General features: G+C 68.9%; 53 protein-coding genes (1 of these 53 only partly in view). 30 read left to right on the forward strand and 23 right to left on the reverse strand.

From position 1 onward, the window contains the following. Window positions 1-747, forward strand: partial view of a flagellar biosynthetic protein FliR gene (gene fliR / locus C6P64_RS09945; protein WP_105748408.1) — the 3' portion only. The gene continues 42 nt to the left of window position 1, outside the view; only the last 747 of its 789 coding nucleotides appear in the window; its start codon lies off the left edge, out of view; the stop codon is at window positions 745-747. Window positions 748-774: 27 nt separating this feature from the next. Here the strand turns inward: fliR and C6P64_RS09950 are convergent, their stop codons facing one another. The 12 genes from C6P64_RS09950 to flgB all read right to left on the reverse strand — a co-directional run bounded on the left by C6P64_RS09950 (window position 775) and on the right by flgB (window position 12244). Beyond that, window positions 775-2196 (reverse strand): methyl-accepting chemotaxis protein, encoded by a 1422-nt coding sequence (locus C6P64_RS09950; RefSeq protein WP_245911692.1) that lies wholly within the window; start codon window positions 2194-2196, stop codon window positions 775-777. 60 nt (window positions 2197-2256) lie between these two features. Continuing rightward, window positions 2257-3171 carry a flagellar hook-associated protein FlgL gene (gene flgL / locus C6P64_RS09955; protein WP_105748409.1) on the reverse strand — a complete coding sequence of 305 codons (915 nt, stop codon included), beginning with the start codon at window positions 3169-3171 and terminating at the stop codon, window positions 2257-2259. Window positions 3172-3191: 20 nt separating this feature from the next. Beyond that, window positions 3192-4841 (reverse strand): flagellar hook-associated protein FlgK, encoded by a 1650-nt coding sequence (gene flgK, locus C6P64_RS09960; RefSeq protein WP_105748410.1) that lies wholly within the window; start codon window positions 4839-4841, stop codon window positions 3192-3194. A gap of 71 nt (window positions 4842-4912) precedes the next feature. Continuing rightward, window positions 4913-5857, reverse strand: a complete 945-nt coding sequence (gene flgJ, locus C6P64_RS09965; RefSeq protein WP_105748411.1) for a flagellar assembly peptidoglycan hydrolase FlgJ — start codon at window positions 5855-5857, stop codon at window positions 4913-4915. An 8-nt stretch (window positions 5858-5865) separates the two neighbouring features. Continuing rightward, entirely contained in the window at window positions 5866-6981 is a 1116-nt protein-coding gene (locus C6P64_RS09970) for a flagellar basal body P-ring protein FlgI (protein WP_105748412.1), read from the reverse strand. Then, a complete protein-coding gene (locus tag C6P64_RS09975; RefSeq protein ID WP_211296824.1) occupies window positions 6981-7643 on the reverse strand; it encodes a flagellar basal body L-ring protein FlgH in 663 nt (220 codons plus the stop codon). Before C6P64_RS09975 ends, C6P64_RS09970 begins: the two co-directional genes overlap by 1 nt. A gap of 13 nt (window positions 7644-7656) precedes the next feature. After that, window positions 7657-8439, reverse strand: a complete 783-nt coding sequence (gene flgG, locus C6P64_RS09980; RefSeq protein WP_105748414.1) for a flagellar basal-body rod protein FlgG — start codon at window positions 8437-8439, stop codon at window positions 7657-7659. Between the two features lie 38 nt (window positions 8440-8477). Then, entirely contained in the window at window positions 8478-9218 is a 741-nt protein-coding gene (flgF, locus tag C6P64_RS09985; RefSeq protein ID WP_105748415.1) for a flagellar basal-body rod protein FlgF, read from the reverse strand. A 26-nt stretch (window positions 9219-9244) separates the two neighbouring features. Beyond that, a complete protein-coding gene (locus C6P64_RS09990) occupies window positions 9245-10732 on the reverse strand; it encodes a flagellar hook protein FlgE (protein WP_105748416.1) in 1488 nt (495 codons plus the stop codon). 30 nt (window positions 10733-10762) lie between these two features. Beyond that, window positions 10763-11425, reverse strand: a complete 663-nt coding sequence (locus C6P64_RS09995; protein WP_105748417.1) for a flagellar hook assembly protein FlgD — start codon at window positions 11423-11425, stop codon at window positions 10763-10765. A gap of 13 nt (window positions 11426-11438) precedes the next feature. After that, window positions 11439-11840 carry a flagellar basal body rod protein FlgC gene (gene flgC, locus C6P64_RS10000; protein WP_105748418.1) on the reverse strand — a complete coding sequence of 134 codons (402 nt, stop codon included), beginning with the start codon at window positions 11838-11840 and terminating at the stop codon, window positions 11439-11441. Window positions 11841-11845: 5 nt separating this feature from the next. Then, on the reverse strand, window positions 11846-12244 hold the full coding sequence (flgB, locus tag C6P64_RS10005; RefSeq protein ID WP_105748419.1) for a flagellar basal body rod protein FlgB: 399 nt from the start codon (window positions 12242-12244) through the stop codon (window positions 11846-11848). A 185-nt stretch (window positions 12245-12429) separates the two neighbouring features. Between flgB and flgA the strand changes: the two genes are divergently transcribed. The 14 genes from flgA to C6P64_RS10075 all read left to right on the forward strand — a co-directional run bounded on the left by flgA (window position 12430) and on the right by C6P64_RS10075 (window position 25013). Next, window positions 12430-13122 (forward strand): flagellar basal body P-ring formation chaperone FlgA, encoded by a 693-nt coding sequence (gene flgA, locus C6P64_RS10010; RefSeq protein ID WP_105748420.1) that lies wholly within the window; start codon window positions 12430-12432, stop codon window positions 13120-13122. Window positions 13123-13215: 93 nt separating this feature from the next. Beyond that, window positions 13216-13518 (forward strand): flagellar biosynthesis anti-sigma factor FlgM, encoded by a 303-nt coding sequence (flgM, locus tag C6P64_RS10015; protein ID WP_211296825.1) that lies wholly within the window; start codon window positions 13216-13218, stop codon window positions 13516-13518. A 2-nt stretch (window positions 13519-13520) separates the two neighbouring features. Next, window positions 13521-13988 (forward strand): flagella synthesis protein FlgN, encoded by a 468-nt coding sequence (locus C6P64_RS10020; RefSeq protein WP_105748422.1) that lies wholly within the window; start codon window positions 13521-13523, stop codon window positions 13986-13988. A gap of 110 nt (window positions 13989-14098) precedes the next feature. Beyond that, window positions 14099-15658, forward strand: coding sequence for a methyl-accepting chemotaxis protein (locus tag C6P64_RS10025; RefSeq protein ID WP_105748423.1), 1560 nt, complete (start codon window positions 14099-14101; stop codon window positions 15656-15658). 234 nt (window positions 15659-15892) lie between these two features. Continuing rightward, the gene (gene flhB, locus C6P64_RS10030; protein ID WP_425436744.1) at window positions 15893-16978 is read left to right on the forward strand and encodes a flagellar biosynthesis protein FlhB; all 1086 of its coding nucleotides are present in this window, start codon (window positions 15893-15895) and stop codon (window positions 16976-16978) included. Beyond that, window positions 16975-19053, forward strand: coding sequence for a flagellar biosynthesis protein FlhA (gene flhA / locus C6P64_RS10035; protein WP_105748425.1), 2079 nt, complete (start codon window positions 16975-16977; stop codon window positions 19051-19053). The genes flhB and flhA overlap by 4 nt, the downstream gene beginning before the upstream one ends. A 2-nt stretch (window positions 19054-19055) precedes the next feature. Beyond that, on the forward strand, window positions 19056-20255 hold the full coding sequence (flhF, locus tag C6P64_RS10040; RefSeq protein WP_105748426.1) for a flagellar biosynthesis GTPase FlhF: 1200 nt from the start codon (window positions 19056-19058) through the stop codon (window positions 20253-20255). Further along, on the forward strand, window positions 20248-21078 hold the full coding sequence (locus C6P64_RS10045) for a MinD/ParA family ATP-binding protein (RefSeq protein WP_105748427.1): 831 nt from the start codon (window positions 20248-20250) through the stop codon (window positions 21076-21078). Before flhF ends, C6P64_RS10045 begins: the two co-directional genes overlap by 8 nt. Before the next feature lie 3 nt (window positions 21079-21081). Then, window positions 21082-21819 carry an RNA polymerase sigma factor FliA gene (locus C6P64_RS10050; protein WP_105748428.1) on the forward strand — a complete coding sequence of 246 codons (738 nt, stop codon included), beginning with the start codon at window positions 21082-21084 and terminating at the stop codon, window positions 21817-21819. Next, window positions 21801-22550: a flagellar motor protein gene (locus tag C6P64_RS10055; protein WP_105748429.1), complete on the forward strand. Its 750-nt coding sequence runs from the start codon at window positions 21801-21803 to the stop codon at window positions 22548-22550. The genes C6P64_RS10050 and C6P64_RS10055 overlap by 19 nt, the downstream gene beginning before the upstream one ends. A 1-nt stretch (window position 22551) precedes the next feature. Then, window positions 22552-23409, forward strand: a complete 858-nt coding sequence (locus tag C6P64_RS10060; protein ID WP_105748430.1) for an OmpA family protein — start codon at window positions 22552-22554, stop codon at window positions 23407-23409. Between the two features lie 43 nt (window positions 23410-23452). Beyond that, window positions 23453-23998: an RDD family protein gene (locus tag C6P64_RS10065; RefSeq protein ID WP_105748431.1), complete on the forward strand. Its 546-nt coding sequence runs from the start codon at window positions 23453-23455 to the stop codon at window positions 23996-23998. Continuing rightward, window positions 23995-24399, forward strand: a complete 405-nt coding sequence (locus tag C6P64_RS10070) for a diacylglycerol kinase (RefSeq protein ID WP_105748432.1) — start codon at window positions 23995-23997, stop codon at window positions 24397-24399. Before C6P64_RS10065 ends, C6P64_RS10070 begins: the two co-directional genes overlap by 4 nt. 8 nt (window positions 24400-24407) lie before the next feature. Next, complete coding sequence (locus C6P64_RS10075; protein WP_105748461.1) at window positions 24408-25013, forward strand: LOG family protein; 606 nt, start codon at window positions 24408-24410, stop codon at window positions 25011-25013. A gap of 37 nt (window positions 25014-25050) precedes the next feature. Here the strand turns inward: C6P64_RS10075 and C6P64_RS10080 are convergent, their stop codons facing one another. Continuing rightward, window positions 25051-25389: a P-II family nitrogen regulator gene (locus C6P64_RS10080; RefSeq protein WP_105729989.1), complete on the reverse strand. Its 339-nt coding sequence runs from the start codon at window positions 25387-25389 to the stop codon at window positions 25051-25053. Between the two features lie 164 nt (window positions 25390-25553). Between C6P64_RS10080 and C6P64_RS10085 the strand changes: the two genes are divergently transcribed. From C6P64_RS10085 to C6P64_RS10095, 3 genes are read left to right on the forward strand one after another with little or no spacing between them, the layout of a single operon-like run. After that, window positions 25554-25988 (forward strand): MarR family winged helix-turn-helix transcriptional regulator, encoded by a 435-nt coding sequence (locus tag C6P64_RS10085; protein WP_105748462.1) that lies wholly within the window; start codon window positions 25554-25556, stop codon window positions 25986-25988. 25 nt (window positions 25989-26013) lie between these two features. Further along, window positions 26014-27093, forward strand: a complete 1080-nt coding sequence (locus C6P64_RS10090; protein ID WP_105748433.1) for an HlyD family secretion protein — start codon at window positions 26014-26016, stop codon at window positions 27091-27093. Window positions 27094-27103: 10 nt separating this feature from the next. Continuing rightward, the gene (locus tag C6P64_RS10095; protein ID WP_105748434.1) at window positions 27104-28642 is read left to right on the forward strand and encodes a DHA2 family efflux MFS transporter permease subunit; all 1539 of its coding nucleotides are present in this window, start codon (window positions 27104-27106) and stop codon (window positions 28640-28642) included. 40 nt (window positions 28643-28682) lie between these two features. On the opposite strand, the gene C6P64_RS10100 is transcribed toward C6P64_RS10095, so the two are convergent. After that, a complete protein-coding gene (locus C6P64_RS10100) occupies window positions 28683-30386 on the reverse strand; it encodes an NAD+ synthase (RefSeq protein ID WP_105748435.1) in 1704 nt (567 codons plus the stop codon). Window positions 30387-30411: 25 nt separating this feature from the next. Between C6P64_RS10100 and C6P64_RS10105 the strand changes: the two genes are divergently transcribed. Further along, complete coding sequence (locus C6P64_RS10105) at window positions 30412-31593, forward strand: GNAT family N-acetyltransferase (RefSeq protein WP_105748436.1); 1182 nt, start codon at window positions 30412-30414, stop codon at window positions 31591-31593. A gap of 79 nt (window positions 31594-31672) precedes the next feature. Here the strand turns inward: C6P64_RS10105 and ppa are convergent, their stop codons facing one another. Further along, a complete protein-coding gene (gene ppa, locus C6P64_RS10110) occupies window positions 31673-32209 on the reverse strand; it encodes an inorganic diphosphatase (protein ID WP_105748437.1) in 537 nt (178 codons plus the stop codon). A gap of 132 nt (window positions 32210-32341) precedes the next feature. Between ppa and moaA the strand changes: the two genes are divergently transcribed. Genes moaA through moeA form a run of 3 tightly spaced genes read left to right on the forward strand, consistent with a single transcriptional unit; the run spans window position 32342 to window position 35441 of the window. Next, on the forward strand, window positions 32342-33481 hold the full coding sequence (moaA, locus tag C6P64_RS10115) for a GTP 3',8-cyclase MoaA (protein ID WP_105748438.1): 1140 nt from the start codon (window positions 32342-32344) through the stop codon (window positions 33479-33481). A gap of 4 nt (window positions 33482-33485) precedes the next feature. Next, window positions 33486-34133, forward strand: a complete 648-nt coding sequence (gene mobA / locus C6P64_RS10120; RefSeq protein WP_105748439.1) for a molybdenum cofactor guanylyltransferase MobA — start codon at window positions 33486-33488, stop codon at window positions 34131-34133. Between the two features lie 30 nt (window positions 34134-34163). Next, on the forward strand, window positions 34164-35441 hold the full coding sequence (gene moeA / locus C6P64_RS10125) for a molybdopterin molybdotransferase MoeA (RefSeq protein WP_105748440.1): 1278 nt from the start codon (window positions 34164-34166) through the stop codon (window positions 35439-35441). Window positions 35442-35523: 82 nt separating this feature from the next. Here the strand turns inward: moeA and rnhA are convergent, their stop codons facing one another. The 3 genes from rnhA to C6P64_RS10140 are packed head-to-tail and all read right to left on the reverse strand — an operon-like array spanning window position 35524 to window position 37719. Further along, on the reverse strand, window positions 35524-35961 hold the full coding sequence (rnhA, locus tag C6P64_RS10130; protein ID WP_105748441.1) for a ribonuclease HI: 438 nt from the start codon (window positions 35959-35961) through the stop codon (window positions 35524-35526). After that, the gene (locus C6P64_RS10135; RefSeq protein ID WP_105748442.1) at window positions 35958-36776 is read right to left on the reverse strand and encodes a class I SAM-dependent methyltransferase; all 819 of its coding nucleotides are present in this window, start codon (window positions 36774-36776) and stop codon (window positions 35958-35960) included. Before C6P64_RS10135 ends, rnhA begins: the two co-directional genes overlap by 4 nt. Before the next feature lie 16 nt (window positions 36777-36792). After that, window positions 36793-37719, reverse strand: a complete 927-nt coding sequence (locus C6P64_RS10140; RefSeq protein WP_146115894.1) for a hypothetical protein — start codon at window positions 37717-37719, stop codon at window positions 36793-36795. 117 nt (window positions 37720-37836) lie between these two features. Between C6P64_RS10140 and C6P64_RS10145 the strand changes: the two genes are divergently transcribed. Then, window positions 37837-38748, forward strand: a complete 912-nt coding sequence (locus C6P64_RS10145; protein WP_105748444.1) for an AEC family transporter — start codon at window positions 37837-37839, stop codon at window positions 38746-38748. A 40-nt stretch (window positions 38749-38788) separates the two neighbouring features. On the opposite strand, the gene queG is transcribed toward C6P64_RS10145, so the two are convergent. Continuing rightward, window positions 38789-39928 (reverse strand): tRNA epoxyqueuosine(34) reductase QueG, encoded by a 1140-nt coding sequence (gene queG, locus C6P64_RS10150; RefSeq protein WP_146115895.1) that lies wholly within the window; start codon window positions 39926-39928, stop codon window positions 38789-38791. 24 nt (window positions 39929-39952) lie between these two features. On the opposite strand from queG, the gene tsaE reads away from it, so the two are divergent. The 3 genes from tsaE to C6P64_RS10165 all read left to right on the forward strand — a co-directional run bounded on the left by tsaE (window position 39953) and on the right by C6P64_RS10165 (window position 42925). Further along, a complete protein-coding gene (gene tsaE, locus C6P64_RS10155) occupies window positions 39953-40474 on the forward strand; it encodes a tRNA (adenosine(37)-N6)-threonylcarbamoyltransferase complex ATPase subunit type 1 TsaE (RefSeq protein WP_245911693.1) in 522 nt (173 codons plus the stop codon). Further along, window positions 40471-41943, forward strand: a complete 1473-nt coding sequence (locus C6P64_RS10160; RefSeq protein ID WP_105748445.1) for an N-acetylmuramoyl-L-alanine amidase — start codon at window positions 40471-40473, stop codon at window positions 41941-41943. The genes tsaE and C6P64_RS10160 overlap by 4 nt, the downstream gene beginning before the upstream one ends. An 82-nt stretch (window positions 41944-42025) precedes the next feature. Next, entirely contained in the window at window positions 42026-42925 is a 900-nt protein-coding gene (locus tag C6P64_RS10165; protein ID WP_105748446.1) for a recombination-associated protein RdgC, read from the forward strand. A 39-nt stretch (window positions 42926-42964) separates the two neighbouring features. Here C6P64_RS10165 and C6P64_RS10170 read toward each other — a convergent pair whose 3' ends face one another. The 3 genes from C6P64_RS10170 to C6P64_RS10180 are packed head-to-tail and all read right to left on the reverse strand — an operon-like array spanning window position 42965 to window position 45266. Then, window positions 42965-43807 carry an ABC transporter substrate-binding protein gene (locus C6P64_RS10170; protein ID WP_105748447.1) on the reverse strand — a complete coding sequence of 281 codons (843 nt, stop codon included), beginning with the start codon at window positions 43805-43807 and terminating at the stop codon, window positions 42965-42967. Further along, window positions 43804-44523, reverse strand: a complete 720-nt coding sequence (locus C6P64_RS10175; RefSeq protein WP_105748448.1) for an ATP-binding cassette domain-containing protein — start codon at window positions 44521-44523, stop codon at window positions 43804-43806. The genes C6P64_RS10170 and C6P64_RS10175 overlap by 4 nt, the downstream gene beginning before the upstream one ends. Then, complete coding sequence (locus tag C6P64_RS10180) at window positions 44520-45266, reverse strand: ABC transporter permease (RefSeq protein ID WP_105748449.1); 747 nt, start codon at window positions 45264-45266, stop codon at window positions 44520-44522. Before C6P64_RS10180 ends, C6P64_RS10175 begins: the two co-directional genes overlap by 4 nt. Before the next feature lie 134 nt (window positions 45267-45400). Between C6P64_RS10180 and C6P64_RS10185 the strand changes: the two genes are divergently transcribed. Then, window positions 45401-46525, forward strand: a complete 1125-nt coding sequence (locus C6P64_RS10185) for a substrate-binding domain-containing protein (protein ID WP_105748450.1) — start codon at window positions 45401-45403, stop codon at window positions 46523-46525. A 70-nt stretch (window positions 46526-46595) separates the two neighbouring features. Here C6P64_RS10185 and coaBC read toward each other — a convergent pair whose 3' ends face one another. After that, window positions 46596-47816, reverse strand: coding sequence for a bifunctional phosphopantothenoylcysteine decarboxylase/phosphopantothenate--cysteine ligase CoaBC (coaBC, locus tag C6P64_RS10190; RefSeq protein WP_105748451.1), 1221 nt, complete (start codon window positions 47814-47816; stop codon window positions 46596-46598). A gap of 111 nt (window positions 47817-47927) precedes the next feature. Here coaBC and C6P64_RS10195 point away from each other — a divergent pair, with 111 nt between their 5' ends. From C6P64_RS10195 to C6P64_RS10205, 3 genes are all read left to right on the forward strand, one after another. Then, window positions 47928-49583 carry a CTP synthase gene (locus tag C6P64_RS10195; protein WP_105748452.1) on the forward strand — a complete coding sequence of 552 codons (1656 nt, stop codon included), beginning with the start codon at window positions 47928-47930 and terminating at the stop codon, window positions 49581-49583. A gap of 2 nt (window positions 49584-49585) precedes the next feature. After that, window positions 49586-50446, forward strand: coding sequence for a 3-deoxy-8-phosphooctulonate synthase (gene kdsA / locus C6P64_RS10200; protein WP_105748453.1), 861 nt, complete (start codon window positions 49586-49588; stop codon window positions 50444-50446). An 81-nt stretch (window positions 50447-50527) separates the two neighbouring features. Then, window positions 50528-50641 (forward strand): hypothetical protein (locus C6P64_RS10205; RefSeq protein WP_146115897.1); only part of this gene is annotated, 114 nt, incomplete at its 3' end.

Here is a 50641-nt window from a genome sequence, read left to right on the forward strand (position 1 = left end):
GCCTTTCTCTGGCCGCTGACCCGCATCCTCGGCGTGATCGCCAGCGCGCCGCTGCTGAGCCACAAGAGCATACCGATCCGCGTCAAGCTGGGCCTGGGCCTGCTGCTGGCGATGATCGTCGCGCCGACGCTGCCGCCGTTTCCCGAACAGGACCCGCTGTCCTGGGCCGGCCTGCTGATCCTGGCGCAGCAGATGTTGATCGGACTGGCGCTGGGCTTCATGCTGCGCATCATCTTCACCGGCGTGGAGCTGGCTGGCGAGATGATAGGCATGACCATGGGGCTGGGCTTCGCGACCTTCTTCGATCCGGGCTCGCAGGGCCGATCATCGGTGATCAGCCAGTTCCTGTCGCTGCTGCTGCTGCTGGTGTTCATCGGCAGCGACCTGCATCTGCTGCTGCTCGAGGCCCTGGTCGAGAGCTTCACCCTGCTGCCGGTCACGACCGAACCGGTGCAGCGCGGCGGCCTGCAGCAGATCGCCTACTGGGGCGCCCGCATCTTCGGCCTTGGCCTGCAGCTCGCCATGCCGGCGATCACCGCCTTGCTGATCACGAACATGGCGCTCGGCGTGCTGACCCGGGCGGCGCCCCAGCTCAACCTGTTCGGCATCGGTTTTCCGATCACGATGACGGTGGGCTTCGTGATGATCATGCTCAGCCTGCCCTACTGGAGCCAGCCCATGCTCGATGCCCTGCGCGAGGGACTGGCCATGGTGCGCCAGATCACGCTGGCCCTGAGCCCGGCTTGAACCAGGCGTTGGCCCGGGCCGGCTGCTTCAGGCCGACTTGAACACCTTGACCGCCTCGACCAGCTGCTCGGCCTGCTGGTGCAGGCTCTCGGCGGCAGCCATCGACTGATCGACCATGGCGGCATTGCGCTGCGTCATCTCGTCGATCAGGACGATTGCCTGGTTGACCTGGCCAATGCCCTCCGACTGCTCGGCCGACAGGCGGTTGATGTCGCTCATCAGGCTGCTCACGCGACGGGCGTTGCTCACGACCTCGGTGATCGTGCTGCCGGCCGACTGCACCAGGCGGGTGCCTTGCTCGACCTTGTCGACGCTGGCGCCGATCAGGTCCTTGATCTCCCTGGCCGCCACCGCGCTGCGCTGCGCCAGGCTGCGCACCTCGGTCGCCACCACCGCGAAGCCGCGGCCCTGCTCGCCGGCGCGCGCGGCCTCGACCGCCGCATTGAGCGCCAGGATGTTGGTCTGGAAGGCGATGCCGTCGATCACGCCGATGATGTCGCCGATCTTCTGGCTGCTCTGGTTGATCTCGTTCATCGTGCTCACCACCTGGCCGACGACCTCGCCGCCGCGCTGCGCCACCTCGGCGTTCTCGACCGCCATGGCCATGGCCTCGCTGGTCGCATCGGCGGTCTGCCGCACCGAACTGGTCAGCTGCTCCATGCTGGCAGCGGTCTGCTCGATGCTGCTGGCGGTGCTCTCGGAGCGCTGGCTGAGGTCGTGGTCGCCGCTGGCGATCTCGGCGCTGGCGACGCGGATGCTGGCCGCGACCTGGTTGACCGTGCCGACCGCCAGTTGCATGCGCTGCAAGGCCTGCTGCAGGGCCTGGCCCAGGGCGGTGCTGGCTGCCAGCCCGTCGAGCTGCAGCGAGATGCCGTCGGCTTGGTTGATGCGCTGGACCATCTGCTGCAGCTCCTGCCCCTCGCGCGCGGCCTGCGCCATGCCGCGTACCAGCATCAGCTCGAGGCTGGTCTGGACGATCACGTAGAAGGCATGCAACAGGATGCGACCGAAATCGGGCTCGTTCAGGCAGTAGAAGCCCAGGCCCGCCGCCAGCAGGCGGTCGAAGACGATGTGGTGCAGCGCGAACAGGCCTGCCGTCAGCAGGATCGGGCGCCAGTCGAGATAGACCATCACCAGCGCCAGCGTGGCGAAGACGCCGAAGTGGTACTCGACAGTGCCGCGCGAGAGCTGGATATGCAGGATCACCAGGCCGACCAGGCAGGCGGTCAGGATCAGCCTGGAGGCCAGGGTGCCGCGCGCCAGCGCGAAGGCCAGCCCCGCCACGGCGACCAGCAGGATCACGGCGACGAAGGCCAGGGTGGCCTGGACGAACTGCAGCCCCAGCGCGACCGCTCCCAGGGCGCTCAACGCGATCGCAATCAGGAGAACCTGGTCGCCGAGCCAGTCGCGGTGGGCCAGGAGGGGGGAGCGCTCAGACAGCTGGGTCACGTGGAAAGATCGAATGGCGGAGGTGGAAACCGATATCGTAGCCCCATCCCATGACAGGACTCAGCTCAGGTAGTTGAACAGGCTCAGGCTGCTGACCATCTGGAAGGACTTCTGCGCTGCCTGCAGCGACAACAGCTGGCGCGACAGGTCGGAGAAGGTCTTGTTGTAGTCGAGGTCCTGCAGGCTGGACAGCTCCTCGGTGCTCTGCAGCAGGCGCGAGCCGCTGAGGTCGTCGAGCCGGTCGAGCTCGCCCATGTGAACGCCGACGGCGGTCTGGCGGCTGCTGAGCGCGACCTGGGTCGACTCGATCGACTGGCCCAGGGCCTTGAGCGAGTCGGCCCGCTGCGCCGGGGTCAGGCTGCCATCCTGCAGCTGGGCAATCGTCTGTCCGAGCAGGGCGAACAGGTCCTTGTTGCTGCCGTCCTTGGGAAACAGCGACCGGCCGCCCTCGCGGATCGCCATCTCGCGTCCGGTCTCGACCTGCACCATCTGCGGCTGCTCATCGCCCTGGTAGCTGACGCCTTCGGCATCGCTCTGGAAAGGCTTGATCGACGACTGCTGGCCGGAGAAGATGTAGTTGCCGCTGCTGTCGGTGGTATTGGCCAGGGCGAGCATCTGGTCCTGCTGTCCCTTCAGGACAGTGGCGATGCTGGCCAGGTCCTGGCTGGTGCGCGTGCTGTTGTTGGCCAGGATGATCTGCTCGTTGATGCCGGCCAGGTTGTCCAGCATGCTCGAGAGCGTGCTGTCGGCCAGGCCCAGGTTGCTGCGCACGCTCTCGCGGTTCTTGCCGAACTGCTCGCGCACGGCCATCGACTGGGTGACCTCGAGCGTGCGCACGGCGGCGGCAGGGTCCTGGGACGGCGTCTGCAACTTGCTGCGCGAGGTAATCTGCTGCATCGTATGGTCGACGCGGGCTTGCAGGTCGGACAGGCGGGAGCCGCTGCCGCTGTAGAAGTTCTGGGTGCTGATACGCATGGCGGGTGCTCCTTCAGGGCTCAGCGGCCCATGTCGAGTACGGTGCTGAACAATTGCTGCGCCATCTGCATGACCTTGCCGGCGGCCTGGTAGGCCTGCTGGTAGCGCATCAGGTCGATCGCCTCCTCGTCGAGGTTGACGCCCGAGGCATTCTGCAGGGCGGTTTCGGTCTGGGCGTTGATCTGCGTGGCCGACTGGCTGGTGAGCTGCAGCTCGCGCGTCTGGCTGCCGATGCGACCGACCAGCTGGCCATAGGTCGACTGGATGCTGCTGGTGCCGCCGTTCATCGTCTTGGCGTTCTGCAGCGCGACCATCTGGCGCAGGTTGCCGCTGTCGCCAGCCGCGGCGGTCTGGGCCGAGGCCAGGGCAAGATCACGGCCATCCTGCAGCGCCACGCCGATGCCTCGCGCCGCGTTGGCCGTGGGCCGGATCAGGAAGCTGTCGCCGGCATTGAGCGCGCCGCTGAGCTGGAGCGTGAAGCCCTGCTCGGCGCTGGCCGCCAGCACCTCGTCGGCGTTGGCCGAGCTGGCGACGAGCTGCTGGTCCGGACTGCGCAGCAGCTGGTACTGGTCGCCGGTGCGGCGGAAGGTGAAGTCGCTGGCCGTCAGCTTGGAGATATCGCCGAGCTCGGCGCCCAGGCTGGCGCCGCCCTGGTTCGCGCTGGACGGGCTGACGCCCACCGGGGGCAGATCGAACAGGGGCTTGCCGGCAGCGCCACTCTGGTCATAGCCCTGGGCCTGCTGGGCATTGAGGCTGCTGGCCAGGCCGAGCGCAACCAGGCCCAGCGCGTTCTGCGCCGGCTCCAGCACCTGGTCCCGGAAGGCGAGCAGGCCCCCCAGCGCGCCCCCCACCGACTGCTGGCTCGACAGGGGCGACCCGGCCTGGTTGCCGAAATCCTGTGCCACCTCGAGGCGGCCACTGTCGGTCCTCGAGGGCTGGGTCTTGAACTGGTAGGCCGTGGTGCCCGCCACCAGGGGCTGGCCGTTGCCGATGAAGACGCTGACCTGGTCGTCCTGCTCGGTGACCGAGATGCTGACGACCTTGCTGAGGTCGCGCAGCAACTGGTCGCGCTGGTCGAGCAGGTCGTTGGACTGGCCGCCAGACGGGCCCCTGGAGCCTACGATCGCCTGGTTCAGGTTCACCAGGTGCTGCGCGGCGGCATTGAGCTCCTGCACCTGGGATTCGATCTGGCTGTTGACCCCCTGGCGGATCTCGTCGAGCTGGCCGCCCATGTCATTGAAGCGCGTGGTCACCGACTCGGCGCTGAACAGCACGCTCTGGCGCAGCGTGGAATCGCCCGGAGCGGTCGAGACGTTCTGCAGGCTGTTGAAGAAGTCCTGCATCGCCGGTGCCAGACCGACCGAGCTGTCGGCCAGCAGGTTGTCGATCTGCTGGGTCCGGCCGTACTGGACTTCGAGCTGGCTCGCCTGCGACTGGGTCGACAGCAGCTGCTTGCCCAGGAAGCTGCTGTAGTTGCGCTTGACCTCGGCCACCTGGGCGCCCATGCTCACATTGGACATGACCTGGCCACCGGCCTGGGATGCCACCTGGACCACGGTCTGGCGGCTGTAGCCGGCCGTGTTGACGTTCGCGATGTTGTGGCCGGCCGTGTTCACGCCTGCCTGCGCGACGCTCAGCGCGCTTTGTCCGATGGAGAAGATATTGGCCATGATGATGCTTTCAGGGACGCCCTACAGCTATAACGGCAGCCAGGCGCCAAACATGAGCCAGCCAGGGCGAATCAGGTCGACAGGGTGCGCCGGATCACCCGGGCCAGCTTGTCGGCATAGGCCGGATCGGTCGCATAGCCGGCCTTCTGCATGCCCTGGGCAAAGCCGGCGACGGTCTGCCCCGAGGCCAGCACCGACTGGTAGCGCGGGTTCTTGAGCAACATCGAGGCGTAATCGTTGAAGGCCTCGGCATAGGAATCGTAGGCGCGGAATTTCGCCACCCGGCGCTGTGCGACGCCGCCGACATATTCGGTCGTGACGACCTCGGCCACCTTGCCTTTCCAGTTCGGTCCGGCCTTGATGCCGAACAGGTTGTGGCTGGTGGTGCCGTCGGCCATCTTGATCTGGCGCCGGCCCCAGCCGCTTTCGAGCGCGGCCTGGCCGACGATGAACGAGGTCGGCAGCCCGGTGCGCTGCGCGGCCTCCTCGGCATGCTGGCCAACGCCCTGGATGAAGTCCTGCACCCGCTCGACCACGCCGGTCTTGGGCGCCGCGCCGGCCGGGCGGGCCAGGCGCCTGGCGTCAGCAGCCGCAACGCTGGCTGCCGCGGCATTGCCATTGGTGCCACCGGTCGCGGGACTGCCGGCACCGGAGAGCTGGCCGGCCGGGCTGTCAGGCGCGCCCGCGGCATTGGCGCCTGGGAGCGCGCCAGGCTGGCGCTGCATCTGGCGCAACATCATGTCGGCCAGGCCGATGCCGCGCTGCGCCATGGTCTGGCTCAGCTGCTGGTCCAGCATCGAGGTGTAGAGCTGGCTGTCCTGGCTCTGCTCCTGGCCCGAGGCGGCCGTGGCCTGGCGCATGCTCTTGAGCATCATGTTGATGAACAGTCCCTCGAACTGCTTGGCCGAGGCCTTGAGCGCCTCGGGCGAGTTCTGCTTGGCGGACTGGCGCAATGAGTTCAGGCCTTGCACGTCGAGTGCCAGGCTGTTGGGGTCGTTCAGCGGCTTCAGGCTCATGGCGAGACTCAGATGATTTCAAGTTCGGCCCGCAAGGCGCCGGCCGCCTTCATGGCCTGCAGGATGGCCAGCAGGTCCTGCGGCGTGGCTCCGATCGCATTGAGGGCCTTGACCACGTCGGCCAGCTGGACGGCGCGCGGCAGCAGCATCAGCTGGCCGGCCTCCTGCTTGATGTCGATATTGGTGCGGGTCGTCACCACCGTCTGACCCTGCGACAGCGGCGCGGGCTGGCTGACTTCGGCGCTGCTGCCGATCACGATCGAGAGGTTGCCATGCGCCACGGCACAGGGCTCTATCGTGACGGCCTGGTTCATCACGATCGAGCCGGTGCGGCCATTGAGCACCACCTTGGGCGCCTGCAGGGTCGGCGTGACCTCGAGCGACTCGAGCGCGCCCAGGAAGGCGACGCGCTGGTCATGCTGCTGCGGTGCCTGCACCTGGATCACGCGCCCGTTAAGCGCCGCGGCGGTGGCCGGCCCGAAGCGCCGGTTCAAGGCCTCGACGACCCGGCTGGCGGTGCCGAAGTCGCTGTCCTTGAGCTCGAGCGTCACCGTGTCACCCTGCCCCAGCGCGGTCGGCACGCTGCGCTCGACCGTGGCGCCGCCGCTGATACGCCCGACATTGAGGTGGTTGACCTGCGCCTTGCCGCCGCCCGCCGAGGCGCCGGCACCGCCGACCAGCACATTGCCCTGCGCCAGCGCATAGACCTGGCCATCGGCGCCCTTGAGCGGCGTCATCAGCAAGGTGCCGCCGCGCAGGCTCTTGGCGCTGCCCATCGAGGAGACGGTCACGTCGAGCGACTGGCCGCTCTGGACGAAGGCCGGCAGGCTGGCCGTCACCATCACGCCGGCAACGTTCTTGGCCTGCAGGTTGACGCCCGGCGGCAGGCTCAGCCCCATCTGCTGCAACATGTTGACGACCGCCTGGACGGTGAACGGCGACTGATCGCCGGTACCGTCGAGGCCCACCACCAGGCCGTAGCCCAGCAGCGGGTTGTCGCGCACGCCCTGCAGGGTGGCGAGATCCTTGATGCGCTCGGCCTGGACCGGGCCGGCCAGCAGCAGGCACAGGACCAGCAGGGCGCGGTGCAGGCCGGGCAGCGAAAACGGGATGGACGATGACATCAAAGCGGCAGGACGCTGTAGAACAGGCGGTTGAGCATGCTGGCGAGCTGGGACTTGTCGATCTGGCTGTTGGTGCGGTACTCCAGCCGCGCGTCGGCGACCTGGGTCGACGGCACCGTGTTGCCGGAGCTGATCGAGGCTGGCGTGACGACGCCGGAGAAGCGGATGAACTCGGACCCCTTGTCGAGGCCGATCTGCTTTTCTCCGCTGACGAGCAGGTTGCCGTTGGGCAGGACCTCGATCACGCTGACGGCCAGGGTGCCGAGGAAGTTGGAGCCGGCCGCACCGGCCTCCTTGTTGCTCGAGGTATTGCTGCCGCCAGCATTCAGGCCGAGCCAGTCCGAGACGGTGGCCGGCAGCAGCGACAGCTTGCTGGCCTGGCTGTTGACGCTGGCCGAGCTGCTGGCCGAGGCCGAGGCCCGCTTGTCGGCCTGGGCCTTCTCGTTGATGACGATGGTCAGCACGTCGCCGACCGCGCGGGCGCGCCGGTCCTCGAACAGCGGACGATAGCCCTGGGCCTGGAAGATCGCGCCCGGGCTGGGACTGGCCAGGGCCGCCGGCTGCGCGCGCGCGCTGGTCGGGTAAGGCACGATGGAACTGGGGGGCACCGCGCTGCAGCCGGCCAGGGCCAGGCAGAGAGAGGCGGCCAAAGACTTGAACATGGACATCACCGGATCAAAGCTGGCCGATCTTCTGCAGCATCTGGTCGGACGCGGTCACGGCCTTGCTGTTGAGCTCGTAGGCGCGCTGCGCCTGCACCATGTTGACCATCTCCTCGACCACGTTGACGTTGGCCGCCTCGACGAAGCCCTGCGACAGCTGGCCCAGGCCGTTGGTGCCGGGCTCGTTGACGATGGGCGCGCCCGAGGCGCCGGTCTCGACATACAGGTTCTCGCCCTTGGCCTCGAGGCCGGCCGGATTGATGAAGGACGCCAGCTGCAGCGTGCCGAGCTCCTGCGCGGCCGCCGTACCCTGCACGGTCACGCTGACCTGGCCGTTGCGCGACACGGTCAGGACCTGGGCCTCGGCCGGCACGGTGATCTGGGGCAGCAGCAGGTAGCCGCTGGAAGTCACGAGCTGGCCCTGGTTATCGACGTGGAAGGAGCCGTCGCGGGTATAGGCGATCGTGCCGTCGGGCATCTGGATCTGGAAGAAGCCCTTGCCGTCGATCGCGATGTCCTTGCTGTTGCCGGTCTGCATCAGGTTGCCCTGGGTGTGCAGCCGCTCGGTCGCGACCGGCTTGACGCCGGTGCCGAACTGCAGGCCGGTGGGAAACTGGGACTGCTGCGAGGACGGCGCGCCAGGCTGACGCACGGACTGGTACAGCAGGTCCTCGAACACCGCGCGCGAACGCTTGAAGCCATTGGTGTTGACGTTGGCGATGTTGTTGGTGATGACGTCCATCTGCGCCTGTTGCGCCTCCAGACCCGTCTTGGCCACCCACAGTGAGCGAAGCATGGCTTGTTCCTTAGTCGTTTCGTGATGATCGATGGCGATCACATCAGGTTGAGCACCTGGTCGGCCTTGCTGGCGTTGCCGTCGGCATGCTTGAGCAGGCTCATCTGGGTGTCGAACTGGCGCCCCAGGTCGATCATGCGCACCATGGCGTCAACCACATTGACGTTGCTGCCCTCGAGCGCGCCCGACTCGACCGTGACGGTCGGATCGGCCTCGGCATCGGCGCCACTGCGCAGCCGGAACAGCCCGTCGTCGCCGCGCGCCAGGCCGGCCTGCGGCGGATTGACGAGCTTGAGGCGACCGACCTGCTCCGCCACTGCCGGACTCGCGCCCGGCTGCAGCGCCGAGATCGTGCCGTCGCGGCCGACCAGGAGCTCGACATCGGGCGGCAGGTTCAAGGGCCCGCCCTCGCCCAGCACCGGCAGGCCGGACTGGGTCAGCAGCGCACCGTCGGGCCCGAGCTTGAGCGAGCCGCTGCGGGTATAGGCCTCGCGGCCATCGGCGCCCAGCACCGACAGCCAGCCCGCACCGGGCAGCGCCAGGTCGAGCACGCGGCCAGTCTGCTGGATCGCCCCCGGCGTGAAGTCGGCCGCCACGGTGCTGTTCTGCACCTGGGCCCGGGTCGGCTTTTCGCCCCCCGGTATCGGCATGGCGCGAAAGGCGTCGATCTGGGCGCGGAAACCGCCGGTGTTGACGTTGGCGAGGTTGTGCGCCACCGTGGTCTGCTGCTCGGCAACCTGCTTGGCGCCGGTCATGGCGGTGTAGATCAGACGGTCCATGGTTCAGTCCGGAAGGCGAGCCGCGATCAGCGACCGATGTTGACCACGGTCTGCATGGTCTCGTCCTGGCGCCGCATCATCTCGGCGGCGGCCTGGAAGCTGCGCTGGGCCGAGATCATCTTGATCATCTCGAGCGTGAGGTCGATGTTGGCCGACTCGGTCGACGAGGCCTTGAGCGAGCCGAGCACGCCGACGCCGGGCTGGTTGATCTCGGCCGAGCCCGAAGCCGAGGTCTCGAGCCACTGGTTGTTGCCCACGGCATGCAGGCCGTTGAGGCTGCGGAAGTTGGCCAGCACCACCTGGCCGAGCACCTTGCTGTTGCCGTTGTTGTAGCGCGCGGTGATGATGCCGTCCTCGGCCACGCTGTAGTTGAGCAACTGGCCGGCGCCGCGGCCGTCCTGGCTGACCCGCACGGTGAACTTGGAGCCATACTGGGTCGCGCTGCCGAGGTCGATCGCCATCTTGGTGTTGTCGACCGTGATGCCGAACTGCCCCTTGGTAGTCGCCGGGCTGCTGGTGCCAGTGGCCGCGTCGTAGACCGTCGAGGACTGGACCTGGCCCTTGGAGTCGAAGGTCAGCCCGCCGAGCTTGGCGGGCTTGTCGGCACCGCCCTGCCAGGCATAGACATCCCAGGTGTTGTCGGCCAGCTTGACATAGAAGGTCTGGACCCCGACCTCCTTGCCCTGGGCGGTATAGACCGTGGTGGTGGTGGAATGGGTGTAGGTGGTCGGATCGGTCGGATCGAAGGCCGCGTAGGCGGCATCGGAGACGGTCTTGAGGGCGGCCTCGCCAGCCGGCGCATCGACGGCGGCGGCTGCCGCGGCAGTGGCGGCGGCAGCAGCGGCGGCAGTAGCGGCCGCGTCGGCGGCAGTCTTGTCGGCGGCCGTGGCATTCGGGTCGAGCGCGAGGGCCGCCGCCTTGGCGGCCGCGGCGTCGGAGGCTTCCTGCGCCGCCACGGCAATCGCCTGCGAGGCGCCGGCCTTCGCGATCGCGGCCTTGTCGGCGGTCGAGGCGGCGCCGGCAGCGGAAACCGGGGCGGAACGGGTGTCGAGCATCAGCTCGAGCGTGGCCTTGGAAGTCGGCTTGGGCGCATCGTTGGCCTGGCTGATGGTCAGCGGCACCGGCTTGCCGGTCTTGATCAGGCCGCTGGCCGGATCGGCCAGGAAGCCGGTCAGCTTGTCGCCCATCGAGTTGACGATCTCGCCATCCTTGTTCAGGTTGAACTGGCCGCCACGGGTGTAGGTCACCCGGTCGCCGCTTTCGACGCGGAAGAAGCCGGCACCGCTGATCGCGATGTCGAGCGGGTTGTTGGTGGCGCTGATGTCGCCCTGCGAAAAGCTCTGGCGGCCGCCGGTGGCGCGCATGCCGGTCTCGGTGTTCAGGGCGGACGCCAGCGCATCCTCGAAATCCGAACCCTTGAAGCCCACGGTGTTGACGTTGGCGACGTTGTTGCCGATGACCTCGAGCCGCTTGGCGGAGGACTTGACGGCGGAGTTGTCAATCAGAAAGGCCATGATCGTAACCCTTGAAAATGTGAAAGAAGATCAGCGCACCTGGCGCACGTCGGCCAGAGCCACCTCGCCCAGACCGGGCAGGCTCAAGCGCACGTTGTTGTTGCTCAGCGAGACACCGCCGACCTGGGCCGCCGACAGCGCAGTCGCCGTGACCGACTGGCCGTTGCGCAAGGCCTCGAGCTTGAAGCTGTAGCTGCCGTCGGCCGCTGCGGCTCCGGCATCGGTGGCGCCATCCCAGGACAGCTGCCGGACACCCGCGGCACTTGCCCCGAGGTCCATCGTGCGCAGCACCTGGCCGGTGCTGTCGAGCACGGTCAGCTTCAGGCTGTCGGCCGACTGCGCGAGATCGACCCCCATCTTGGCCTGGCCTGCGCTGAGCTGCAGCGTCGAGCTCGGCACCAGCACCTCGCGCCCGATCAGGCTCGAGGCCTGCATGGTCTGGGTCGCCTGGAAGCTCGACAGCGCCGAGGACAGCGTGGTGTTGAGCTGGTTGATGCCGCTGACCATGTTGAGCTGGGCCATCTGCGAGGTCATCTGCGCATTGTCCATCGGGTTCATCGGATCCTGATTCTGCATCTGGGCCACGAGCAGCTTCATGAAGTTGGACTGGGCGTCGTCGACGCTGCCGCTGGCGCTGGACGCGCTGGTCTGGGCCGCGACCCCGGTGTTCGAGCTGATGCTGTTGACTGCCATGGGATGGACTTTCTCACTGACCGATGGTCAGTGTCTTGAGCGCCATGGATTTGGCGGCATTGAGGGTGTCGACGTTGGTCTGGTAGGAGCGCGAGGCCGACAGCATGTTGACCATCTCCTCGACCACGTTGACATTGGGCATCTCGACATAGCCCTGGGCATTGGCCTGGGGATGCGCGGGGTTGTAGAGCAGGCGCGGCGGGCTCTGGTCCTCGACCACCGGGCCGGCCTTGACCCCGGTCGCGCCGCCCGGCAGCGCAGCGGCCATGAACTCGAGCTGCTTGGCCCGGTAGGGCTGGCCATCGGGACCGCTGGTGCTCTCGGCGTTGGCGAGGTTGCTGGCCACGACGTTGAGGCGCTGCGCCTGCGCGGTCATGGCCGAACCGGCGACCTGGAAGACATTGAGCAAGGACATGATGATCAGCCCTGGATGACGGATGACAAGCCCTTGAGCTTGGAGGACAGGATGGTCACGCCGGCCTCGTAGCGCAGCGCGTTTTCGGTGAAGGCGCTGCGCTCGATGTCGAGGTCGACCGTGTTGCCGTCGCGACTGGCCTGCACGACCGGACGCGGCTGGGCCTGCGGCATGCCGCCCGGGACCGGCCCCTGGTGGGCGGGATGGGTGCGCCTGAGCTCCTGCGCATTGCCGGCCGCACCGGCCATCGCCGCCTTCATGGCCTGGGCAAAATCGAAATCCTGCGCCTTGTAGTGGGGGGTATCGGCATTCGCGATATTGGTCGCCAGCAGCTGCTGGCGCTGTGCCCGCAGTCGCAGGGCCTGCTCGTGAAACCCCAGCGCCTCGTCCAGTCTTCCTGCCATCTCGGCCTCCGTTGAAAACCCAGCAGCGATCCGCTCCCAAGGGCGGAACCGCAATGACTGGGATTGTGCTACTTTACGCAGGTTTTGCGGCCGGCGATCGGGCAAACAAAGCCGAAAACCGCATTCAGCTTGGCTGTTAGAGCCGTGCCAACGGTGTGGGAATCCGCCTACACTCGGTATCGACCATGATGCGACTCCACCGCCTGCTGCAAGCCTGCCTGTTGCTGACCTGCCTGGCAGCACAGGCGCAGCCCTCGACCCGGCATTCGCCCGACGCGCTGCGCGCGCAGGTGAGCGAGGCCTTGACGGCCCAGCTGCCAGCCTCCAGCCGCGTCAGCGTGAGCCCGCCGGACCCGCAGCTGCAGCTGCCGGCCTGCCCCAAGCCCGAGGTGCTGCTGCCCGCGACCCAGCAGCCGCTGCGCGGCCAGCTGCGCGTCGGGGTGCGCTGCCACAAGCCCCAGCCCTGGACAGTCTATCTGAGCGCGACGATCCAGGAGTCGCGCAACTACTACCTGGCCAAGGTGCCGCTGCAAGCCGGGCATCTGCTGCAAGCCGAGGACCTGACGATCGGGCAGGCCTACGCCGAGAACCTGCCGCCGGGGGCCGTGACCGACGAGAAGCAATGGCTGGGCCGCAGCCTGACGGCGGCCGTGGCAGCAGGCGCGCCGCTGCGCCTGCAATGGCTGCGCAGCATCAACGTCGTGAGCGCCGGACAGACCGTCAAGCTGGTGCTCGAGGGCGCGGGCTTCCGGATCGACTCCGAAGGCCGGGCACTGGGCAACGCCGCCGCGGGACAGTCGGTCCAGGTGCGCGTGGCATCGGGCCAGACGGTCAGCGGCAAGGCCCAGGCCGGGGGCTGGGTCGAGCTGGAACCGTGAAGCGACCGCCAGGCAGGCTCAAGTTTGCGCCCGCTCGGCCGTAAACTGGACTAAGCAAGGCAGTACCAAGTCCCCCTATGTCAGGATACCCCCGTGAAAATTGACCCATCGATCGGCAAAATGCCCGGCCTGGCGGTCGGCTCCGCACCGGCCAGCACCGCCAAGCCCCTCGAGGCCAGCACGGCCACACGCAGCCAGACGGCGACGGTCCACATGTCGGGCCAGCTCCAGCAGCTCTCGCGCCAGGTCGGCGGCGGCAGCTTCGATGCCCAGAAGGTGCAGTCGATCAAGGAAGCGATCGCCGAGGGCCGCTTCCAGGTCGACTCGAGCAAGGTGGCCGACGGCCTGCTGAGCACGGTCAAGGACCTGATCCGCAGCAATTCGCGCTCGGCCTGAACATGAACGCCACCGATGCCGCGATCGCGCACAGCCTGGCACAGGAGCATGCCCTCGCGCTGCAGCTGCTCGAGGTACTCGGCCAGGAGGAAGCCGCCTTGCTCGACAACGATGCCGACGCCCTGTCGCAGGCCGCGCACGGCAAGTCGCAGCTGATCGCCAGCTTCGTCACGCTGCACCAGCAGCTGCGCCGCCTGCTCGGGCAGGCCGGCCTGCCCGAGCAGGACAGCAGCGTGGCCGCCTGGGTCGCCGGCCAGTCCGACCCAGCGCTGCAGGCACAGTGGCGCGAGCTGCTCGATGGCGCGCAGCGCGCCCAGGAACTCAACCGCACCAACGGCCTGCTGATCCAGCGCCTGTCGGTGCGCAACCAGGCGGCTCTCGCGACGCTGCGCGGCCCGGGCGAGGCCGAGCTGTACGGACAGCGCGGCCTGACGGGCAGGCGCTCGCACTTCAAGACCATCCTGGGCTGAGCGCTTCGGTCGTCCGACCGATAAATTCTGCTTTTGCAGAATGCTATTTCATGAAAATTTCAAACTAATGTGAAAGCATTGGGTCATCGACCTAACATTTTTCACATTGCATGTCATTTCATCAATATAGTCGCAATCTGAAAATCGGCCAGCGACTTGCCTTGAGCTCAGCCCTGCTGCTGCTGCTGATCGGCGGCATGGCCTTGCTCGGCACGCTGTCCAACCTGCACCTGAACGACAAGACGCGCGTGATCTACGAGGCCAGGGCGGTTCCGGCGCAGCAGCTCGCGAGCCTGAACCAGCTGATCCAGCGCAACCGCATCCTGGTGATGGAAATGCTGCTGAGCCCCGACCGCAACACGGTCGAGACCAAGAGCAGCGAGTTCGAGCGCAACCAGGCCACCATCACGGATCTCTGGAAGGCCTACCAGAGGCAGCCGCAGACGGCGCAGGAAAAGGCGCTGGCACAGAGCTTCGACCAGCGCAGGCGGGCGCTGTTCGAGCAAGGCCTGACGCCGGCCAACGAGGCCATGGTCGGCGACCGCTACGACGACGCCTCCGACTTCTACATCCGCTTCATCACGCCGCTGGCGCCGCAGGCGCAGGAGCCGCTGGACCAGCTGATCCAGCTCAAGATCAAGCAGGCCGAGGAGGAGTTCCAGGCCTCCAACGGCAGCATGCAGACCGTCAACGGCGTCATCGGCGTGACGGCGCTGAGCGCCTTGCTGCTGGGCATCTGGCTGTCCTGGGTCGCGACCCGCTCGATCACGCGGCCGATGGCCGAGGCGGTGCGCGTGGCCGACACGGTGGCCAGCGGCGACCTGACGGCAGACATCGTCGTGAGCGGCAAGGACGAGGCCGGCGCGATGCTGGCCGCGCTCAAGACCATGCACGACAACCTGATCAAGATCGTGTCCCGGGTCCGGCATGGCAGCGAGACGATCGCCAACGGCTCGCGCGAAATCTCGGAAAGCAGCGCGATGCTGGCAGAGCGCACCGAGGAGCAGTCGATCAACCTCGAGCGCACGGCGGCAGCGATGGCCCAGATCACCAGCGCGGTCGACAGCAATGCGGAGAGCGCGCGCCAGGCCAGCGAACTGGCGCGCCAGACCAGCGATGCCGCCAGCCATGGCGGCGAGGTGGTGGCGCAGGTCGTCTCGACCATGGAGCAGATCAGCCAGAGCAGCCGCCTGATCACGGACATCACCGGCGTGATCGACGGCATCGCCTTCCAGACCAATATCCTGGCACTCAATGCCGCGGTCGAGGCCGCGCGCGCTGGCGAACAGGGGCGCGGCTTTGCCGTGGTCGCGACCGAGGTGCGCCAGCTCGCGCAGCGCAGCGCCTCCGCCGCCAAGGAGATCAAGTCGCTGATCGCCGAAAGCGGGGAACGGGTCAAGGCCGGCGCCGAACTGGTCACCCAGGCCGGCGCGAGCGTGAACGATATCGTGGTCCAGGTGCGCTCGCTGTCGGAGCTGATCGAGAACATCTCGCAGGCCAGCATCGAGCAATCGACCAGCGTGTCCGAGATCAGCCAGTCGATTGCCAACCTCGACAACATGACCCAGCGCAACGCGGCGCTGGTGGAGGAAAGCGCGGCCGCGGCCGACAGCCTGCGGCAGCAGGCGTCGCAGCTCGACGAGGTGGTGCGCGTCTTCAAGATCGCCTGAGGCCCCGCAGCGCCGGGGCTGGTCCGGCCGGGCACGGTCCCCGACCGCCTGTGCGGCGGGCCGTAAAACGACAAGAAGACCCGCATTAGCCGTACTGCTCCGGAGCTGGCAGCCGCTTGCCGGCGGCGATAATCCTCAATCTCCGGAGCTCCCCCCTTGGCAGAAGACAGCGACCTCGAAAAAACAGAACCCGCCTCACCCCGACAGCTAGAGAAAGCACGTGAACAGGGTGATGTGCCGAGGTCACGCGAGATCGGCACCTTCGCGGTGCTGGCGGCGGCGGCACTGGGCTTCTGGCTCAGCGGCGAGGCGATGGTGCGCCAGCTCAAGCACATGCTGATGCTGGGCCTGCAGTTCAGGCGCGAGCAGCTGTTCGACCCGCAGCGGCTGAGCGTGGACTGGGGCCAGCAGCTGTTCGACCTGTTGCTGGCCTTCCTGCCGCTGGCCGGCCTGCTGCTGCTGGCCGCGCTGGCGTCGCCGGTCCTGATCGGCGGCTGGCTGTTCCACACCCAGGCGCTGGTACCCAAGTTCAGCAAGCTCAATCCGCTCCAGGGGCTGGCCAATATGGTCTCGACGCGCTCGCTCAGCGAGCTGCTCAAGGCGATCGCCAAGACCCTGCTGGTCGGCACCGTGGCCTGGTTCGTGATCCGCGGCCAGCTCGATGCCCTGCTCGCGCTCGCCAGCCAGGCCCCGCGCGAGAGCACGGCCGAGCATGTCCGGCTGCTGCTGGCCTGCTTCATCGGCCTGGTCGCGTCGCTGGCCGTGATCGCGCTGATCGATGGTCCCTACCAGATGTGGAGCCACGCGCGCAAGCTCATGATGACGCGCCAGCAGCTGCGCGACGAGGCCAAGGAAATGGAAGGCAATCCCGAGATCAAGGCCAAGATCCGTGCCCAGCAGCGCGCGATCGCGCGCCGGCGCATGATGGCCCAGGTGCCCACGGCCGACGTCATCGTGACCAACCCGACCCATTACGCGGTCGCGCTGCATTACCCGGAACAGGGCAATCACGCGCCCAAGGTGGTGGCCAAGGGCGTCGACGAGGTCGCGGCCAAGATCCGCGAGATCGGCGCCGCCCACGGAATCACGATCATCGAGGCGCCGCCGCTGGCGCGCGCGCTCTACCGCCACACCGAGCTCGACCAGGAAATCCCGGCGCCGCTCTACACGGCCGTGGCCCAGGTGCTGGCCTATGTGTTCCAGCTGCGGACCTACCGCAGCCAGGGCGGCTTTGCTCCCGTGCGACCCGAGCCCGTCGCGCTGCCGCCCGGCTTCGATCCGCTCGAAACCGCAGCACCTGAGACCGGAGACCGGACATGAACTGGAAACTGCTGCTGGGCCGCATGAACGGCAAGGCGCTGGCCGCGCCGGGCCTGGTCGTGATGATCCTGGCGCTGATGATCCTGCCGGTGCCGTCGTTCATCCTCGACATCTTCTTCAGCTTCAACATCGCGCTGTCGATCATCGTGCTGCTGACGGCGCTCTACACGGTGCGTCCGCTGGAGTTCATGGCCTTCCCGGCCGTGCTGCTGATGACCACCATGCTGCGGCTGTCGCTCAACGTGGCCTCGACCCGGGTGGTGCTGACCAACGGCCATACCGGGCCGGACGCGGCGGGCAAGGTGATCGAGGCCTTCGGCCATTTCCTGATCGGCGGCAACTACCTGATCGGCGTGGTGGTGTTCGTGATCCTGACCGTGATCAACTTCGTGGTCGTGACCAAGGGCGCCGGGCGCATCGCCGAAGTCGGCGCGCGCTTCGCGCTCGACGCGATGCCGGGCAAGCAGATGGCGATCGACGCCGACCTCAACGCCGGACTGATCGGCGAGGCCGAGGCGCGCAAGCGCCGCACCGAGGTGTCGCAGGAAGCCGAGTTCTACGGCGCGATGGACGGTGCGAGCAAATATGTGCGCGGCGACGCGGTCGCCGGCATCGTGGTCACCGTGGTCAACCTGGTCGGCGGCCTGCTGGTCGGCATGCTGCAGCACGACCTGCCCTTCAACCGCGCGGTCGAGACCTACACCCTGCTGGCCATCGGCGACGGCCTGGTGGCGCAGATCCCGTCGCTGATCATCTCGCTGGCAGCCGGTGCGGTGGTCTCGCGCGTGGCCAACGACCAGGATGTCAGCGCGCAGTTGATCAACCAGCTCTTCCTCAAGCCGCAGGTGCTCTACATCACGGCCGGCATCGTCGGCAGCATGGGCCTGATCCCGGGCATGCCGAACCTGGCCTTCCTGCTGCTCGCGCTGCTGATCGGCGGCTGCGGCTATTACGTGCCCAAGCTGCTCGCGCGCGAAGGCCCGGCCGAGGCCGCGGCGGCAGCAGCAGCGGCCCCGCCGCCAGCGCCCGAGCAGGAGGAGGCCAGCTGGCAGGATGTCAGTCCGATCCAGGCCCTGGGCCTGGAGGTCGGCTACCGGCTGATCAGCCTGGTCAACACCAGCCAGGACGGCGAGCTGCTGCGCCGCATCAAGGGCATACGCAAGAAGTTCGCCCAGGAGGTCGGCTTCCTGCCGCCGCCGGTGCATATCCGGGACAACCTCGAGCTGCCGCCATCGGGCTACCGCATCACGCTCAAGGGGGTGGAGATCGGCAGCGGCGAATCGCATCCCGGCCAGTTCATGGCGATCAACCCCGGCATGGTCTCGGGCCCGCTGCCGGGCCAGCCGGTCACCGACCCGGCGTTCGGCCTGCCGGCAGTCTGGATCGATGCGAACATGCGCGACCAGGCCCAGTCGATGGGCTACACGGTGGTCGATGCCGGCACCGTGGTGGCGACCCACCTGAACCACCTGCTGGCGCAGAACGCGGCGGAGCTGCTGGGCCGCCAGGAGCTGCAGGCGCTGATCGACCACCTGAGCAAGGAAAGCCCCAAGCTGCTCGAGGACCTGGTGCCCAAGCTGCTGCCGCTGTCGACGCTGCAGAAGGTGCTGCAGAACCTGCTGTCCGAAGGGGTGCATATCCGCGACATGCAGACCATCGTCGAGACCCTGATCGAGCATGCCGCCATGAGCCAGGATGCCTACAGCCTGACCGCGGCGGTGCGGGTCGCGCTGGGGCGCGCGATCGTGCAGGAGATCGTGCCGGGCCAGCAGGAGCTGCCGGTGATGACGCTGGACCACCGGCTCGAGCGGCTGCTGCTGCAGGCGCTGCAGACCGGCGGCGCCGAGGGCGGCGGCATCGAGCCCGGTCTGGCCGAGACCCTGGTCAACCAGACCGTGCAGGCCAGCCAGCTGCAGGAGCAGATGGGCTACACCCCGGTGCTGCTGGTGCCGGCGCCGCTGCGCGCGATGCTGGCGCGCTTCCTGCGTCGCACCCTGCCCCAGCTCAAGGTGCTGTCGCACGCCGAGCTGCCGGACAGCCGAACCATTAAAGTCACCCATCTCGTCGGAGCCTGAACATGAAGGTTCACCGTTTTATTGCCAGTAGCGCGCGCGAGGCCCTGGGCCTGGTGCGCGAAGCCCTGGGCCCCGAGGCCATGATCCTGGCCAACCGCAGCGCGGAAGCGGGGATAGAGATCCTGGCCTGCAGCGAACGGGACTATGCCTCGGTCATCGAGCAGTACCGGGACGACGACGACAGCCCGCCGCTGGCGGCGCCGGCGCCGGCGCCAGCGCCCGACCCCGCCATCGCCATGAACGAGGTGATGGAGGAGATCCGGGCCATGCGCGAGGCGCTGGCCAAGCAGATGAGCGAGCTGGCCTGGGCGGGCGGCCAGCAGCCGAAGAACCCGCTCAAGTCGGCCATGCTCAAGCACCTGCTGAGCCTGGGCCTGAGCCCGAGCCTGACGCGCTACCTGACCGAGAACGCACCGAGCGACGGCGAGCTCGACCAGGCGATCGAATGGTCCAAGGGCATCCTGACGCGCAACATCAATGTGCTGCAGGACGAGGACAGCTTCCTCGACGAAGGCGGAGTCTATGCGCTGATCGGGCCGACCGGGGTCGGCAAGACGACGACGACGGCCAAGCTCGCGGCGCGCTATGTGATGCGCCATGGTCCCGGCAAGCTGGCGCTGATCACGACCGACGGCTACCGGATCGGCGCGCACGAGCAGCTGCGCATCTACGGCAAGATCATGGGCGTGATGGTGCACTCGGTCAAGGACGAGGTCGACCTGCGGCTCGCGCTCGAGGAGCTCGCGACCAAGCACACGGTGCTGATCGATACCGTCGGCATGAGCCAGCGCGACCAGATGGTGGCCGAGCAGATCGCCATGCTCGCCGGCACCCAGGTGCCGGTCAAGCGCCTGCTCTGCCTCAACACCACCAGCACGATCGAGACCTTGAACGAGGTGGTCCATGCCTACCGCGGCTCGGGCCTGGAAGGTGTCATACTGACAAAGCTGGACGAGGCCGTCACGATCAGCAACGCGCTCGACGTGGTGATCAGGCAGAAGCTGCGGCTGTTCTACCTGGGCACCGGGCAGCGCGTGCCCGAGGACCTGCAACTCGCCCAGGCGCGACCGCTGGTCGAACGGATGTTCGGCCTGCGCAGCAGCCAGAGCAGCAAGCATTACGAGGACAGCGAGCTGCCGGTGCTGATGAGCACCGATGCCGTGCGTCTCGACACCAGCGTGCAAGGGATAAAAATTGCTTGACCTGTCCAATGACCAGGCCGCCGGCCTGCGCCGCATCCTTGGCGCGAGAAAGTCGCGCTATGTCAGCGTGCTGACGGCGATCGCGCCGTCACAGAAGAACGTGCTGCTGCTCAACCTGGCGGCCGCGCTGGTGCGCGCGGGCAACGAGGTGCAGCTGCTCGATGCCAGCCTGAACGCCGACGGCATCGCCTCCTGCGCGGCCCAGCCACCCACGCCCTCGCTGTGCCAGCTGGCCTTGCGCCAGGGCGACTCCCAGCAGGCGGTGCAGCCCCATGGCCCCGGGGTGCGGATCGCGCGCCTGACCCACCGCCCGCTCGGCGAGCTGCTGGCCAGGCCCGAGGATTCGGCCCGGCTGTCGCAGCAGCTGCAGGCGCTGAGTCCGGACGGCCAGTTCTGCCTGGTCGACACCGACTTGCAGCGCGACAACCCCTTCGTGCTGCCCGAGCTCGCGCAGGGCGAGATGGTGGTGCTGACCTCCAGCACGGCCGACTCGATCAAGCATGCCTACGCCCAGATCAAGGCCCTGCATGGCCAGCTGGGCCGGCGCCAGTTCCTGCTGATGGTGGTGGGCGCCACGCTGGCGCAGGCCGAGAAGATCCAGCAGAACATCGCGCAGGCGGCCAACCAGTACCTGGCGGTGCCGGTGCGCTTCCTGGGCAGCATCCCGAACGACGAGCACCTGGGGCGCGCGCTGCAGCTGGGGCGACCGGTAGTCGAAGCGTTTCCGATGGCCAGCGCCTCGGTGGCGCTGCGCGAGGTGGCAGCACGGCTGCTCAATGTCGGGCTGTCGCAGCAGACGGCCGCCTCGCTGCTGGAGCGCTGAGCCATGTACGACGCCAAGGGCCGGGCACCCAGGGACCGGGTGATCGAGCAGCATATCCCGCTGGTCAAGAAGCTGGCCTACCAGCTCAAGGCCAGGCTGCCCGCCAACGTCGAGGTCGACGACCTGATCCAGGCCGGCACGATCGGCCTGCTCGACGCCATGAGCCGCTACGAGGCGACCCAGAACGCCCAGTTCGAGACCTATGCGGTGCAGCGCATCCGAGGCGCCATGCTCGACGAGCTGCGCAGCCAGGACTGGCTGCCGCGCAGCGTGCGCCAGAACATGCGCCAGATCGAGGCGGCGCTGGGCGAGCTGCAGCAGGAGCTGCTGCGCGCGCCGAGCGAAGCCGAGATCGCGGCCCGGCTCCAGCTCTCGCTGGAGGACTACCAGCAAAAGCTCAACGACGGTGCCGGCCACCAGCTGGTCTATTTCGACGACTTCAAGTCGGCCGGCGATGACGGCCACGACCATTTCCTCGACCGCCATTGCCAGGACAGCTCGCATGATCCGCTGCAGCTGCTGCTGCAGGACGGCTTCCGGGAGGCGCTGATCGAAGCCATCGATGCCCTGCCCGAGCGCGAGAAGCTCCTGATGGGGCTGTACTATGAGCAGGAGCTCAACCTGAAGGAAATCGGCGCCGTGCTCGGCGTGACCGAGTCGCGCGTGTCGCAACTACACAGCCAGGCGGTGGCACGTCTGCGCAACCACCTGAGGAGACAGGAATGGACTGGGGCAGTTTAGCCGGCCTGGTGCTGGCATTGGCAGCGATCGCGGGCGGCCAGTGGGTCGAGGGCGGTCGGCTCGGCGCCCTGATGCAGCCGGCGGCACTGGTGATCGTGGTCGGCGGCACGCTGGGCGCGGTGCTGCTGCAAAACGGCATGGGCACGCTGTGGCGCGGCCTGCGACTGGCCGGCAAGGCCTTTTCGCCGCAACCGCCCTTCTACGAGGCCCTGATCGCCTCGATCCAGGGCTGGAGCAAGACCGCCCGCGCCGACGGCTTCCTGCAACTCGAGCGCTACCTGACCGACCAGCGCGACCCTTTCATCGCCAAGGGCATCCGGATGCTGGTCGACAACGTCGATGCCGAGACCCTGCGCTCCATCCTCGAGACCGACATCGACAGCTACGAGCGCTGGGAACGGCAATCGATCCGGGTCTGGGAGGCCGCCGGCGGCTATGCGCCGACCATCGGCATCCTGGGCGCGGTGCTGGGCCTGATGCGGGTGATGGACAACCTCGGCGAGCCCGCCCTGCTCGGCAGCGGCATCGCGGTGGCCTTCGTCGCCACGGTCTATGGCGTGGGACTGGCCAACCTGGTCTGCCTGCCGATCGCCAACAAGCTCAAGAAGCAGCTGGCGCTCGAGCTGCTCAAGCGCACCATGCTGGCCGACGCCCTGGTCAGCATCGCGCGCGGCGAAAACTCGGCCGTGATCCAGGAACGCATGAACAGCCATTGGCAGCACGGAGGCTGAGATGAGGCGCCGCAAGAGCAGACGCCATGACGATGACAACGACTCGGCCGACCGCTGGCTGGTGTCCTATGCCGACTTCATCACGCTGCTGTTCGCCTTCTTTGTCGTGATGTATGCGCTGTCGCTACAGGGCGGCAAGTACCAGGACCTGTCGGAATCGTTCGAGCAGGCCGTCGGCAAGGAGAAGCCGCCAGCCGCACCAGATGCCCAGGGCAGCCAGGCCGATGCCGCCAGCGTGCTGCAAAGCGGCGCCGAGGCCAAGGTCGACGAGATGCAGCTGATCGCCGAACAGCTGGCCAAGCGCCTGTCGATCACGTTCCAGCAAGGCGCGGCCCAGGTGCGCTACCTGGGCCAGGCCATCCACATCGAGTTCGATGCCGGCATCCTGTTCCCCCCCGCCGAGGCCAACCTGAGCCCGGAGGCCGTCAAGGCGCTGCGCTCGGTGGCCGACGTGCTCAACAGCTACCCGCAGCACACGGTCCAGGTCATCGGCCACACCGACACGCTGGACATCCGGTCAGTCCAGTTCCCGTCGAACTGGGAACTGTCGGCGGCCCGGGCCAGCAGCGTGGTACGGCTGTTCATCGAGGCCGGCATCGCGGACCAGCGCCTGGTCGCGATCGGGCGCGGCGCGACCCAGCCGGTGGCCAGCAACACCAGCGCCGAAGGCCGGCTGCGCAACCGCCGGGTCGAGATCCAGATCCTGCCGACCGCGGCGCCGGCTACCCCGCCGGCGGCGGCACCCGCGGCCCCAGGCAGGCAGGCGCCCCGTGCGCCGGCCGCCAAGCCTGCGCCCAAGCCGGCCCTCGAGGCGGCCCCAGAGGCGGCTCCCGAGGCCGCCGCCGCGCCAACGACATGAAAGCCGGCGTGACTCGCCGCTGCGCTACCATCCTGGCCTGAAGATGACCAAGCAAGCCGCCCCCTCCTCCACCGCCTCCCCCCTGTCCACCCCGACGCTGCGCCGGCGCCTGGCCTGCTGGCTCTACGAGGGGGTACTGCTGTTTGGCGTCGTCTTCGTCGCCAGCCTGCTGTTCAGCGTCGTGACCCAGACCCGCCACGGCCTGCAGAACCGCCCCGAGCTGCAGGCCTTCCTGTTCCTGCTGCTGGGCCTGTACTTCACCTGGTGCTGGACCCATTCGCACACCCTGCCGATGCGGACCTGGCATATCCGCATCCAGGGCCCGGACGGCCGCCCGCCGAGCCCGGGCCGGGCGCTGCGGCGCTACCTGCTGAGCTGGATCTGGCTGCTGCCGCCGCTGGCGGCAGGATCGCTGTTCGGGCTGCAGGGCGGCCCCTTGCTGGCACTGACCCTGGGCTGGATCGCCTGCTGGGCCGCGCTGTCCTGGCTGCACCCGAAGCGCCAGTTCTGGCATGACGCCTGGGCCGGCACCGAGCTGGTGTTCGACCCATCCCAGCCGACCAAGGCCGGCCGGAGCCGCAAGGCATGAGTACCCCGCCCGAGACACGCGAATCGCCACAGGCGCAGAAGCAGCGCCATGGCCTGGCCAGGCTGCGCCACGCGCTGGGCTACTCGCTCGCGGGCCTGCGCGCGGGCTGGCATGAGCCGGCCTTCCGCCAGGAGGCGATCGCCGCGATCGTCATGCTGCCGGCGGCAGTCTGGCTCGGACGCAACTGGGTCGAGACCGGCCTGCTGATCGGCTGCGTGGTGCTGGTGCTGGTGGTCAAGCTGCTCAACACCGGCATCGAGACCGCGATCGACCGCATCGGCCCCGAATGGCATTCGCTGTCCAAGCGCGCCAAGGACATGGGCAGCGCCGCCGTGCTGCTGAGCCTGCTGCTGTGCGCCGGAGTCTGGATCGCGGCGCTGGCGCACCGACTGCTGGCATGATGGCGGCCATGAATCTGCAAGCCACAAGTCTCCCTGCGCCGCTGACGGTCTGCGTCTACTGCGGCTCGCGACCCGGCCAGGACCCGGCGCACGTGGCACTGGCACGCGAGGTCGGTCACTGGATCGGCGCCCACGGCGCCCAGCTGGTCTACGGCGGCGGCCACCATGGCCTGATGGGCGCGGTGGCCGATGCGGCGCTGGCGGCGGGCGCGCGCGTGATCGGCGTGATTCCCGAGGCGCTGGTCGAGATGGAAGCGGCGCACCAGGGCTGCAGCGAGCTGCATGTGGTGGCCAACATGCACCAGCGCAAGCAGCTGATGGCCGATCGCGCCGATGTCTTCCTGGCCCTGCCCGGCGGCATCGGCACCTTCGAGGAGCTGTTCGAGGTCTGGACCTGGCGCCAGCTCGGCTACCACGACAAGCCGATCGGACTGCTCAATGCCGGCGGCTATTACGACGGCCTGCTGGCCTTCCTCGGCTCGAGCGTGCAGGCCGGCTTCATGGGCCAGTGGCAGATGGAGCTGCTGCGCGTGGGCGAGACCGCCAGCGAGCTGCTGCCGGCGCTGCTCGCAGCCGCCCGTCCGGACATGCCGGACCGGCTGGAACAGATCTGAGGGGGCTGATGCCCGGCCCGGTGAGCCGGGCTGCGGCTCAGACCGCCGACTCGTCCTGCTCGCCGGTGCGGATGCGGATCACGCGCTCGACCGGGGTGACGAAGATCTTGCCGTCGCCGATCTTGCCGGTGCGCGCGGCGCGGATGATGGCATCGACGCAGCGCTCGACATCGTCGCCCTTGACCACCAGCTCGATCCGGACCTTGGGCAGGAAGTCGACCACATATTCGGCGCCACGGTAGAGCTCGGTGTGGCCCTTCTGGCGACCGAAGCCCTTGACCTCGGTCACGGTCAGCCCCGTCACACCCTGCTCGGCCAGCGCCTCGCGCACTTCCTCGAGCTTGAAGGGTTTGATGACGGCGGTGATTTGCTTCATGACGGTGACTCCGTTGTGATGTTGGCTGGTAGGGAAGCAAAACTGTATCACGCCCTGGGCCGGGGTCCGGGCCCTGTGGCCTTCCAGCAAGGCCGGCCAGGCGGACCGCCGCCAGAATCTGGCATGCCACTCATATAATAAGCAATACTTACTATATGCAAGACATGCAAAATTACCCCGCCAAGGACAGCCTGGGATTCCTGCTCGCGGATGTCTCGCGGCTGATGCGCCGCGCCTACGAACGGCGCGTCGATGCCTCGGGCCTGACGCTGGCGCAGGCGCGGCTGCTGGTCTACATCAGTCGCCACGAAGGCGCACGCCAGGTGGACCTGGCCGAGCTGCTGGAAATCCAGCCGATCACGCTGGCACGCCTGGTCGACCAGCTGGTGGCGCTCGGGCTGGCCGAGCGTCGCCCGGCGCCGAACGACCGCCGCGCCCACCTGATCCATACGACTGCCGCCGCCCAGCCTCGGCTGCAAGCCATCGGCCAGGTGGCACAGGAGATCCGTCAGCAAGCCCTGCAGGATCTGGCGCCGGACCAGATCGCCACCCTCAACCACGCCCTCAAGAGCATGCGCAGCCGCCTGTGCGGCGCCTGAACGGGCCACGCGGCCACCCCCAGCCATGAGCCAGACCCCAGCCCAGAATCCCGCCAGCGTCGACCAGCCGGTGCTGCCCAGCCGCAACAGAAGGAAGCAGCGCCTGCTGCTGATGGTCGGCGTCCCGCTGCTCGCCGCGCTGGTCGGCGGCACGCTCTACCTCAGGGGCGGGCGCTACGTCGAGACCGACAACGCCTATGTCAAGGCCGACAAGATCCCGGTCAGCGCCGAGATCGCCGGTCGCGTGACCCAGGTGCTGGTCGAGGACAACCAGCCGGTCGAGGCCGGCGCCCTGCTGTTCCGGCTCGATCCGGCCCAGTTCGAGGCCGCCTATGCCAAGGCGCAGGCCAGGCTGGCCCAGGTGCGCACCGAGCTTGCCGCGCTCAAGGCCAGCCATGCCGGGAAGCAGGCCGAGATCGCCGTCGCCAGGGCCAGGCAGGCCTTCGCGCTCAAGGACCAGCAGCGCCAGGCCGAGCTGGTCGCGCGCAACTTCGTCTCGGCCGCGCGCTACGACGATGCCACGCTCAACGCCAGGCTGACGCGCGACCAGACCCTGGCGCTCGAGCAGGACCTGGCGCGCATCGCCGCCTCGCTGGGCGGCCGCGCCGACCTGCCGGTCGAGCAGCACCCGAGCTACCAGGCCGCGCTGGCCGAGCTAGAGCAGGCCAGGCTCAACCTGGAGCATGTGCAGGTGCGCGCGCCGCAGGCCGGTACCGTGAGCAAGCCGCCCAAGCCCGGCCAGTTCCTCAATGCCGGCAGCACCGCGCTGGCGCTGGTCGCCGGCCAGCCCTGGATCGAGGCCAACCTGAACGAGACCGACCTGAGCCATCTGCAGGAGGGCCAGCCGGTGACCATCCATGTCGACAGCTACCCTGACCGGGCCTGGAGCGGCCATGTCGAGAGCCTGAGCCCCGCCACCGGCGCCGAGTTCGCGCTGCTGCCGGCGCAGAACGCGACCGGCAACTGGGTCAAGATCGCGCAGCGCCTGCCGGTGCGGATCGCGATCGATGCCAGGCCGGAACTGCCGCCGCTGCGCGCCGGGCTGAGCACCAGCATCGAGATCGACACCGGGCACCAGCGCCGCCTGCTCGGCCTGTCGCTCTGAGGTCGCCGCGATGAGCGCCACCACCGCGGCTACTCCGAGGCGGGGCCTGATCACGCTGACCGTGATGCTGGCCACGATCATGCAGGCGCTCGACACCACGATCGCCAACGTCGCGCTGCCGCACATGCAGGGCAGCGTCGGCGCCACGCAGGACCAGATCTCCTGGGTGCTGACCTCCTACCTCGTGGCGTCGGCGATCTTCATGCCGCTGACGGGATTCCTGGCCGGGCGCTACGGGCGCAAGCGCCTCTTCATCCTGAGCGTGGTCGGCTTCACGCTGACCTCGATGCTGTGCGGCGCCGCGCAGAGCCTGGGCCAGATCGTCGCCTTCCGCTTCCTGCAAGGCGTGTTCGGCGCCAGCCTGGTGCCGCTGTCGCAGGCGGTCATGCTCGACAGCTACCCGCGCGAGAAGCATGGCTCGGCGATGGCGCTGTGGGGCGTGGGCGTCATGATCGGGCCGATCCTGGGGCCTTCGCTCGGCGGCTGGCTGACCGAGTACTACAGCTGGCGCTGGGTGTTCTACATCAACCTGCCGTTCGGCGTGCTGGCCTGGCTGGGCTTGAGCGCCTTCCTGCAGGAGACGCCGCTCGACCGGCAACGCCGCTTCGACCTGCTGGGCTTCGCGCTGTTGAGCCTGGGCATAGGCGCGCTGCAGATGATGCTCGACCGCGGCGAGTCGCTCGACTGGTTCGCCAGCGCCGAGGTCGTGGCAGAGGCCCTGCTCTGCGTGCTGGCGCTCTACCTGTTCGTGGTCCACATCTTCACGCACGACCACCCCTTCATCGAGCCCGGGCTGCTGCGCGACCGCAACTTCGCGCTCGGGCTGGTCTTCATCTTCGTCGTCGGCATCATCCTGCTCGCGACGATGGCGCTGCTGCCGCCCTTCCTGCAGGGGCTGATGGGCTATCCGATCATCGACGTCGGCCTGCTGCTGGCGCCGCGCGGCCTGGGCACGATGGCGGCGATGATGCTGGTGGGCCGGCTCTCGGGCAAGGTCGATCCGCGCGCGCTGATCCTGCTCGGACTCGGGCTGATCAGCTTCTCGCTCTGGCGCATGTCGCTGTTCAACCTCGACACGCCGGGGCGGGACATCGTGGTCACCGGCATCACCCAAGGGCTGGGGCTGGGCTTCATCTTCGTGCCGCTGTCCACCCTGACCTTCTCGACGCTGGCGCCGCGCTACCGCAACGAGGCCACCGCGCTCTACAGCCTGATGCGCAACATCGGCAGCAGCATCGGCATCTCGATCGTGATCAGCTACCTCGCGCAGCGGGTGCAGATCAACCACGCCGCGTATGCGGACTACATCGATGCCTCATCACGCCTGCCGCTGCGGCTGGCGGTGGAGAGCGGCGCGCTCGAGCTCGCGAGCCCGCAGGGACTCGCGCGCGCCAACCAGCTGCTGAACCAGCAGGCCGCCACCCTGGCCTATCTGCAGGACTTCCGGCTCATGATGTGGATCACGCTGGCGGCCGTGCCGCTGCTCCTGCTGCTGCGCCAGCCGGCCAGGAGGCAGGTGGCGCGCGCGCCCGCGTCGATACAGGACTGAAGCCTAGGTCCTGGCAGCGGGCCCGAGCTTTGAGGCGCGGTCAGGCTCGGTAACGGTTGGTATTCGGGTAGCGCCAGTCCTTGCCGAAGCTGCGGTGGGTGACGCGGATACCGACCGGCGACTGGCGGCGCTTGTACTCGTTGAAGCGGATCAGCCGCACCACCTGCTCGACCGCCGCCTGCGGATAGCCAGCGGCGATGATCTCGGCCGGCGATTGGTCCTCCTCCATGTAGCGTTCGACGATGGCGTCGAGCACCTCGTAGGGAGGCAGGCTGTCCTGGTCCTTCTGGTCCGGGCGCAGCTCGGCGCTGGGCGGGCGCGTGATGATGCGCTCCGGGATCGGATTGGCGCCGGTGCCGTAGGGGTCGTTGGCGTTGCGCCACCAGGCCAGCTTGAACACCATGGTCTTGACCACGTCCTTGATCACCGCGAAGCCGCCCGCCATGTCGCCGTAGAGCGTGCAGTAGCCGGTCGACATCTCGCTCTTGTTGCCGGTGGTCAGCACGATGGAGCCGAACTTGTTCGAGAGCGCCATCAGCATCGTGCCGCGGATGCGGGCCTGGATGTTTTCCTCGGTGGTATCGAACGCGCGGCCCTCGAACAGGGGATTGAGCGAACCGAGGAAGGACTCGAATTCGGGAGCGATCGAGATCTCGTCGTAGCGCACGCCCAGGCGCGCCGCCATCTCGCGCGCGTCGATCCAGGAGATGTCGGCCGTGTAGGGCGAGGGCATCATGACCGCGCGCACCTTGTCGGCGCCCAGCGCGTCGACCGCGATCGCCAGCACCAGCGCCGAGTCGATGCCGCCCGACAGGCCCAGCAGCGCGCCAGGAAAGCCGTTCTTGCCGACATAGTCGCGCACGCCCAGCACCAGCGCATGCCAGAGATCGGCCTCGAGCGATTGCTCGGGCGCAATCGGCCCGGTAAGGCCGAAATGCGAGGGGCCGGCGGCGGCCTCGGCCGGCGACTGCAGGGTGACGGCAAACAGGTCCTCGGTGAAGCTCGGTGCGCGCGCGGCCAGCGCGCCATCGCGGTCGAGCGCGAAGCTGCGACCCTCGAACACGATCTCGTCCTGGCCGCCGACCAGATGGGCATAGACCAGCGGCAGGCCGGTCGCGAGCACGCGCAGGCGCATCGCCTGCTCGCGCTCGTCGCCCTTGCCGGCATGAAACGGCGAGGCATTGATGACAACCAGCAGCTCGGCGCCGGCGGCCTTGGCCTCGGCGGCGGGCGCCTCGAACCAGGCGTCCTCGCAGATCAGCAGGCCGGCCTTGACCTTCTGGCCGTTGCGGCCGACGAGCTCGAACACGCAGGGCGCGTCACCCGGCACGAAGTAGCGCCGCTCGTCGAACACCTGGTAGTTGGGCAGCTCGCGCTTGGCATAGCGCTGCGTGACCTGGCCCTCGAACAGCACGCTGGCGGCGTTCAGGCAGGGCGGGCGCGAGACGCTGCGGCCGCGCTCGCCGTCCGGCGCCGCTGCCGGATGGCCGACCACGATGTGCAGGCCGCAAAGCCCCGCGGTCTCGCGGGCCACGGTTTGCAGGGCATCATCGCAGGCGGCGACGAAGGCCGGACGCAGGTAAAGGTCCTCGGCCGCGTAGCCGCACAGCGCGAGCTCGGGCGTCAGCAGCAGGCTGGCCCCATCGGCATGGGCCTGGCGCGCGGCTGCGATGATCTTTTGCGCGTTGCCGGCCAGGTCGCCGACGACGAAATTGAGCTGCGCGACGCAGATCTGGAGGGTCATGGAGATACCGTATATGGGGAGCGAAATGGTTGGCGAGGATTATGTCATCCGGGTGCTGGATCGACCGGCAGAAATCGATGGCGGGGCCTGGAACGCGCTGCTGGAGCGCCAGACCGGCGGCGCTGCTGGCCCCTTCATGCGCCACGACTATCTCGCCGCGCTGGATGAGAGCGGCTGCGCGATCCCGGCGACCGGCTGGGGCCTGCAGTGGCTCACGCTCTGGCGCAATGGCGAACTACAGGCCGCCGCCCCGCTGTATTTGAAAAGCCATTCGCGCGGCGAATATGTGTTCGACTGGGCCTGGGCCGATGCCTACGAGCGCCACGGCCTGGCCTACTACCCCAAGGGCCTGGTCGCCGTGCCGTTCACGCCGGTGCCGGGACCGCGCCTGCTGGCGGTCGACGAGCTGGCCCGGGCGGCGCTGGTTCGGGCCCTGGTCGCGCATTGCGGGCAGCTCGGGCTGTCCTCGCTGCACCTGCTGTTTGCCGCGCCGGCCGACATTGCCGCCTGCCGCGCGGCGGGCCTGCTGCTGCGCCAGACGGTGCAGTTCCACTGGCAGAACCGGCCGGGGTCCGGCTACGCCGACTTCGACGATTTCCTGGCCACGCTCAAGCAGGACAAGCGCAAGAAGATCCGGCAGGAGCGGCGCAAGGTGGCGGACGCTGGCGTGAGCTTCGAAGCAAGGCGCGGCAGCGAGATCACGATGGCGGACTGGGACTTCTTCTACCGCTGCTACGAGCGCAACTACCTCGAGCATGGCAACCGGCCTTACCTGAGCCGCGGCTTCTTTGCCAGCCTGCAGCAGTCGCAAGCCGGACTCTGGCTGCTGTTCATCGCGCGCAACGCGACGGGAGAGCGCAGCGCCGCCAGCCTGGTCGGCTTGAGCGACGACAGCGACCGCCCCGAGGCCGCCTACGGCCGCTACTGGGGCGCGCTCGAGCGGATCGACTGCCTGCATTTCGAGGCCTGCTACTACCAGCCCTTGCAATGGTGCATCGAACACGGGGTGCAGCGCTTCGAGGGCGGTGCCCAGGGCGAGCACAAGATGGCGCGCGCCCTGCTGCCGGTGGCGACCCACAGCGCGCACTGGCTGGCGCACCCGGCCTTTGCCGACGCGGTCGAGCGCTACCTGGCGCAGGAGGGCGAACACATCGGCGCCTACCTGGAGCAGCTGGAAGGACGCAGCCCCCTGAAGTCCGGGGCTTGAGCCGGGGACTGCAGGGGGCTGGCAGGGGAAGCGTCAGCGGGCTGGCGCCTGGATCAGATCAAGACCGCCCGCCAGGGACTCAGGCCTGCGCCTTGTCGTAGGCAGCGATGCCGTCGGTGATTTCCTGGTGGGCGGCTTCCTTGCCTTCCCAGCCCAACACCTTGACCCACTTGCCGGCGTCGAGGTCCTTGTAGTGCTCGAAGAAATGCTTGATCTGGGCCAGCTGGATCTCGGCCAGGTCTTCCAGCGACTCGATCTTGGCGTACAGCGGCAGGATCTTGGCGGTCGGCACGGCGATGACCTTGCCGTCGACGCCGCCTTCGTCTTCCATCTTCAGGATGCCAAGCGCGCGGCAGGGCACGACCACGCCCGGGGGCAGCGGCACCGGGGTGATGACCAGCACGTCGACCGGGTCGCCGTCGCCGGCGATGGTCTTGGGCACGTAGCCGTAGTTGGTCGGGTAGTGCATCGCGGTGTTCATGAAGCGGTCGACGAAGACGCAACCGGACTCCTTGTCGACTTCGTACTTGATCGGGTCGCCGTTCATCGGGATCTCGATGATGACGTTGAACGCTTCGGGCACCTTGCTGCCGGGGGTGACGTGGTCGAGGGACATAGTGTCGATCTGAAATAGGTTGATGAAAGCCGGGCGCCTGGTGCGCACGCATCAAAATCATTTTACCGGGCCAGCCTACCCCCTCCTTACGGCGGATGCCGCCGCGGCGCACCTTGGTGTAATCTTGCTCCCATGGCAGAACGCGTGATTCCCCTGGTCGACCTGCGCAGCAAGTTGCTGTCGGCCCCCCGCCCTATCCAGGCCATCGCGGCCAGCGGTCAGTTGCTCGACGGGCTGGGCCGGCCGCTGCGCGACCTGCGCATCAGCGTGACCGACCGCTGCAACTTCCGCTGCAGCTACTGCATGCCCAAGGAGGTGTTCGACCGGGGCCATCCCTACCTGCCGCATTCGGCCCTGTTGCGCTTCGAGGAGATCACCCGGCTGGCGCGGATCTTCGTCGCGCATGGCGTGCGCAAGATCCGGCTGACCGGCGGCGAGCCGCTGCTGCGCAAGGACCTCGAGCAGCTGGTCGAGCAGCTCGCGGCGCTGCGCACCCCGGACGGCCAGCCACTGGACCTGACGCTCACCACCAACGGCAGCCTGCTGGCGCGCAAGGCGCGCGCGCTCAAGGACGCCGGACTGCAGCGCGTGACCGTGAGCCTGGACGCGCTCGACGACGCCATCTTCCGGCGCATGAACGATGTCGACTTCCCGGTGCGCGCGGTGCTCGACGGGCTGGAGGCGGCGCAGGCAGTGGGACTGGGTCCGATCAAGGTCAACATGGTGGTCAAGCGCGGCTGCAACGACCAGCAGATCCTGCCGCTGGCGCGCCATTTCCGCGGCAGCGGCGTGACGCTGCGCTTCATCGAGTACATGGATGTCGGCGCGACCAATGGCTGGCGCATGGACGAGGTGCTGCCGAGCGCCGAGGTGGTCGAGCGCATCCGCAGCGAGCTGCCGCTGGTCCAGCTCAGCCCCAACGCCATCGGCGAGACCGCCGAGCGCTGGGGCTATGCCGGCACCGACGGCCGGCACGACCCGTCGCTGGGCGAGATCGGCGTCATCAGCAGCGTGACCCAGGCCTTCTGCGGCGACTGCAACCGGGCCAGACTGTCGATGGATGGACGGCTCTACCTCTGCCTGTTCGCCTCGCAGGGCTACGACCTGCGCGCGCTGCTGCGCGACGAGGCGGCGGACGACGCGCAGATTGCTTCGGCGCTGGGCGCGATCTGGCAAGGTCGCACCGACCGCTATTCCGAGCTGCGCGCGCTGCTGCCGGCCGACAGCGCGGCGGCCAGTAGGCGCATCGAGATGAGCTATATCGGGGGCTGAAGCCATGGCGCAGGCTGAACGAAACACAGAGACCAAGCCCAGCGTGGACGCGCTGATCCTGGCCGGCGGCCGGGGCTCGCGCATGGGCGGGGTCGACAAGGGGCTGCAGCCGCTCAACGGCCAGCCGCTGGTCGCGCATGCGCTGGCGCGGCTGCGCCAGCAGGCCGGCGGACGGCTCGGCGCCATCCTGGTCAATGCCAACCGTAACCTCGACCGCTACCAGGCACTGGGCCTGCCGGTCTGGCCCGATGCGCTGGCCGATTTTCCGGGGCCGCTGGCGGGCTTCCTGGCCGGGCTCGAGCATGGCAGCCGGCCCTGGCTGCTGACCGTGCCCTGCGACTCGCCGCGGTTTCCGCTCGACCTGCTCGAGCGCCTCGCCCAGGCGGCCGAGCGCGAGGGCGCCGACCTCGCGCTGGCGCTGGGCCGCGACGAGGACGGCCGGCTGCGCCGCCAGCCGGTGTTCTGCCTGCTCAGGCGCGAGTTGGCCGACAGCCTGCGCGCCTACCTGCTGGGCGGCGGCCGCAAGATCGACGACTGGATCGCGTCGCAACGCCATGTCGCGGTCGCCTTCGATGCGCCCGGGGACGACCCGCGTGCCTTCTACAATGCCAACACCCTGGCCGAGCTGCATGCGCTGGAAATCGGTCCCTGACCCCAATTGATCCCAATTGATCCGCTGAAGATGAAGACACTGGACCAGATCGCGGCCGAGCTGCAAGGCTATGACCCGAACGCGCTGCCGGCCGATGCGGTCGACGAGTTCCTGTCCCGGCTGGTCGAGCCCTTGACGCAGACCGAACGGGTCGGCCTGTTCGATGCGCTCGACCGGGTGCTGGCCGCGGACCTGATCGCGCCGCTCAATGTGCCGCCGCACGACAACTCGGCGATGGATGGCTATGCCTTCGCCGGCTCGCAGCTGCGGGCTGGCCAGGACCTGCGCCTGCGCGTGGTCGGCACCGCCTATGCCGGTGCGGCCTGGCAAGGCGAGGTCGGGCCTGGCCAATGCGTGAAGATCATGACCGGCGCGGTGATGCCGGCCGGGCTCGACACCGTGGTCCCGGTCGAGTTCACCCGCAGCGAGGGCGAGACGGTGACGCTGCCGGCCGGCTGCGTGCAGCCGGGCGACAACCGGCGCCTGCTCGGCGAGGACCTGATGGCCGGCCAACCCGCGCTGCTGGCCGGCAGCCGGCTCGGGCCGGCCGCGCTCGGCCTGATCGCCAGCCTGGGGCTGGCCGAGGTCGCGGTGTGGCGGCGGCCGAAAGTGGCCTTCTTCTCGACCGGCGACGAGATCCTGAGCCTGGGCCAGGCGCCGCGCGAGGGTGCGGTCTACGACAGCAACCGTTACACCCTGTTCGGCCTGCTGACCAGGCTGGGCGTCGAGCCGATCGATCTCGGCAGCGTCAAGGACGACCCGGCCAGCCTGGAAGCCGCCTTCCGCCGGGCGGCGGCACAGGCCGATGTGGTCATCAGCAGCGGCGGGGTCAGCGTCGGCGAGGCCGACCACACCAAGGCGATCATGAAGCAGCTCGGCGATGTCGCGTTCTGGCGCATCGCGATGCGCCCCGGTCGCCCGATGGCGGTCGGCCGGCTGCAGCAGGAGGGCCGCAGCGCCCTGCTGTTCGGCCTGCCGGGCAATCCGGTCGCGGTGATGGTGACCTTCCTGGCCTTCGTGCGCCCGGCCCTGCTGCGCCTGATGGGCGCGCGCCAGGCCCAGCCGCTGCGCGTGCCGGCGCTGAGCCAGGAGGCGGTGCGCAAGAAGCCCGGCCGCACCGAGTTCCAGCGCGGCATCGCGAGCCGCGCCCTGGATGGCAGCCTGCAGGTGCGCAGCACCGGCAGCCAGGGTTCGGGCGTGCTGCGCTCGATGGCCGAGGCCAACTGCCTGATCCGGCTCGACCACGAGCAGGGCAAGGTCGCCATCGGCGACCGGGTCGAGCTGCTGCTGTTCGACGGCCTGATCTGAGGCCAGGCCTCGGGATCGCCCGCTAGGTGCACGCGACCGCGGCCACTGGGCCCAGGCGGATCAGCGCCTGCCGGGCAGCGCTTCAGCGGCTGGGCACGCCGCGGTTGGCCAGCGCATCGGCGCGCTCGTTGCCCGGGTCGCCAGCATGGCCGCGCACCCAGTGCCAGTCGATGCGGTGGCCACGGCCCTGCACGACCTCGTCGAGCTGCTGCCAGAGGTCCTGGTTCTTGACCGGCTCCTTGGCAGCGGTCTTCCAGCCGCGCGCCTTCCAGCCCGCCATCCACTCGGTGATGCCCTTGCGCACATACTGGCTGTCGAGGTAGAGGCTGACATGACAGGGCCGCTTGAGGGCCAGCAGGCCCTGGATCACGGCGGTCAGCTCCATGCGGTTGTTGGTGGTCTCCGGCTCGCCGCCGTAGAGTTCCTTCTCGGCCGCGCCCGCGCGCAGCAGCACGCCCCAGCCGCCCGGGCCCGGATTGCCCTTGCAGGCGCCGTCGGTGTAAATGGTGACAGGATTCATCGGTTCTTGGATAAGGGGTGTTTCTGCGCCACGGCGACCGGCTTGAGGCCGGCGCGGCGCGGCTTCCAGGCCGGTCCCAGCAGGTGCATGCCGCGCACGCGCTTGACCGCGACCAGGAAATAGACCGCGCCCGGCAGCGGCCAGCCATGCGGACCGATGCGGTCGATCCAGGCCCAGCGCTGCAGCCAGGCCTCGCTGTGCACGGCCGGGCGCCAGCAGCCCTGGGTCTGGAATTCGGGCTCGAAGCTCAGCAGGTGCAGCCAGTCGCGCAGGCGGCGCGGCGCGATGAAGTCGCCCGCCTCGGGCAGGAAGAGCTGGGCAGCGTCGCCACGAAAGCCCAGGCGGGCAGCCCAGCGCGCGCGCCACTGGCGCAGCCCCCACAGGCTCAAGGGATGGAAGCCCGAGATCACGACCCGGCCCTCGGGCACCAGCACGCGCTCGACCTCGCGCAGCACGGCATGCGGATCGGCGCTGAACTCGAGCGTGTGCGGCAGCACCAACAGGTCCAGGCTGGCGGCGGCAAAGGGCAGCGCAGCGGCATGGGTCACGAGCGCGACGGCAGGATCGGTGTCCGGACCGGAGGCCGTGGTCAGCCCAGAGGGCTCGGCGGACTCGGGCAGCGCCAGCCAGCGGTGCGGCATGCGATTGGCGCGCAGGGTAGCGAGCTCGGGCAGGCCGAGCTGCAAGGCGTGGTAGCCGAAGCGGTCGGCCACCGCGCGGTCGAACTGCTCGCGCTCCCAGTCGAGCAGATAGCGCCCGGGCGGAGTGGCGAACCAGGCCGCGAGCTCCTGGCCGCAGGCGCTCCAGTCATTCATGACCGGCCGGCCCCGCTCAGGATTCGACCGGCAGTTCCTGTGCCGGCGCCAGCACGGTGGCGCGGATCAGCTCGCGCATCGCCTTCTTCTCCTGGAAGCTCAGGGTGCGCGCGAGTTCGCGGCGCACGCGCAGCAGCAGATGGCGGTCGGTCTCGGGCGGCACGCCCTGGCTGTTCTGCATCTCCTCCTGCAGGTCGAGGCGGGCGTCCGGGGTCTCCTCGGACCACCAGGACTGGATCACCTGCCGCACCTGCTCGAGCCAGTCGTCCGAGGGCAAGGCGTTGCTGAAATAACCCTCGGCGGTCTCGCCATCGCGCTCGGACGGCTGGGCCGGCTGCTGGGAGGCCGCAGAGCGGCTGGCCTGCAGCACGGCGCCCGGCACGGTCAGCGCCTCCCAGGCGCTCGCTCCCAGCGCGAGCCGGCGATCGGCCTGCAGCAGCAGCCGGGCCCAGCTCGGGTCCTCGTTCATGAGCTTGGGCATGTCGAGGCTGCCCTCGTCGCTGACCAGCGCCACCTTGAGTCCGCGCCACTGCGCCTCGTCGATGTAGGGGATCAGGCGCTCGTCGTCGCTCAGGATCAGCACCAGGCCGGCGCCGCCATGCTGGGCCAGCTGGTTGAGTTCGAGCCCGAGCGAGCGCACCAGGCCCAGGCCGCCGTCGATCGAATGCTGGGGCACGCTGCGCACGACCACGTCGTCGCACAGGTCGAGCACCTGCTGGTCGGAAAACACATAGGCGCGCAGCAGATGGGCATCGGGCGTGCTCTGGCGCAGCAGGTCGACCAGCACCGGCTGCAGATTGTGGCGCTGCAACTGCAGGGGCGCGCTGGCATGCTGGGCCGCCAGCCACTTGAGGTAGCGCTCATCGACCAGCGCAACGACCTGGCTGACGTTGCCGCTTGGTTGGTGCGAATGGAGATGGCGGGGCGTGTTGCGTTTGCCCAAATGAAACTTCATTTTCATAAAAGTAATGGCCCGATAGATGGGCTCTGATAGGAATAAGAGGCAAGATTGTGACATGGTTCACAGATCCAGCCCAGAGCCAGCATTTATGCTCAGGGGGTGAATTTCTTCGAATTGCTGCTGCCCGACTTCTCGCTGATCCTGTGCGGCTATCTGCTGTGCCGCCACAGCGCGCTGAACCGCCAGGTCTGGGACCAGGTCGACCGGCTGGTCTACTACTTCCTGTTCCCGGTGCTGCTGTTCCACTCGATCATCAAGCATCCGCTGGACTGGCAGGCGGCCAGGCCGCTGATGGGGGCCGGGCTGTGCATGGCCGCGGCCGGCATCGCGCTGGCCTATTCGCTGCCGCGCTGGCCGCTGCTCGGAAACCGGATCGAGCGGCGGCTGCATGCCGCGGGGGCGCAGGTGGCGTTCCGCTTCAACTCCTTCATCGCGCTGGCGCTGATCGACCGGGTCGCGGGACCGGCGGGCCTGCCGCTGCTGGCGCTGCTGATCGGCCTGCTGGTGCCGGTGTTCAACATCGGCGCCGTGCTGCCGATGGCGCGCCACGCCGGCGGTCGGCTGTCGCGCGAGCTCGCGCGCAACCCGCTGATCCTGGCCACGGCCAGCGGGCTGTGCGCCAACCTGCTCGGGCTGCAGCTGCCCGACGGCCTGACGCCGACGCTCACGCGCATCGGCCAGGCATCGATCGCGCTCGGGCTGCTGGCAGCGGGCGCCGGCATGCAGCTCGGCGCCATGCGCGAGGGCAAGGCGCTGAGCCTGGCGCTGCTCACCCTCAAGCATCTCGGCCTGCCGCTGCTGGCGCTGCTGATGGCGCTGCTGTGGCAGCTGCCCGAGCTGCCGACCCGGGTGCTGCTGATGTTTGCCGCCGTGCCGACCGCCACCAGCTGCTATGTGCTGGCCGCGCGCATGGGCTACAACGGCGCCTATGTCGCGGGCCTGGTGACGGTCTCGACCTTGCTGGGCATGCTCAGCCTGCCGCTGGCGCTGGGCCTGCTGGTCCATTGGTAATGGCTAGTGAGGCTGGTGAGGCCGGCCCCAGGGCCAGCGGCTAGGACTGCGCCAGGGCCCAGGTCACATGCTCGCGCACCAGCGCGCTCGGATCGTCGATGGCGGCCTGCAGCGCCGCGCGCAGCTCGGCCTTGAGCGACGCAGCTGCGGAAGTAGAGGACTCGACGGAAGCGGCCTGATCTGCCGGATCGCTGCCATCGGCCATGCCGGCCGCGCGCAGCGCATTGCCCAGCGCGACGGCCAGGTTGCGCCGCCAGCGCTCATGGCCGATGCGCCGGATCGGGCTGCCCTCGGTCTGGCGCAGGAACTGCTCCTCGCTCCAGCCGAACAGCTCGAGCAGGCCGCGTCCGGTCAGCTGGGTGCGGGCATCGAAATCGGGCAGGACGGCGCGCTGGGCGAACTTGTTCCAGGGACAGGCCAGCTGGCAGTCGTCGCAGCCGTAGATGCGGTTGCCCAGCAGGGGGCGGAACTCGGGCGGTATCGGTCCGCCATGCTCGATCGTCAGGTAGGAAATGCAGCGCCGCGCGTCGAGCCGGTAGGGCGCGACGATGGCCTGGGTCGGGCAGGCATCGAGGCAGGCGCTGCACTGGCCGCAGTGCGCGCTGGCCGGCGCAGTAGCGGGCAATGCGCGGTCGACGAAGATCTCGCCCAGGAAGAACATCGAGCCGGCGTCGCGGCTCAGCGTCAGGGTGTGCTTGCCCCTCCAGCCCAGGCCGCTGCGGCTGGCGAGCTCGACCTCGAGCACCGGCGCCGAATCGGTGAAGACGCGGTGGCCGAACGGCCCGAGCTGCGCCGCCATGCGGTCGGCCAGCTGCTGCAGGCGCTGGCGCAGTACCTTGTGGTAGTCCCGACCGCGGGCATAGAGCGAGACCAGGCCCTGGGCAGGATCGTCATGGCGCTGCCATTCGACGGCCTGCCAGCCCGCGGGCGTATCACGCGGCAGATAATCCATCCGGGCCGTGACCACGCTGAGCGTGCCGGGGAGCAGCTCGGCCGGCCGCGCGCGCTTGAGGCCATGGGCGGCCATGTAGTGCATGTCGCCATGGAAACCCTGCTCGAGCCAGGCCTGCAGGCCGGGCTCGGCACTCGAGAGGTCGACAGCAGCCACTCCGATTTGGGAGAATCCGAGTTCCCGGCCCCAGGCCTGTATTTGCGAGACGAATTGAGCAGCATCGACCATCAGACCCCCATTGTAGAAACTGCGGTGGAAAGCGCGCAGCCGGCAAGGGCGGCCAGCCTGGCACAACGCAGCCTGCGCTGCGCCAGCGAGGACGACACCCAGGCGCTGGCCGGCAGGCTCGCGCTCAGCCCCGCGCTGGCCCATGCGACGCTGACCCTGCACGGCGACCTCGGCGCCGGCAAGACCACCTTCGTGCGCCACCTGCTGCGCGCGCTCGGCGTGAGCGGGCGCATCAAGAGCCCGACCTACGCCGTGGTCGAGCCGCACCGCGCGCCGCCGGCGCCGGCCTGGCCGGCAGGCCTGAGCGTGTCGCATTTCGACTTCTACCGCTTCAGCGACCCGCGCGAGTGGGAGGATGCCGGCTTTCGCGAGATCTTCGCCGACCCCGGCCTGAAGCTGGTCGAATGGCCCGAGAAGGCGCAGGGCCTGATGCCCGCGCCCGACTTCAGCCTCGAGCTGGCGCTGCAGGAGGACGAGAGCCGGATCGTCACGCTCAAGGCGCACAGCCCGACCGGGCTGCGACTGCTGGAGGACATCGCCCCATGAAACGACGCCACCTGCTCGGCAGCGGCCTGCTAGCGCTCTGGCTCGGACCGGCGCAGATCGCGCGCGGCGCCAGCCTGCTCGCGGTGCGGGTCTGGCCGGCGCGCGACTACACCCGGCTGACCCTCGAATCGGACAGCCCGCTGGTGGCGCGCCAGTTCATCATCCCCGACCCGCCCCGGCTGGCGGTCGACATCGAGGGCCTCGACCTGCTGCCCGGCCTCAGGGAGCTGGTCAGCAAGATCCAGCCCAACGACCCCAATGTCGCGGGCGTGCGCGTCGGCCAGAACGCGCCCAATGTGGTGCGGCTGGTGGTCGACCTCAAGCAGCCGGTCGCGCCCCAGGTGTTCAGCCTCAGGCCGGTCGAGCCCTACCAGCACCGGCTGGTGCTCGACCTGTATCCGGCGCGCGCGGTCGATCCGCTGGAGGAACTGATCCAGCAGCGGCTGCAGGGCATCGAAGCCACGCTCGCCGCCGGCCCGGGCGGCAGGGCCGCCGGGTCGCCCGCTGCGGCCACGCCGGTGAGCCCAATCCCCTCCTCCGCAGCCGCCAGCCTGGGCTCTGCGAATAGCGGCAGCGCGGGCAGGCCCGACCCCTTGGGCGAGCTGATCCAGCAGCATGCTGGCAGCGGCAAGGCCGGTGGCGCGAAGGCCGACAGCAAGGTCGAGGCCCAGGCCGACCCCAAGCCCGAGCTGCGCAAGAGCGCCGCCGCCCTGACGCGCGCCGAGCCGGAGCCGCGCGACAAGACCGACCGCCTGATCGTGATCGCGCTCGATCCGGGCCATGGCGGCGAGGACCCGGGCGCGATCGGACCGGCCGGCACGCAGGAGAAGGACGTGGTGCTGCAGATCGCGCTCAAGCTGCGCGACCGGCTGCAGGGCCTGGAGATCAAGGGCAACCCGGTGCGGGTGTTCCTGACCCGGGATGCGGATTTCTTCGTGCCGCTGCAGGTCCGGGTCGAGAAGGCGCGCCGGGTCCAGGCCGACCTGTTCGTGAGCCTGCACGCCGATGCCTTCTACACCCCCGACCCGCAGGGCGCCAGCGTCTATGCGCTGAGCGACCGCGGCGCCTCCAGCGCGGCGGCGCGCTGGATGGCGAACCAGGAAAACAAGTCCGACCGGGTCGGCGGCATCAACATCAAGGTGCAGGACGCCCATGTGCAGCGCGCGCTGTTCGACATGAGCACCACCGCGCAGATCAACGACAGCCTCAAGCTCGGCGGCGCGCTGCTCGGCGAGATCGGCCGCGTCGGCAAGCTGCACAAGCCGCGGGTCGAGCAGGCCTCGTTCGCGGTGCTGAAGGCGCCCGACATCCCGAGCATCCTGGTCGAGACCGCCTTCATCAGCAATCCGCAGGAGGAGTCCCGCCTGCTCGATCCGGGCTTCCAGGACCGGCTGGCCCAGGCGCTGCAGCGCGGCATCACGCGCTACTTCGCGGCCAATCCGCCGCTGGCGCGCAGCCGCCAGCTCTGAGGCCGGCGGGCCATCGCGGCCGGTCGCCGGCCCGCATAATCGAGTCCCCGGCCTGATGCCGGACAGCCAAAGAGGAAAGCAGTTGTTCAAGAACGTGATGGTCTACCGCATCGCCCCGGGTTGGGCGATGGAAGTCGAAGCCATGGAGGCCGCGCTGGCCAAGATGCCCTTCCAGCCCTGTGGCGCAACCCAGCCCGAGTCCTACGGCTGGGCGCCGCCGCGCGGCCAGGCCCATGGCGCGCTGGTCGAGCTGGTCGCCGGCCAGCGCATCCTGCGCTTCATGCATGAGAGCAAGGCGGTGCCGGGATCGGTCGTCAAGCGCCGGCTCGAGGAGCGCTGCGCCCAGATCGAGGAGAAGGAAGGCCGCAAGCCGGGCCGCAAGGAAAGCCGCGAGCTGCGCGACGAGATCGTGCAGGAGCTGCTGCCGATGGCGTTCGCGCGCACCTCGAGCATCCTGGTCTGGCTCGACCTGGCCCAGGGCCGGCTGGTGCTCGACTGCGCCAGCGCGGGCAAGGCCGACACCCTGGTCAGCGCGCTGGTCGAATGCCTGGCCGGCTTCCAGGTCTCGCTGCTCAATACCCAGGTCTCGCCGCAGGCCGCGATGACGCAATGGCTGACCGGCAGCGCCGATGAATGGCCCGAGCATTTCGCGCCCGGGCGCGAGGTCGAGCTGAAAAGCGGCGACGAGATGAACTCGGTCGTCAAGTTCACCCGCCATCCGCTCGACGACGAGGAGATGAAGCGCCACATCGCGCAGGGCAAGCTGCCGACCAAGTTGGCGCTCGACTGGGACGGCCGGGTCAGCTTCGTGCTGACCGAGGGCACCCAGCTCAAGAAGATCGCCTTCCTCGATGGGGTGTTCGAGGAGCAGGCCGGCGCCGAGGACAACGGCGGCTTCGACAGCGATGTCGCGATCGCCACCGGCGAGCTCGCCGCGCTGATCACCGACCTGACGGCGGCGCTCGGCGGCGAGCTGGCCTGATCCTGGCCCCGGGCCCGCCGTCGCCGGCGGGCCGGGCGCTCAGCGCGCCGCGCTCGGGAAGAACAGCTGCTCGCCGTTGATCTTGTAGCTCGCGATTGCCGCCTGGCCGGCCGGCGAGATCACCCAGTCGACGAACTGCTGTGCCTCGGCGCTCTTGACATGCGGGTGCTTGGCCGCGCTGACCCGCATCACGCCATAGGGATTGAACAGGCGCGGATCGCCCTCGACCAGCACCGCCAGGTCGGCCTTGTTCTTGAAGCTGAGCCAGGTGCCGCGGTCGGCCAGCAGATAGCTGCCGGTGGCCGCCGCCATGTTGAGCGCCGGGCCCATGCCGCAGCCGCATTCCTTGTAGCCCGCGCCCTTGTCGGCCCCGGCCTGCTGCCAGAAGCGCAGCTCGGCCGCATGGGTGCCGCTCTTGTCGCCGCGCGAGACGAAGGGCGCCTGGGTCGCCGCCACCTTCTGCAGCGCCGCCACGATGTCCTTGCCGCGCAAGCGGGCCGGATCGGCCTTCGGGCCGACCAGCACGAAATCGTTGTACATCACGTCGAAGCGGCGCGGCGCGAAGCCGTCGGCGACGAACTTCTCCTCGGCCGCCTTGTCGTGCACGAACAGCACATCGGCATCGCCGCGGCGCGCCATGTCGATCGCCTGGCCGGTACCCAGCGCCACCACCTTGACCGCGATGCCGCTGGCCTTGCTGAACTCGGGCAGGATATGGCCGAACAGGCCCGACTGCTCGGTCGAGGTGGTCGATGCCACGACGATGGACGGCGACTGCGCGGCCGCAGGCGCCACCCAGGACAGCGCGCCCAGCAAGAGCGCGGCGACGCCGACACCCCAGCCGCGACGGGTGGAAGACAGGACGGTTCCGGACCACTTCATGCCACTTCTCCTCGGACAAAAGCCTGCGCCTCGGGGTAATTGCCCGCCAGCAGCGCATCGTTGAAAAAATCGTTGACGGGCAGGTCGGCCAGAATGCGACCGCCCTCCAGGTAGACCACCCGGCTGGCCAGGCGCTTGACCTGGCCCAGGTTGTGGCTGGCGAACACCAGGGTCATGGGCTCCGGGCCAGGGTCGTGGCTGATGCGACCCAGCAGCGTCTCGACCTCGCGCTTGGCATGCGGGTCCAGGCTGGCGGTGGGCTCGTCGAGCAGCAGCAGCTGCGGCTCCAGCGCCCAGGCCCGCGCCAGCGCGACGCGCTGCTGCTGGCCGCCCGACAGCGCGGAGGCGCGCCGGTCGGCCAGTTCGGCCAGGCCGACCCGCTCCAGCGCCAGCAGCGCGCGCGCGCGCGCCTGGCGCCAGGGCTGGCCGGCCAGCCACAGGCCCAGCGCGACGTTGTGCCGGACCGAGCAGCGCAGCAGATGCGGGCGCTGGAACAGCATGGCCTGGCGCAGCGGCTGGCGCCAGCTCAGGCCGCCTTCGGTCGGCGGGCGCAAGCCGTGCAGCACGCGCAGCAAGCTGGTCTTGCCGCTGCCGTTGGCGCCGACCAGGGCCAGGCGATCGCCCGCCTCCAGCCGCAGGTCGAGGTCGCGCAGCGCCCAAACCGGCCCCAGGCGCAGCGACAGACCGCGCAGCTGCAGCAGCGGGGCATGGCTCACGAGGCCTCCTGCAGCCAGGTGGCCGGCAGCGCAGCCGGCGCCAGGCCAGAGCGGTCGCGCCAGCGCCGCAGCAAGGCGATGCCGGCATTGAGCAGCAGCACCACGGCCAGCAGCACCCAGCCCAGGGCCAGGGCCAGCGGCAGGTCGCCCTTGCTGGTCTCGAGCGCGATCGCGGTGGTCATGACGCGGGTGAAGCCCTCGATATTGCCGCCGACCACCATCACCGCGCCCACCTCGGAGATCGCGCGCGAAAACGCCGCGATCAGCACCGTCAGCAAGGCATAGCGCTCGTCCCAGGCCAGCAGCACACCGCGCAGGCCGGGCCGGGCACCGAGCGAAGCCAGTTGCTCGCCATGGCGCCGCTCGGCATCATCGACCAGCTGGCGCGTCAGGGCCATGACCACCGGCAGCACCAGCAGGGCCTGGGCCAGCACCATGGCCTGGAAGCTGAACAGCCAGCCCAGGAAGCCGAGCGGACCGGAGCGCGACAGCAGCAGATAGACCAGCAACCCGACCACCACCGAAGGCACGGCGAGCCAGGTGTTGAGCAGGGCCAGCAGCGCCTCGCGGCCGCGAAAGCGCGCCACCCCGAGCCAGGCGCCCAGCACCAGCCCGAGCGCGCAAGCCAGGGCACAGGCGGTCGCGCTGACCGCCAGCGAACGGCCGACAATGGCCCACAGCGCCGGATCGCGCTCGGCGAGCAGCTGCAAGGCGGCGAGCGCGGCATCGGTGAAATCGGCCATGGGTCTCCTGTTCTGCGAACTTGCGGGTCATCCTAGCCTGGCCGCTACCCGGATCACGCGAGACAGCACAAGTTATGCACTGCCCTGCATAGGAAGGCGGGCCTGGCGCGGCGGATCGGGCACACTGTCGCGACATGCGCAAGATAGAACTCAGCTACCGGCTCTGCAGCGAGCGCGAGCCCGCCGCCCTGATCCGCAACCCGCTGTTCGAGCTACTGCTGGCCGTGCGCGCCAGCGGCTCGATCTCGGGCGCGGCGCGCCAGCTCGGCCTGTCCTACCGCCATGTCTGGGGCCAGCTCAAGGACTGGGAGCAGACCCTGGGCCAGGCCCTGATCTTCTGGGAGCGCGGCCAGGCGGCGCGGCTGACCCCGTTTGCCGATCGGCTGCTCTGGAGCGAGCGGCTGGCCCAGGCCCGGCTCGGGCCGCAGATCGAAGCGCTGCGCGCCGAACTCGAGCGCACGCTGGCGCTGGCCTTCGATCCGCAGGCGCTGGTGCTCGGCCTGCATGCCAGCCACGACGATGCGTTGCCGCTGCTGCAGGAGCATGCGGCCAGCCAGGCCGCGCTGCACCTGGACATCCGCTTCTGCGGCAGCGTCGAGGCGATCCGGGCCCTGAACGCGGGCGACTGCGTGCTGGCCGGCTTTCATGTACGCGAGGGCGCGGACAGCGCCAGCGTGACGGCCCGGACCTACCAGCCGCTGCTGCAGCCGGGGCTGCACAAGCTGATCGGCTTTGCCCGCCGCCAGCAGGGCCTGATGGTCGCCCGCGGCAATCCGCTGCGGCTCGACAGCCTGGCGCGGGTCGCGCGCTGGAAGGCGCGCTTCGTCAACCGGACACCGGGATCGGGCACCCGGGTCCTGCTCGACGAGCTGCTGCAGGAGGCCGGACTCGAGCCCGGCCAGATCCAGGGCTACCAGCGTGGCGAGCCCTCGCATGCGGCGGTGGCGCAGGCCGTGGCCTCGGGCAGCGCCGACTGCGGCCTGGGCACCGAGGCGGCAGCCAGGGCGCAGGGGCTGGACTTCGTGCCGCTGGCGAGCGAGCGCTACTACCTGGCCTGTCTGAAAAGCGCGCTTGAGCAGCCCGAGCTGCAGCGGCTGCGCGAGCTGCTGGCACAAGCCGCCTGGCAGGGCCGGATCGCACAGCTGCCGGGCTATGCGCCGCAAGCCAGCGGCCAGGTGCTGTCGCTGCGGCGCGAACTGCCCTGGTGGCAGCTGGCGCCGCGCGCACCGGCGGGCAAGGCAGCCAGCAAGAATCCATGAACACCCGCCCAGCCGCCTGGCGGGCTTGGCGGGCTTGGCGGGCTTGGCGGGCTTGGCGGGCTTGGCGGCTTCAGCCTGCCACGGGCAGGCGGCGCGCGATCTCGGCCACCAGCTGGCGCGCCAGCTCGGTCTTGCTGGCGTGCGGCAGCTCCTGCGCGCCCTGCGCGTCGACCAGCAGCAGCGCGTTGTCGTCCTTGCCAAAAGTGGCCGGGCCGATGTTGCCGACCAGCAGCGGCACGCCCTTGCGCGCGCGCTTGGCCTGGGCATTGGCCAGCAGGTCCTGGCTCTCGGCGGCGAAGCCGACGCAGTAGAGCTCGCCCTGCTTGGCTCGTTCGCTCGCCGCGACGCCGGCCAGGATGTCGGGGTTCTCGACGAAATGCAGCGCCGGCGGCAGGCCCGAGCCGTCCTTCTTGATCTTGTGCTCGGCGGCCGAGGCCGGACGCCAGTCGGCCACCGCGGCGGCAGCGATGAAGAGGCTGGCCTGATCGATCTCGGCCTGCACCGCGGCCTGCATCTGCAGCGCCGACTGCACGTCGATGCGGCGCACGCCCAGCGGCGTCGGCAGATGCACCGGACCGGCCACCAGCGTGACCTCGGCGCCGGCCTCGCGCGCGGCGCGCGCGATCGCGAAACCCATCTTGCCCGAGCTGTGGTTGGTGATGCCGCGCACCGGGTCGATCGCCTCGAAGGTCGGGCCGGCTGTCACCAGCACCTGCTGGCCGGCCAGCCGCTTGGGCTGGAAGTTGTCGACCAGCCACTCGAGCAGCTGCTCGGGTTCGAGCATGCGGCCGTCGCCGGTCTCGCCGCAAGCCTGCTCGCCCTGCCCGACCGGCAGCACGGTCGCGCCGTCGGCCCGGCATTGCGCGACATTGCGCTGCGTCGCCGGATGGGCCCACATCTCGCGGTTCATCGCCGGCGCCAGCAGCAGCGGCACGCGCTCGAGCGGGCGCGCCAGGCAGGTCAGCGTCAGCAGGTCGGCCGCGCGGCCCTGCGCGAGCTGGGCCATCAGGTCGGCGCTGGCCGGCGCGACCAGGATCGCGTCGGCTTCTCGGCCCAGATTGATGTGCGGCATGTTGTTGGGCTCGCGCGCGTCCCACTGGCTGATCACGACCGGGCGGTTGCTCAGCGCCTGCATCGTGACCGGGGTGATGAACTGCGTGGCGGCCTCGGTCATCAGCACCTGCACGCTCGCGCCGGCCTTGACCAGCAGCCGGCACAGCTCGGCCGACTTGTAGCACGCGATGCCTCCCGAGAGGCCCAGAACGATGTGTTTTCCTGCCAGATCCGTCATGGCGAGCAATGTACACCAGGCGCTGCATCGCCGCGGCCGGACCCAAACCGGGCAGCGGCTTTTATAATCCCCATTTCACACTCCTGCGAGCCGTACAGGCTCGTCTGCGACATGACCAAATTTGTGTTCGTTACCGGCGGCGTGGTGTCCTCTCTGGGCAAGGGCATCGCCGCCGCTTCTCTGGCTGCGCTGCTCGAATCGCGCGGCCTCAAAGTCACCCTGATCAAGCTCGACCCCTACCTCAACGTGGACCCGGGCACCATGAGCCCGATGCAGCACGGCGAGGTCTTCGTGACCGACGACGGCGCCGAGACCGACCTCGACCTGGGCCACTACGAGCGCTTCATCAACACCCGGATGAAGAAGAGCAACAACTTCACGACCGGACAGATCTACAAGTCGGTGCTCGAGAAGGAACGCCGCGGCGACTACCTCGGCAAGACGGTGCAGGTGATCCCGCATGTCACCAACGAAATCCAGGACTTCGTCAAGCGCGGCGCCGGCTACAACACGCCCGAGGCCGTGGACGTGGCCATCGTCGAGATCGGCGGCACGGTGGGCGACATCGAGTCGCTGCCCTTCCTGGAAGCCGTGCGCCAGCTGAGCCTGCGCCTGGGGCCCAACAACGCGGCCTTCGTCCACCTGACCTATGTGCCGTGGATTGCCGCCGCTGGCGAGCTCAAGACCAAGCCAACCCAGCACACGGTGCAGAAGATGCGCGAGATCGGCATCCAGCCCGACGCGCTGCTGTGCCGCGCCGACCGCCCGATCCCGGACGACGAGCGCGAGAAGATCAGCCTGTTCACCAACGTGGCGCAATGGGGCGTGATCTCGATGCCCGACGTCGACACCATCTACAAGGTGCCGCGCGTGCTGCACGAGCAGGGCCTCGACGGGCTGATCTGCGACAAGCTGCGCCTGAACACCCCGCCGGCCAACCTCAAGCGCTGGGACGACCTGGTCTACGAGACCCAGCATCCTCAGGGCGTGGTCAGGATCGCGATGGTCGGCAAGTATGTCGAGCTGTCGGACAGCTACAAGTCGGTCAACGAGGCGCTGCGCCACGCCGGCATGAAGAACCATGTCAAGTCCGAGATCACCTACGTCGACTCCGAGACGCTCGAATCGGGCGACGTGGCGGCCCAGCTCGGCGGCTTCGACGCCATCCTGGTGCCGGGCGGCTTCGGCAAGCGCGGCGTCGAGGGCAAGATCGCCGCGGCGCGCTTTGCCCGCGAGCATGGCGTGCCCTACCTGGGCATCTGCCTCGGCATGCAGGTCGCGACCATCGAGTTCGCGCGCCATGTCGCCGGCCTCGAGGGCGCCAACTCGACCGAGTTCGAGCCGCAGACCCCGCATCCGGTGATCGCGCTGATCGACGAATGGCAGGACGCCGACGGCAGCATCCAAAAGCGCGACGCCAGCTCCGACCTCGGCGGCACCATGCGCCTGGGCGCGCAGAGTTCCGACGTCGCACCGGGCACGCTGGCGCACCAGATCTACGGCGACGTCGTGACCGAGCGCCACCGCCACCGCTACGAGGCCAACACCCAGTACCTGGACCGGCTGCGCGCAGCCGGCCTGGTGATCTCGGCGCTGACCCAGCGCGAACACCTGACCGAGATGGTCGAGTTGCCGCAGGACCAGCACCCCTGGTATGTCGGCGTGCAGTTCCACCCCGAGTTCAAGTCCACGCCCTGGGACGGCCACCCGCTGTTCAACGCCTTCGTCAAGGCCGGCCTGACCCAGCACCAGTCCAAGAAAGGCTGAGCATGAAACTCTGCGGCTTCGATGTCGGGCTCGATCAGCCCTTCTTCCTGATCGCGGGCCCCTGCGTGATCGAGTCCGAGCAGCTCCAGATGGACGTGGCCGGCGAGCTCAAGGCAATCACCTCCGAGCTCGGCATCCCCTTCATCTTCAAGAGCAGCTACGACAAGGCCAACCGCTCGAGCGGCAGCACCTTCCGTGGCCCCGGCATGGACAAGGGCCTGGAGATCCTGGCCAAGGTCAGGCGCGAGCTTGGCGTGCCGGTGCTGACCGACGTGCACACCGAGGCCGAGATCCCGGCAGTAGCCAGCGTGGTCGACGTGCTGCAAACGCCCGCCTTCCTGTGCCGCCAGACCGACTTCATCCGCGCCGTGGCGCAGTCGGGCAAGCCGGTCAACATCAAGAAGGGCCAGTTCCTCGCGCCGCACGACATGAAGAACGTGATCGACAAGGCGCGTGCCGCCGCGCGCGAGGCGGGCCTGCCGGAAGACAACTTCCTGGCCTGCGAGCGCGGCGCGAGCTTCGGCTACAACAACCTGGTGTCCGACATGCGCAGCCTGGCCATCATGCGCGAGACCGACGCGCCGGTCGTGTTCGACGCCACCCACAGCGTGCAGCTGCCGGGCGGCCAGGGAACCAGCAGCGGCGGCATGCGCGAGATGGTGCCGGTGCTCTCGCGCGCGGCGGTCGCCGTCGGTGTCGCTGGCCTGTTCATGGAAACCCATCCGGATCCGCGCCAGGCCATGAGCGACGGCCCGAACGCGGTGCCGCTCAAGCACATGCGCGCGCTGCTGGAAACCCTGGTCGAGCTCGACCGCGTGACCAAGCGCCACGGATTCCTGGAAAATCGCTTCGGCGAGTTCTGAACCCCATGTTCCGGCCCGGTCGCCTGCGGCGTCCGGGCCTCGCAGTATCTTCAGTATCTTTATTAGCTCCAAAGGGAAAACATGAGTGCAATCGTTGATATCGTCGGCCGTGAAGTGCTCGACAGCCGCGGCAACCCCACCGTCGAATGCGACGTGCTGCTGGAGAGCGGCGTCATGGGCCGCGCGGCCGTGCCG

The sequence above is a fragment of the Malikia granosa genome (genome assembly GCF_002980595.1).
Classification (GTDB): domain Bacteria; phylum Pseudomonadota; class Gammaproteobacteria; order Burkholderiales; family Burkholderiaceae_C; genus Malikia; species Malikia granosa.

Excerpts from the sequence above, each read along its gene's own strand:
- C6P64_RS10185 (WP_105748450.1), top strand. The coding sequence starts at position 45,401 with ATGCGCAAGATAGAACTCAGCTACCGGCTCTGCAGCGAGCGCGAGCCC.
- C6P64_RS09975 (WP_211296824.1), bottom strand. The coding sequence starts at position 7,643 with ATGTTCAAGTCTTTGGCCGCCTCTCTCTGCCTGGCCCTGGCCGGCTGC.
- flgJ (WP_105748411.1), bottom strand. The coding sequence starts at position 5,857 with ATGAGCCTGAAGCCGCTGAACGACCCCAACAGCCTGGCACTCGACGTG.
- C6P64_RS09995 (WP_105748417.1), bottom strand. The coding sequence starts at position 11,425 with ATGGCAGTCAACAGCATCAGCTCGAACACCGGGGTCGCGGCCCAGACC.
- C6P64_RS10050 (WP_105748428.1), top strand. The coding sequence starts at position 21,082 with ATGTACGACGCCAAGGGCCGGGCACCCAGGGACCGGGTGATCGAGCAG.
- flgC (WP_105748418.1), bottom strand. The coding sequence starts at position 11,840 with ATGTCCTTGCTCAATGTCTTCCAGGTCGCCGGTTCGGCCATGACCGCG.
- C6P64_RS10055 (WP_105748429.1), top strand. The coding sequence starts at position 21,801 with ATGGACTGGGGCAGTTTAGCCGGCCTGGTGCTGGCATTGGCAGCGATC.
- C6P64_RS10075 (WP_105748461.1), top strand. The coding sequence starts at position 24,408 with ATGAATCTGCAAGCCACAAGTCTCCCTGCGCCGCTGACGGTCTGCGTC.
- C6P64_RS10020 (WP_105748422.1), top strand. The coding sequence starts at position 13,521 with ATGAACGCCACCGATGCCGCGATCGCGCACAGCCTGGCACAGGAGCAT.
- flgK (WP_105748410.1), bottom strand. The coding sequence starts at position 4,841 with ATGGCCAATATCTTCTCCATCGGACAAAGCGCGCTGAGCGTCGCGCAG.
- C6P64_RS10025 (WP_105748423.1), top strand. The coding sequence starts at position 14,099 with ATGTCATTTCATCAATATAGTCGCAATCTGAAAATCGGCCAGCGACTT.
- C6P64_RS10100 (WP_105748435.1), bottom strand. The coding sequence starts at position 30,386 with ATGACCCTCCAGATCTGCGTCGCGCAGCTCAATTTCGTCGTCGGCGAC.
- coaBC (WP_105748451.1), bottom strand. The coding sequence starts at position 47,816 with ATGACGGATCTGGCAGGAAAACACATCGTTCTGGGCCTCTCGGGAGGC.
- C6P64_RS10085 (WP_105748462.1), top strand. The coding sequence starts at position 25,554 with ATGCAAAATTACCCCGCCAAGGACAGCCTGGGATTCCTGCTCGCGGAT.
- kdsA (WP_105748453.1), top strand. The coding sequence starts at position 49,586 with ATGAAACTCTGCGGCTTCGATGTCGGGCTCGATCAGCCCTTCTTCCTG.
- flgL (WP_105748409.1), bottom strand. The coding sequence starts at position 3,171 with ATGCGTATCAGCACCCAGAACTTCTACAGCGGCAGCGGCTCCCGCCTG.
- rnhA (WP_105748441.1), bottom strand. The coding sequence starts at position 35,961 with ATGAATCCTGTCACCATTTACACCGACGGCGCCTGCAAGGGCAATCCG.
- C6P64_RS10080 (WP_105729989.1), bottom strand. The coding sequence starts at position 25,389 with ATGAAGCAAATCACCGCCGTCATCAAACCCTTCAAGCTCGAGGAAGTG.
- flhF (WP_105748426.1), top strand. The coding sequence starts at position 19,056 with ATGAAGGTTCACCGTTTTATTGCCAGTAGCGCGCGCGAGGCCCTGGGC.
- C6P64_RS09970 (WP_105748412.1), bottom strand. The coding sequence starts at position 6,981 with ATGTCATCGTCCATCCCGTTTTCGCTGCCCGGCCTGCACCGCGCCCTG.
- flhA (WP_105748425.1), top strand. The coding sequence starts at position 16,975 with ATGAACTGGAAACTGCTGCTGGGCCGCATGAACGGCAAGGCGCTGGCC.
- flgA (WP_105748420.1), top strand. The coding sequence starts at position 12,430 with ATGATGCGACTCCACCGCCTGCTGCAAGCCTGCCTGTTGCTGACCTGC.
- moeA (WP_105748440.1), top strand. The coding sequence starts at position 34,164 with ATGAAGACACTGGACCAGATCGCGGCCGAGCTGCAAGGCTATGACCCG.
- C6P64_RS10090 (WP_105748433.1), top strand. The coding sequence starts at position 26,014 with ATGAGCCAGACCCCAGCCCAGAATCCCGCCAGCGTCGACCAGCCGGTG.
- C6P64_RS10135 (WP_105748442.1), bottom strand. The coding sequence starts at position 36,776 with ATGAATGACTGGAGCGCCTGCGGCCAGGAGCTCGCGGCCTGGTTCGCC.
- mobA (WP_105748439.1), top strand. The coding sequence starts at position 33,486 with ATGGCGCAGGCTGAACGAAACACAGAGACCAAGCCCAGCGTGGACGCG.
- C6P64_RS10070 (WP_105748432.1), top strand. The coding sequence starts at position 23,995 with ATGAGTACCCCGCCCGAGACACGCGAATCGCCACAGGCGCAGAAGCAG.
- moaA (WP_105748438.1), top strand. The coding sequence starts at position 32,342 with ATGGCAGAACGCGTGATTCCCCTGGTCGACCTGCGCAGCAAGTTGCTG.
- C6P64_RS10195 (WP_105748452.1), top strand. The coding sequence starts at position 47,928 with ATGACCAAATTTGTGTTCGTTACCGGCGGCGTGGTGTCCTCTCTGGGC.
- C6P64_RS10170 (WP_105748447.1), bottom strand. The coding sequence starts at position 43,807 with ATGAAGTGGTCCGGAACCGTCCTGTCTTCCACCCGTCGCGGCTGGGGT.
- queG (WP_146115895.1), bottom strand. The coding sequence starts at position 39,928 with ATGGTCGATGCTGCTCAATTCGTCTCGCAAATACAGGCCTGGGGCCGG.
- ppa (WP_105748437.1), bottom strand. The coding sequence starts at position 32,209 with ATGTCCCTCGACCACGTCACCCCCGGCAGCAAGGTGCCCGAAGCGTTC.
- C6P64_RS10060 (WP_105748430.1), top strand. The coding sequence starts at position 22,552 with ATGAGGCGCCGCAAGAGCAGACGCCATGACGATGACAACGACTCGGCC.
- C6P64_RS10065 (WP_105748431.1), top strand. The coding sequence starts at position 23,453 with ATGACCAAGCAAGCCGCCCCCTCCTCCACCGCCTCCCCCCTGTCCACC.
- C6P64_RS10105 (WP_105748436.1), top strand. The coding sequence starts at position 30,412 with ATGGTTGGCGAGGATTATGTCATCCGGGTGCTGGATCGACCGGCAGAA.
- flgG (WP_105748414.1), bottom strand. The coding sequence starts at position 8,439 with ATGCTTCGCTCACTGTGGGTGGCCAAGACGGGTCTGGAGGCGCAACAG.
- C6P64_RS10160 (WP_105748445.1), top strand. The coding sequence starts at position 40,471 with ATGAAACGACGCCACCTGCTCGGCAGCGGCCTGCTAGCGCTCTGGCTC.
- flgF (WP_105748415.1), bottom strand. The coding sequence starts at position 9,218 with ATGGACCGTCTGATCTACACCGCCATGACCGGCGCCAAGCAGGTTGCC.
- C6P64_RS10180 (WP_105748449.1), bottom strand. The coding sequence starts at position 45,266 with ATGGCCGATTTCACCGATGCCGCGCTCGCCGCCTTGCAGCTGCTCGCC.
- C6P64_RS09990 (WP_105748416.1), bottom strand. The coding sequence starts at position 10,732 with ATGGCCTTTCTGATTGACAACTCCGCCGTCAAGTCCTCCGCCAAGCGG.
- flgB (WP_105748419.1), bottom strand. The coding sequence starts at position 12,244 with ATGGCAGGAAGACTGGACGAGGCGCTGGGGTTTCACGAGCAGGCCCTG.
- C6P64_RS10095 (WP_105748434.1), top strand. The coding sequence starts at position 27,104 with ATGAGCGCCACCACCGCGGCTACTCCGAGGCGGGGCCTGATCACGCTG.